Below are 55,336 nucleotides of genomic sequence, written 5' to 3'. Positions count from 1 at the left end.
ACGCCGGCGGCGCCAGCGCGGCCGGCGCCAGCGTCCAGAACGCCGTCGCGCCTTCGCCGGAGAAGAACGAGCAATTGCGCCCGCAAGTGCCGCGCGGATCCCACCACGGCACGAATTGCTGATCGCCGGCAAACTCGGTCACCACCACCGGACGCGGACGGCCCCAATAATTCTTGAACGTCAGGTTGGTCAAAATACCGGCCGACATGGTCATCGTCACCAGCAGGAAGATGACCGTACGCCCCGGCACCATCAGCGGCCGGTCGGGCCGGATCATCTTGACCACGAGCGCGACGATCGAGGGAAGGGCGAAGGCCCAGGCGATCCACATCGCCGCATCGCGCGCAAAGCCGGCCCACCCGTTCAGCTTGAGCGGAAACGTCTTGGTCTCCGCGTCGAAGAACAGCGAAGCGAGCTTGAGGTCGAGCTCGGGATAGAGGCCGAAGACGACGCCGATCACGAGCCACAGCGCCAGGGCGATGAAGAGTCCAGTCCTGTTCATGGCGCGCGGTTTAGCGGAGTGGGGCGGGGATGGAAACCCCAGGGGAGGGTAGGAAACTCACCGCGGGCCCGGCCTTGAATTCGCCGGCAATGGCGGCGGTGGTTTCCGCGGGGGCGGCGGGATGCGCCAGGCGCCGGCGTTACGGCCGGCGATCAGCCAGTAGACGAAGCCGGCAACAATGCCCGCGCCCGTCATGATCTCCAGGTGACGCCGGACGATGCCCTCAAACTGCAACGTGTCGGAATGGAACGGGACGAGGCCGAGATAGCAGGCGAGCCCGACAAGGCCGCCGCCGAGGGCATAGGCGATCGCACTGCGGATATAGAGCGCTTCGGTGATCGCGACGATCACCGCCGCCGGCACCACCGCAAAGCCGGACACGAAGATGAAGCCGAAGCCGAGCAGGATGTCGATCGTGCCCTGGTCGACCGGACCGGCGCCGAGATCGGCGAATTCCGGAAACAGCAGCGCGACGACGACGATCATGCCGCCGACAAGGCAGGCGGCGAGGAAGCCGATGAAGATGACGACGAGGCGGCCGATCAGGGACATGACGTCAAAATCACCTCGCCGTCATTGCAAGGAGCTCGCGACAAACTTGCGCAGCAATTTTGCGCTGATGCGACGAAGCAATCCAGACTGAGGCCGCGGAGATATTCTGGATTGCTTCGCTGCGCTCGCAATGACGAGGAGGCGGGAGCGTGGGCATCCCGACCTAATCCGTCATCGCCATGGCGCGCAGCGCCTGGCGCTCGCGCGCCGAGAGCTTTTCCGTCTCCGACTTGAGCTGGCCGCAGGCGGCGAGGATGTCGCGGCCGCGCGGGGTGCGCACCGGCGAGGAATAGCCGGCGTTGAAGATATATTCGGAGAACTTTTCGATCTGGTCCCAGTCGGAGCATTCATAGGCGGTGCCGGGCCAGGGATTGAACGGGATCAGGTTGATCTTGGCCGGAATGCCCTTGAGCATCTTTACCAGCAGTTTTGCATCGTCGAGCGAATCGTTGACGCCCTTGAGCATCACATATTCGAAGGTGATGCGGCGCGCGTTCGATGCGCCGGGATAGTCGCGGCAGGCCTGCAGCAGCTCCTTGATCGGATATTTGCGGTTGAGCGGCACCAGCTCGTTGCGCAGCTCGTCGCGCACCGCGTGCAGCGAGATCGCGAGCATGACGCCGATCTCCTCGCCGGCCCGCACGATGTTCGGCACCACGCCCGAGGTCGACAGCGTGATGCGGCGGCGGGAGATGCCGATGCCTTCGTTGTCGCCGACGATCAGAAGCGCATCGCGCACCGCGTCGAAATTGTAGAGCGGCTCGCCCATGCCCATCATCACGATGTTGGTGACGCGGCGCGTGCCGTCCTCGCGATCGGCCCAGTCGTTGAGACGGTCGCGCGCGACCATCACCTGGCCGACGATCTCGCCGGCGGTGAGGTTGCGCACCAGGCGCTGGGTGCCGGTGTGGCAGAAGGCGCAATTGAGCGTGCAGCCGACCTGCGAGGAAACGCAGAGCGTGCCGCGGTCGGTCTCGGGGATGTAGACGCATTCGACTTCATGCGCCTTCTGAACATTGTCGCCGCTCGGCAGGCGCAACAGCCATTTGCAAGTGCCGTCGTTGGAGATCTGCTCGGCCACGACTTCCGGCCGGTCCACGGTGAAATGCTGCGCGAGCTCGGCGCGGATGCCCTTCGAGATCGAGCTCATCTCGTCAAAACTCTGGGCGCCGCGGAAATAGAGCCAGTGCCACAGCTGCTGCACCCGCATCTTGCGCTGCGCCGGTGCGACGCCGATCTCGCCGAGCCGATCGGCCAGCTCGGTGCGCGACAGGCCGATCAGCGACGGCTTGGCCGGCGGCACATAGGTTTCGAGCGGGGTCTTCTCCACCAGGAGGCCGTTGTGCGGCTCGGTCGTCGGTTGCATTGAATGGACCTAATGGCTTGGTCGTTCCGGGATGGTCCGAAGGGATCGCGAAGCGACCCTGAGGACCAGACCCGGAACCTCGGAGATTCCGGGTTCGTGCTGTGCGCGCCCCGGAATGACGAAGAAATCTGGAACGGCCCCTATATAACAACCGGAACCGCCGATTGCGACCTTATCGCCCGCAGTCTTAACGCCGGCAATCCTGCGCGATCTTGTCGAGCGCCTGGGCGAGGCCCTTCAGCGAGAAGGTGTCGGTCGTCTCGGTCCCCTTGGCCGAGACGCCTTTGACGACGAGATCGGCGGATTTGCGCATGGCTTCGACCATCCGCTCCTCCTCGGCCGCGTTCTTGATCCAGAGCCCGTCCCCCTGCGTGTACATGGCGAAGGAGGCGCCGCCGACCTCGGCGGTCGATTCCGAGCCCGGCTTCAGCGCATAGCCGATCATGACCGAGACTTCGTTGTTGACCTTCTCGGCCGGCCGGGTCGAGACGAAGGCATAGGCGGGGTCGCGCGGCCGGTTCGGCGGGTTGGTTTTCGACGATGACGGCTTGGCCAGCGCGAAACAGACCTTCTTGCCGTTCGGCGTCGCCGAATAGGCACCCCAGGTGCCGAACTGCCCGATCAGGGTCGGCTCCGCGCCCCCCGCAACGGCCGCAGCCGGGGCCGCCGGCTTGCTCTCGGGCTTCGGGGCCGCCTTTGCGTTGGTGTTGGCCGGCGGCGCCGCCGGCTTCGGTGCCGCCTCTTTTGGAGCTGGACTGGACTTGGGCGTCGGTTGCGCCGTCTGCGCCCGCGCAGACACGGCGATTCCCCCGGCCGCCACGCCAGTCATCAAAGCTAAAATCAGCACCCGCCACATGCCGCGTTGGTTCCCTCAATATTGTGACTGGAAGATGGCCCGAGCGCGCTTTGTCCCCGGGCAGGGATAGCCGGGAAAGTTCAATTTGGGAAGGCAGTTAGCGGTATCTTCGGCGGCTAGGCCCTGGATCGGGCGGCGCGTTGCGCGGCCCATTGCGCCTCGGTCCAGCCGAGCAAATCCTCGGCGCCGGAACTGCGCAGATGCGCGCCACCGTCGATGACCACCATCTCGCCATTGATGTAGGCGGCGTGATCCGAGACCAGGAAGCTGGCGAGATCGGCGAGCTCGCCGTGCTCGCCGGTGCGGCCGAGCGGATTGCGCGAGGTCCAGCCTTCGTCGCGGCCTTCGGGACGGAGCTGCCCGGTGGCCCCTGCGGTCGGAAACGGGCCCGGCGCGATCGCCACGGTCCGGATGCCCTTCGGGCCCCATTCCACCGCAAGACTCCTGGTCATCGCCAGCAGTGCGGATTTCGCCATCGCCGAGGGAACGGTGAAGGCGCGGCCGGTAATGGTGGAGGTCGAGAGGATCGACAGCACGACGCCGCGATGGTTAGCCTCGATCCAGCGCCTGCCGGCGGCGAGCGTGCAATACATCGCGCCATGCAGTGTCGGCGCCAGGATCGCGTCCGCGGCGCGGAAGGAGAGATGCTCGCTCTGTGCGATGAAGGTGGCAGCGGCATTGTTGACGAGGATGTCGAGCGGCGCCTCGCGCCAGATCGCATCCATCATGCCGTCGACCGCCGCACCGTCGCGGATATCGCAGGCGATGGTGATGACCGTGCCGCCGATCTCGTCGCGCATCTCGCGCGCCGTCGCCTCGAGCCGCTCGAGCTTGCGGCCGCAGATCACGAGCTCAGCGCCGAGCGCGAGGAAGCGACGCCCCATCGCAGCGCCCAGACCCGAACCACCCCCGGTAATGAGGATGCGCTTGTTCTTCAGCAGGCTTGTTTCAAACATCGTTTGAATCCTTTCTCCGCGGATTTCGTCATTGCGAGCCACCGGGTCCGCGCGAAGCGCGGCCCGATGACGGGCTTCGCGAAGCAATTCAGACTATTCCGCAGGACGGACTCTGGATTGCTTCGCTGCGCTCGCAACGACGGAGGATAGGCCGTCGCTGACCCCAGACAAAGAATCCGGATTGTCGCCACTGCCTAAATCCGGCAGAAACGGCCAAACTATAATTCCACCCGAAACGCCCCCAAGGTGCCGCCATGAAAGCCATCCTCTGCTCGCAATATTGCCAGCCCGACGACCTCGTCCTGACTGAGGTGCCCGATCCGGTGGCGGGGCCCGGCGAAGCCGTGATCGCGATCAAGGCGGCGGCGCTGAATTTCTTCGACATCCTGATGATCCAGGGCAAGTACCAGATCAAGCCGCCGTTCCCGTTCTCGCCGGCCGCGGAAGTTGCGGGCGTGATCGAGAGCATCGGCGCTGGTGTCACTGATCTCAAGGTCGGCGATCGCGTGGTCGCCTCCTGCGGCCACAACGGCGCACGCGAGAAGATCGCGCTGCCGGCGGCATCGATCGTGAAGATCCCCGACAATCTCGACTACGACCGCGCGGCCGGCATCATCATCATCTACGGCACCGCGCTGCATGCGCTGGAAGATCGCGCCAGCCCCAAGCCGGGCGAGACGCTCGCTGTGCTGGGCGCGGCCGGCGGCACCGGCCTTGCGGCCTGCGAGCTCGGCAAGCTGATGGGCTTGAAGGTGATCGCCTGCGCCTCGTCGGACGAGAAGCTCGAATTCGCCAAGGCGCACGGCGCCGAGCTGACGCTGAACTACGCCAAGGAAGATCTGAAGGAAGGCCTGCGCAAGCTCACCGGCGGCAAGGGCGTCGACATCATCTTCGATCCCGTTGGTGGTGCTTACGCCGAACAGGCGCTGCGCTCGATCGCATGGGAAGGCCGCTTCCTCGTCATCGGCTTTGCCGCCGGCGACATTCCCAAGATGCCGCTGAACCTCGCGCTCCTGAAGGGCTGCGACATCCGCGGCGTGTTCTGGGGCGCCTGGACCCGGCTCAACCCGGCCAAGAACCGCGCCAATCTGGAGAAGCTGGTGAAGTGGACCGCGGAAGGCAAGATCTCATCGCATGTCGACCGCACCTTCCCGCTGGCGCAGACGGCCGATGCGTTGAAGGTGTTGGCGGGACGTCAGGCCATGGGCAAGGTGATCTTGCATCCGTGAGGATGCGAGACGGAAACGCGTTTGTCGCGACCTGCACACCACACACTCACTGTCATCGCCCGCGAAGGCGGGCGATCCAGTACTCCGTGACGTCAGCGATTGAACCGGGAGGCCGCGGCGTACTGGATTCCCCGCCTTCGCGGGGAATGACAGCGGAAGGCGTGGCGAAACTGTTACGCTGCCTCGACGTCCGCCTCCTCCACCCCACGCTTCAGCGCGGCGCGGGCGGCCTCGCGATGCTCGTACGTGATGTGGCCGGCAACCATGCGGATGGCGGTGGCGAGCACGGCGGCGTCATCGGCGAAGCCGAGCATGGGCATCACGTCCGCGACGAAATCGAACGGCAGGACGAAATAGGCGATTGCACCGAGCAGCGAAGCCTGGACGTGACGCGGCGTCTGCCGGTCGAACGCGCAGTAATAGGCTGCAAGTAGATCCTCCGCGAACGGCAGATGCGCAGCGACCCGCTTCAGCTTGCGCCAGAAGCGGCGGCGCACGCTCTCGCGATCTTCCGCGAGCCGATCGGCCGGCTCGAAGCCAACGCTGTGCTCGGCAGCCATGCTCAAATGCTCCCCGTTCTGCGGGAGGCGGAGGACCGCCCGATCCCGGCTGATCACAAGATGGGGATGCAGCCGGTCCCTGCAAGACGTCTGCTTCAAGACGTCTGCTTGGTGTCAGCCTGCGATGGCGTTCATCGCCTTGGCGAGCGCCATGTCGCGCGCGGTGACGCCGCCGGCGTCATGGGTCGACAGCACCACCTCCACCGTCTTGTAGACGTTGCGCCATTCGGGGTGGTGATCCATCTTCTCGGCGACCAGCGCGGCGCGGGTCATGAAGCCGAACGCCTCGTTGAAATCCTTGAAGACAAAGGTTTTCCCGATGGCGTCGCGGCCTTGGACGTCAGTCCAGCCGGATAGTCCGCCCAGCGCCTGCCTGCGCGCCTCCGCCGAGAGCCGTTCTGCCATGGTCGTCTCCGTCCTCTAGGGGGAACTTTACTCTAACACCGCCCCGGCGCCCCGGTTCATACGGGATTTCCTGCATCCGCTAACCATGACGGAGATGTAACCCCGCCGGACAAGAAATTTGCTACAATTGCGGGCGTAAATCGCCGGCCAAGATGAAACCGAGCCTGAAGCGCCTGTTTGGGAGACCGATGACCGGGGGATTGGACCTGGCCGAAACGCCCCCTCCGCCTTCGCCGCGATCCGCGGCGCGGAAGACGGCGCTCGTGTCTCTGGCGTTCCTGCTTGCGATCGTTGGCGTGGTCGCAGGCGGCTATTACTTCGCGATGCGTCCCGTGACGCTCAGAATCGCGGTCGGCCCCGCCAACAGCGACGACGTCAAGGTCGTGCAGGCGCTGACGCAAGGCTTCGCGCAGCACAAGAGCTATGTGCGGCTGCGCCCGATCCAGACCGACGGCGCAACCGCCAGCGCCAATGCGCTCGCCGAAGGCAAGGTCGATCTCGCCATCGTGCGTGGCGATCTCGACGTGCCGAAGAACGCACAGGCGGTCGCGACCCTGCGCAAGAACGTCGTGGTGCTGTGGTCCGTGCCCGCCAAGGGCAAGAGGAAGGGCGCGAAGATCACCAAGGTCGCGCAACTCGCCGGCCACCGCATCGGCGTCGTCGGCCGCACCCAGGCCAACGTCAATCTGCTCAAGGTGATCCTGCACCAATACGGCGTCGACCCGGCCAAGGTCGAGATCGTACAATTTCCCGTCAATGAAGTTGCCGAGGCGATCAAGGCGCAGAAGGCCGACGTCTACCTCGCGGCAGGCCCGGTCAACAGCAAGATCACGGCGGACGCGATCTCGGCATCGGTCAGGGAGGGCGGCACGCCAACCTTCCTCGCCATCGATTCCGCCGATGCGATCGCGCAAAATCATCCAGTCTATGAAGCGGGCGAGATCCCCGCCGGCACCTACGGCGGCTCGCCCGACCGGCCCGAGGACGAGGTCAAGACCATCAGCTTCGCGCACCACATCGTAGCGCGCAAAGGCGTGTCCGAGGCCGACATCGCAGCGTTCACGCGCCAGCTCTTCGCCGTGCGCCAGCAACTGGTGACGGAATTCCCGCTGGCGGCGAAGATCGAGACGCCTGACACCGACAAGGATGCGGTAATCCCGGTGCATCCGGGTGCGGCCGCTTTCGTCGACGGCGAGGAGAAGACCTTCCTCGACAAGTACAGCGATTACATCTGGTGGAGCCTGATGGCGCTCTCGGCCATGGGCTCGGTCGGCGCCTGGTTCGCCGGTTATCTGAAGAAGGACGAGCGCGACAACAACAATCACCAGCGCGAACGCCTGCTCGACATGATCGCCGCGGCACGCAAGTGCGAGACGACCGAAGAGCTGGACCAGATGCAGACCGAGGCCGACGAGATCCTGCGCGACACGCTGCGCTGCTTCGATCACGGCGCGATCGAGGAAGCCGCGCTCACCGCCTTCAACATCGCACTCGACCAATTCCACGCCGCCGTCGCCGACCGCAAGGCTGTGCTGTTCAGCCTGCCGCCGAACCTGCAACGTGCCGGCGCGCAGTTCCGGGCCGCCGGCAACGCGTGAGCGCCCGCGCGCGTTATTGCTGCGTCACATTGTCTCAATATAGCTCCCAACGTCATTCCGGGGCGATGCGAAGCATCGAACCCGGAATCCATTGCGCAGCATTCGCGGGGAGACATGGATTCCGGGTTCGCGCTACGCGCGCCCCGGAATGACGGACTCCCCCGCAAGCCCCGGGGTCGGAGCCTCATGACCATCACATTCTCCCGCCGCCGCTTCCTCGCCAGCAGCGCCGGTGCGCTCGGCACGCTGGCGATGCCGTATCTTTCGCGCGCGGCCGACCGGCCGGCAGTCACCCACGGCGTGCAAGCGGGCGACATCACCGTCGACGGCGGCGTGGTGTGGGCGCGAACCGACCGGCCCGCGCAGATGCTGGTCGAGGTCGCCACGAGCGAGTCCTTTAGGGACGCCCGGGCATTGCCGCCGATTGCGGCGCTGCCCGAGAGCGACTTCACCGCCAAGATGCTGGTCGAAAATCTACCCGCCGGCCAGGACATCTTCTACCGCGTCCGCTTCCGCGATCTCTCCCACAGCGCGATCGAGGGCGAGGCGGTGACCGGCCGCTTCCGCACCGCGCCGGCCGACCGCCGCGACGTCAGCTTCGTCTGGGGCGGCGACGTCGCAGGGCAGGGCTGGGGCATCAATTCCGACGACGGCGGCATGGTCACCTTCTCGACCATGCGCAAGCACCGGCCGGATTTCTTCCTGCACTCGGGCGACACGATCTATGCCGACGGTCCGATCCAACCCGAGGTGAAGCTCGCCGACGGCAAGATCTGGAAGAATCTGACCATCCCGGAGAAGGCCAAGGTCGCCGAGACGCTGGACGAGTTTCGCGCCGCGTACAAATACAATCTCACCGACGACAATCTCCGCGCCTTCAATGCCGAGGTGCCGGTCTTCGTGCAGTGGGACGACCACGAGGTCACCAACAACTGGTCGCTGTCGAAAGACTTGCCGGCCGCCTACAAGGTGCGCGACATCTCACTGCTCGCAGCCCGCGCGGGCCGGGCCTTCCACGAGATGTACCCGATGCGGGAGAGCATCACTGAACCCGGCCGCGTCTATCGCCAGATCTCCTACGGCCCGCATCTCGACGTATTCGTGCTCGACGAGCGCAGCTATCGCGCACCGAACGGTGCCAATCTCGAAACCGCCTATGGCCCCGCCAGCTATTTCCTCGGCCCGGACCAGATCACCTGGCTCAAGCGCGGCCTGCTGAATTCACGCGCGACATGGAAGGTGATCGCATCGGACATGCCGATCGGCCTGATCGTCTCCGACACGCCGAAGGGCGGCTCGGAAGCCGTTGCACAGGGCGACGGCCCGGTGCGTGGCCGTGAGTTCGAGATCGCCGACATCCTGCGCTTCATCAAGGTGGCGCCGATTAGCAACACGGTGTGGCTGACCGCGGACGTGCACTACGCCGCCGCGCATTATTACGATCCGAACAAGGCGCAATTCCAGGAGTTCGAGCCGTTCTGGGAGTTCGTCTCGGGCCCGCTGCACGCGGGCACGTTCGGCCCGAACGCGCTCGACAATACCTTTGGTCCCGAGGTGCGCTTCGTCAAGGCGCCGGGCAAGGACAGCCAGAACCTGCCGCCGTCCGCGGGCATGCAGTTCTTTGGTCACGTCAAGATCGACGGCGCGTCCGGCCGGATGACGGTGACCCTGCGCGATCGCGCCGACGTCGCGCTGTGGTCGACCACGCTCGATCCGAAGCTTGCGTGACGGCCATTCGAAGCCGGATGAACCATCCGGCCGGCCCGGACGACAATTGCGAGCGCCCGCGCATTTTCGAGGGCGTGATGCCATCCGAGCCGTTTTCGAGTTGATGCCGTGCCGTTCAGCCGCCCAACGATCGTTATTGCGGTGCTGCTGAGCGCAGCATCCCCCACATGCGCGCAGACCCAAGAGAAGGCTCAGGACAAAGCGACGCTGGTGCGCGAGGCCCTCGCTTCGCCTTACGGCAAGGCGCTGACCGCCGAGCTCGGCAAGTCACTGCGCGCAAGCGCCGACCCGGCATGTCTGACGGACAAGGGGTTGGCTGCCGACCAGCTCGAACCGCGCGGCCGCGATATCGTCATCAGATGGGGCACGCATATGCTGGATGGCGCATCGGCGTTCATCGACCGGCAGACCTCCGACAATCCATTTGCCGGCGCAGCCGAATTGGAAAGCCTGAAGAGCAATCCGGATGTGAAGCGCTATCTCGCGATGGAAGAGCCGATACGTCAGGCGAAGATCCTGGATTTGATCTTCGAGCATTTCGACCGCTATAACGTGATCGCCCGCGTGAAACTTGGAGGGGTCTATCCATTGCAGACAGGCAACGAAGCTCTGCTCCGTCTCAATCCGACCGATGCAACGGAAGAGCGGTTGGAGACATTCGCCAGGAAGAGTCGCTCGAAGGCGCTGAAACGTTTCCTGCAATTGTCCGATCAAGAGGCGATTGCGCAGAGTGCGGCGATCAAGAAAGCCTCATCGCCGCCGCCGCTTCCGCACACCTTCTTCAAGGGCGTCGAGACCGACCTCGCCGAGCTCTGCATTCGCTCCGGCAAGTAGCGATCAGGTGTCCCGTGCCTGCAGCGCCGCCTCCAGCGCCTCGCTCGAGCACGGCTTCTGCAGCCGGGGCCGGCCCGCCAATCCGGGCGGGATGCGCACCTCGGCGCCGTAGCCGGTGACGAACACGAACGGAACCTTTAGCGCGATCAGCCGCTCGGCGATCGCAAAGCTCGTCTCGCGGATCAGCTCGACATCGAGCAGCGCGAAATCGGGTGTCCGTTTGGCGATGGCGTTCAACGCCTGCGTCACCGAACCCGCGGTCCGCACGGCGGCCACACCAAATCCGAGCAGGCGATCCTCGAAATCGATCGCGATGATCGGATCGTCCTCGACGATCAGAACATCGGCCGGCCAGCCTGTGCCATTGGAGTGTGCAGGTACCATGATCGCATCTTGGTTTGGGGTTTTTGGATCAGGAGTGCCGCGACACGATGCCTGCGCGCAGCGCATCGGGGGGTTCCCGGAACGAAACTCACCACATCATCGTTCTCTGGTCTGTCCACTTGTGCACACAGGAAACGGATGGAACTCGCTAAGGTGGGAGGAAGGGTGGGAGTTCAGAATGGATGCGCGTATCGGCAAGATCACCGAGGTCGAGAGCCGGCCGGCCAACAATCTGCTGCGGCGTTTGAGTCAGGTCGACTACGGCCTCGTGGCGCCGCACGTGACCGTCGAGGACTCTGCAGCCGGGCACTTGCTCTACAATCCCGGCGATGACGTGCAAGTGGTCCACTTCCCCTGCGGCCCGTCGCTCGCGACTTTCCTCGTCCCCAACGAGGATGGCCGCGACGTCGAAACCATTCTGGTCGGCCGCGAAGGCGCGGTGGGCGGCATCGTCAGCGAGGGGTTTCTGCCGGCCTATACCCGGATCTGCGTCAAATTCGGCGGACCGTTTGCGCGCATTCACGTTGCCAAGCTGGAAGCGGCCAAGCTGCGCTCGGCGTCGCTGCGCAACGTCTTTGCCCGCTATGCCGATTGCATGCTGGCCCAGATCTTCCAGTCGACCGCCTGCAACGCGATCCATTCGATCGAGCAGCGCACCGCCAAATGGATCCTGGCGGCGATGGAGCGGACCGGCGACGAGACCAGTGTGCCGCTGACCCACGAACAGCTCGCGACTTTGCTCGGCGTTGGCCGCTCCTATGCCAGCCGCGTGCTTCAGTCGTTCAAGGCCGAAGGCGTGCTCGACACGCGGCGCGGCTCGATCCTCGTCCGCAACCGCGACGGCCTGAGGCTGCGCGCCTGCCTGTGCAACGATGCGGTGAAGATGCATTTCGAGGAGGTGCTGCGCGGGGTCTATCCGACCGAGGAGCGGGAGGCGGGGTAGCTTCTTCCTTCTCTCTTGTGGCGCTATAATGCGCCGCGCGCCGCTCTAACCGCGGTCGTGCTATACTGGCCCCGCATGAGCGGGGCTTTCCTTCACACTCTCTTCGACATTCTGGCCTGGCTGGCGGCGGCGGCCGCCGTCTATTGGCTGTCGCGACGGGGCTTGCAGTTTCCCTCGCAATCCTTCGCGCTGCCCTATATCGCCGCGCTGGTGTTTGGCGCAGGCCTTGGCGCCTATCTATTCGGCTCCGCCAATCTGTGGCTGTCCGGGCAAAGCGGCATTGCGCGCTCGGTCGAGGGCGGGCTGGCGGGCGGCATCGTGGCGATCGAGCTCTACAAATGGTCCGCAGGCGTCACGGTGCGAACCGGCGCGCGCTTCGCGCTGCCGCTGGCGCTCGGCATCGCGATCGGCCGGATCGGCTGTTACTTCGCAGGGCTCGACGATTTCACCTATGGCACGCCGACGGCGCTGCCCTTCGGCCATGATTTCGGCGACGGCGTTCGCCGCCATCCCGTGCAGCTCTACGAGAGCGCGGCCATGGCCCTGTTCGCGCTCGCCTATGTGGTGGCGGTCTTGAACCGGAACGCGTTCACGATCACCAATGGTTTCTACCTGGTGCTCGCCTATTACGGAATGCAGCGCTTCCTATGGGAATTCCTCAAGCCCTATGGCACGCTGGTCGGGCCCCTGACCCTGTTTCACCTACTGTCGCTGTCCGTCCTGCTCTACGCCGCATTCATGCTCGCGACGGCACCCCAAGCGAGACGCTTACAAAACGAGTCACTTGCATGAACGCGCCGTTGCGTAAGTCGCGCCCCTACATCTTCTGGGGCCAGACCCAATCTCTTTGCGAGATCTGCCTGAAGCTGGTTCCGACCAAGATCCAGATTCTCGGCAACGAGGTCTGGTACGAAAAGCGTTGCAGGGAGCACGGCGTGCAATCGACGTTGGTGTCGACCGATGCCGCCTATTGGCGGCTGTGCAAGGATTTCATCAAGCCGGGCGACCGGCCGCTGCAATTCCAGGAACGCACCCAATTCGGCTGCCCCTATGATTGCGGCCTCTGTCCCGACCACGAGCAGCATTCCTGCTTGGCGCTGATCGAGATCACCGAGCATTGCAACCTCACCTGCCCGGTCTGCTTCGCGGAGTCCTCGCCGGCACGAACCAAATTCACGCCGCTCGCGACGGTGGAGAAGATGCTCGACGCGCTGGTCGCGAGCGAGGGCGAGCCCGATCTCGTGCAGATTTCCGGTGGCGAGCCGACGCTGCATCCTGACTTCTTCGAGATCCTGGACGCCGTGCGCGCCCGGCCGATCCGCCACGTCATGATCAACACCAACGGACTGCGCATCGCCCGCGAAAAGGATTTCGTGGCGCGGCTCGCCGAGAACAAGCGCGGGCTGGAAGTCTATCTCCAATTCGATTCGCTGCAGCGCGACGCGCTGATCAATCTGCGCGGCGCGGACTTGCGAAAAATCCGCCAGCAGGCGCTGGAAAATCTCGAGCATTACGGCATCTCGACCACGCTGGTCGCGACCATCAAGCGCGGCGTCAACGATTCCGAGATCGGCGACATCGTGCGCCACGCGCTGACCTGGACGTGCGTGCGCGGGGTGACATTGCAGCCGGTCCAGGATGCCGGCCGCAACGAGAGCTTCGACAAGAATACCGACCGCATCATGCTGTCGGAGATCCGCAAGCGCGTGATCGAAACCGGCGTGTTCGGCGAGAAGGACATGATCCCGCTGCCCTGCAACCCCGAGAGCATCTCGATCGGCTATGGCCTGCGCAACGGCGAGAAGGTGCTGCCGCTGACCTCGTTGATTCCGCAAGAGCAGCTGGTTGCGGTGATGCCAAACACGATCAGCCCGGAAAAGTATCCGATGCTGCGGGAAAAGTTCATCGACCTGTTCTCGCTCTCCTCAGGGCCCCTCAACACGTCCGAGCGCGTCTGCGAATTGTTGTGCTGCCTGCCGAGCTTTCAGGTGCCGGACGGGCTCACCTACGAAAACGTCTTCCGCGTCACCATCGTGCAGTTTCTCGACCGCTTCAATTTCTGCGTCGGCAACGTCAAGCGCAGCTGCATCCATTTCGTGACCGAGCAGGGGGCGATCATCCCGTTCGACACCTACAATCTGTTCTATCGGAATGGCGCCATCTCCCGGATTCGCGCCGGGCTCGAGGGGCAGACCTATCACGAGGCGAGGCAAACCGAGGAGGCACCACGATGAGCGACACGCCACCGCCGGTTCTACCGCCACCCGCACCAACGCCCGGCCCAGCTCGCAGCGGTTGCCTCACCGCGCTGATGGCGATCGCCGGGATCTTCATGCTGCTGCCAGGTCTCTGCGCACTCCTGTTCGGCGGAGTGTCGATGTTCGAGGACGGCAAGATCGCTGGCGACATCGCGCCATTCGTCTTTCTGGGGCTGGTCGTGGGGATCGGCGGGGTTGCGATGATCTGGGCGGCGATCAAGGGGCGCAGGGTCCCCGCTCATCCCCCGACCCAGCCCTAAGCCCCGGGGATTCCCGGACAAAATTCAGTCAACCAACGGCCAAAGAACACATTGTTTTTTGGCCGTTTTTGCATATATTGCGCCGCAACGCGCAGGGCGCCCGGTCTGATATGGCCGGGCTTCCTTTTTGGGCGGAAAGCGCCCCGTTTCCAGTCTTCCAGCGTTGTTTCGAGAAGAGGTCCCGGTCCGACCGGCGAGATCGCGCTTAACCCATTGTTCGACCGCAAAGAAGCTCACTCATGAATCTTCGTAACGTCGCCATCATCGCCCACGTCGACCACGGCAAGACGACCCTGGTCGACAAACTCCTGCAGCAGTCCGGCACGTTCCGCGAGAACCAGAAGGTGACCGATCGCGCCATGGATTCCAACGATCTGGAGCGCGAGCGCGGCATCACCATCCTGGCCAAGGCGGCCTCGGTGCAGTGGAAGGACACCCGCGTCAACATCGTCGACACCCCCGGCCACGCCGATTTCGGCGGTGAGGTCGAGCGCATCCTCAACATGGTGGACGGCGCCCTGGTGCTGGTCGACGCCGCCGAAGGCCCGCTGCCGCAGACCAAATTCGTGGTCTCCAAGGCGCTCAAGGTCGGCCTCAAGCCGATCGTCGTCATCAACAAGGTCGACCGCCCCGACGCGCGCCCGACCGAAGTCATCAACGAGGTGTTCGACCTGTTCGCGGCGCTCGATGCCAGCGAGGAGCAGCTCGATTTCCCGATCCTCTACGGGTCGGCCAAGCAGGGCTGGATGGCGGATAGCCCCGAAGGTCCGCAGGACAAGGGCATGGAGCCGCTGTTCGACCTGATCCTGCGCCACGTCGCTCCGCCGAAGGTCGAGGAAGGTCCGTTCCGCATGATCGGCACCATCCTCGAAGCCAACCCCTATCTCGGCCGCATCATCACCGGCCGCATCTCTTCCGGCACGCTGAAGCCGAACCAGCAGGTCAAGGTGCTGAACGCCGACGGCAAGCTGGTCGAGTCCGGCCGCATCACCAAGATCCTGGCGTTCCGCGGCCTCGAGCGCACCCCGCTCGATGAAGCCGAAGCCGGCGACATCGTCGCGATCGCGGGCCTCACCAAGGGCACCGTCGCCGACACCTTCTGCGACCCGACCGTCGAGGTGCCGCTGCCGGCGCAGCCGATCGATCCGCCGACCGTGTCGATGTCGTTCATCGTCAACAACTCCCCGCTCGCCGGCACCGAAGGCGACAAGGTGACGAGCCGCATGATCCGCGACCGTCTCCTGCGCGAAGCCGAGGGCAACGTCGCGCTGCGCGTCGTCGAATCCGCCGACAAGGACGCGATGGAAGTGTCGGGCCGCGGCGAACTCCAGCTCGCGATCCTGATCGAGACCATGCGCCGCGAGGGCTTCGAGCTCTCGGTGTCGCGTCCGCGCGTCGTCTACCAGAAGGACGAAGCGACCGGCGCCACCATGGAGCCGATCGAGGAGGTCGTGATCGACGTCGACGAGGAGCATTCCGGCGTCGTCGTGCAGAAGATGAGCGAGCGCAAGTCCGAGCTGATCGAGATGAAGCCGTCCGGCGGCAACCGCCAGCGCCTGGTGTTCTACGCGCCGACCCGCGGCCTGATCGGCTACCAGGGCGAATTGCTCACGGACACCCGCGGCACCGCGATCATGAACCGCCTGTTTCACGGCTATGCCCCGTACAAGGGCGAGATCCAGGGCCGCCGCAACGGCGTCTTGATCTCCAACGACCAGGGCGAAGCGGTGGCTTACGCCATGTTCAAGCTGGAAGACCGCGGCCCGATGATGATCGAGCCGGGCTGGAAGGTCTATCGCGGCATGATCGTCGGCGAGCACACCCGCGACAACGATCTCGAGATCAACGTGCTCAAGGGCAAGCAGCTCACCAACATCCGCACCACCTCGAAGGACGAGGCGGTGCGCCTGACCCCGCCGATCCGCATGACGCTGGAAAAGGCGCTCGCCTATATCGAGGACGACGAGCTCGTCGAGGTCACCCCGAAGTCGATCCGCCTGCGCAAGAAGCACCTCGACCCGAACGAGCGCAAGCGCGCGGAAAAGGCCAAGGAAGCGGTGGCGTAAGCGGGCGAATGGGGATTGGCGAGTAGCGAATAGGGCCGTTTGGCCACAGGCCCTAGTTCCGATACTCTATTCGCCATTCGCCACTCACTATTCGCTTTTTCATGTCCCTCCCCTCCTCCGTCGACGTCGCGATCATCGGCGCTGGTGCCGCCGGCCTCGGCGCGGCGCACGCGCTGGCGGGCCGTGGCCTCTCCGTCATCGTGCTGGAGGCACGTGACCGGCTCGGCGGCCGGGCCTGGACGGTGCAGGCCTCACCCGAGGTGACGTTCGACGTCGGCTGCGGCTGGCTGCATTCGGCCGACAAGAACTCTTTCGTGCCGATCGCGCGACAGCTCGGTTTCGAGCTCAACAAGGACCTGCCGCCCTGGCGCGAGCGGGCCTACGGCAATGCCTTTCCGGAAAGCGAGCGCGACGATTTCATGCGCGCAATGGACGCGTTCTATGAGCGTCTGTGGGAAGCGGCGCAAACAGGTAAGGACGAGGCCGCGAGCTCGCATTTGGAGCCCGGTAATCGCTGGAATCCGATGATCGACGCGATCTCGACCTATATCAACGGCTGCGAGCTGAAGGATATGTCGACGCTGGACTGGGACGCCTATGAGGACACCAACTTCAATTGGCGCGTCCGCCGCGGCTATGGCGCGCTGATTGCGGCCTATGGTGCGCCCTGCCCGGTGGCGCTGAATTGCAATGTCGCGCTGATCGATCATTCGGACAAACGCGTCCACATCGAGACGTCGCGGGGCGCGCTGACCGCGGACAAGGCGATCGTCACCGTGCCGACCAATCTCATCGCGGAAGAAGCCATCCGCTTCTCGCCGCCGCTCCCCGCAAAGGTGAACGCAGCGGCGGGCCTGCCGCTCGGCGTCGACGATAAGGTGACGCTGGCCCTCGATGACGCCGAGACCTTTCCGACAGAAGGCAATCTACGCGGCGCCACCATGCGCACGGAGATGGGCACCTATCACATCCGCCCGTTCGGCCAGCCCTGCATCGAGGGCTTTTTCGGCGGCAGCTTTGCCCGCGCGCTGGAAGATGCCGGCGACGGTGCCATCGCCGCCCAAGCCATCAGCGAGATCGCGGGTTTTCTCGGCAACGATATCCGCCGCAAGCTGAAGCCGCTGTATGAATCGCGTTGGGCCCGCGATCCCTTTGCGCGGGGGTCGTATTCGCATGCGCTGCCCGGCCATGCCGGCGACCGTGCCGTGCTGGCTGCGCCGGTGGATGCACGTCTGTTCTTCGCGGGCGAGGCGACGTCGCCGACCTTCTTCACGACCGCGCATGGTGCACGGGACAGCGGCGAGCGGGCGGCGAAGGAAGTGCTGGCGGCTCTGGGCAAGCCTTAGCTGCAAGCTCCGTCATTGCGGGCTACTCGATCACTCGCGCTCGCAAATCCGCATCTGGCACGAAGCAGGCGTCATACTTTCCGAAGATGCGATAGCGGTTGCGCGCGACGAGGCTGTAGACCGCATCCCGCAGCGGCTTCGGCAACACGAATAATGCGCGCACCCAGCGCCAGCCTGGGAGTTGCGACAGCACCGTCAGCACAGCATCCGACTTCATGAACACCTCGCCGCCGTGGACAACCGCGTTGGTGTCGGGATCATCGGGGTCGATGCCGAACGTGCGCGCGAGCCGGGCGCCATAATCCGACTGGATCGGCGTGAACCGAAACTGCCTCGCCGTGTCGCGCTTGGCGACGAAGCGGACCCAGCGTGAGCAGAAGATGCAGACGCCGTCGAACAGAATGACGTCGTCCTCAGGCCATTTGGGCATCAGACTCTCTTTTTGACGCGTTTTCTTCACGCGAACCGGAATCCACTTCGCTCGAAAACGCTATCGGTTATCCAGCATCAGGAGCGCGACGACCATCAAGACGATCGCCGGCCCGGTCTTCACCAGCGCGCCAAGCGGCTCGATCCAGAGGTCGGGCGTCAGGATCGCCGCGCCCAGCATATAGCCGAGCGAAGCGAAAATACCCGCGACCAAGCCGATCGCAGCCGTTCGGCGGAAGGCGATCAAGACACCGATGCTCATGTCCATCAGGCTGGTGCCGATGGTGATGGGATCAACCAGCGCGGGCGGAAAGTTGTGCGCGGTCAAAATGCCGGCGGCGGCACCGTAGGACACGAACAAGGCGATGAAACCGGAGACGACCCAGAACGCGACCAGGCTTGCGAAAATCAGCGCCTTGACCAGGAACAGGCGCGCGAACCATTTGTCCTGGATGCTGGCAGGATGGCGTCCGATCGCCTCAGCCAGATGCTTCGGCGCGATACCCGTCGCGGCGCTCCACGCTGACGGATCGCCAGTCACGCCGCGACGCAGCTCGGCAATGGCGGTCGAGCGCATCGGCGGCGTCCAGCCGAGATAGCAGGCGACATCGCCGAGTTTCACGCCGAGATCGAGCACAAAGCGGGGCATCGCGATGCGCGGCCAGCCGTCTGTGCCGAACGCATGGCGAAACGGCTTGATGACGCCGGCCATGGTGATCGGTTCGGCCTGCATCAGGTCCCAGCTCACCGCCCTCAACGAGGCATCGTCGATGTCGCGCGCGGCGAGCCAGGCGATGGTCGCCGTAATATCCTCGATCGCCACGGGCTGAAATGGCGTTGCCATGTCCTTGGCCGGCAAATCGATCGGAAAGGCTGCAAGCGCGCGGAGCATGGCGCTACCTCCATAGGCTGACGGTGCGACCACGAAGCCGGGCCGCAGGATGGCATGAGGAATGCCGCTAGCCCCGATCAGGCGCTCGGCCTCGCGTTTGGTCGTAGCGAAGGCGGTGCGGTCCGCCTCCGCGGAGCCGGGGATCGAGATGTGCACCAGCCGGATTGCGCGGCCGCTGCCGCCGATCGCCCGAAGCAGTCGCGCGACGAAATCGCGATGCACCGCGCTCGTGTTGCTGCCGGGGCCATCCTGGAGCACGCCGAGACAGTTCACGACGACGTCTACCGCGTGCTCGCTAAGGAGACGCGTCAGCGCGGCCGTGTCGAGGATGAGGATCGGCAGCTCGATGTCCAGCGCGCTCATCCTCTGCGCCGGCGACAGGCTCCGCGCCACGCCGACGACGCGAAAGCCCCGCGTGCGCAGATCGTCGGTGACGAAGCGGCCGATCAGGCCGGAGGCGCCGAGCACCAAAACGGTTCGCTCACTCATCGCTTCTCTCAAAACGGTTTCGCGATCATCAGCCACAGGATGGCCATCGTCGCGCCGAAGCCGGGGAAGCCGAACGCGAACCAGCGGCGGAATAGCACGAAATAGCGCTGTGGGAGCGCACTGCGCTGCGCAGCAGCCTTGCGCGCGAGGTCGCGCATCTCGATCTGCATGAACACGACCGGCACCCAGAACAAGCCGGCAATCGCGTAGAGCGCGAGTGAGGCCAGCAGCCAGCGCTCCGTGATCGAGGTCGCCGACAGCATCATCAGCACGCCGCCGCTGACCGGCTGGAGGATCACGGCCGACAGCGTGAAGATCGCATCCGCGATGACCACGACCGAAGCGGTGCGGGCGATGAACTCCGGGTCCTGCGTGCGATGCGCCATCAGCATGAAGAAGGCGATGCCGGTCCCGGTGCCGAGAATGACGATGGCTCCGAGGACGTGTACAAATTTGACCAGGAAATACAGCGTCATGGCTTCTTGGTCGCCACAGGCTTGGGCGGGTTCAGCGCCCGCGCGAGCTCGCCGCTGGCGGCTTTGACGCCGGCTTCGGTTTCGATCATCCAATGGCCTTCGCTGCCGACGGCCGCCAGCGGGCGAAACTCAGCCTTGCCGCCCGTGCCGCGAAACGCATCGACGAGTTTCTGCGAGAATGCCGGCGCGAAATAGCTGTCATTGGGCGCAACGAGCCAGGTGACGGGAATGCGCGCGGTCTTGCCGAATTCCGCTGCGGCGGCGAGCAGGGTGTGCGGCGCGCAGATTCGGTTCGGTTCATCATTGGCATGGCCGCCGCGTCCCGGTGCAAACACGGTGATGGCGGAGATCACCTTCGGATCGGCACCGGCGAGCGCCAGCGCACCCCATCCGCCGGCGGAATGGCCGATCACGATCGCGCCATCCTTGCGGATGAAATCCTGCTGTTGCAGCTGGACCAGCGCCAGTTTGATTGCGTCGGCCGTTGCGCGGCCCGAGCGCGTGTAGTCGGGCTCGCCGCAGCCGCCCTGATCCTCGAGGTAGCGGCCGCCGGTGGCACCATGGCCTGGCCGCTCCGGCACCAGCACGGCAAAGCCGCGCGCGACGAGATAGCCGGCGAGCGGGCGGTATTCCGGCTGCGGCATTTGCACCCGACGTAGCGTGTTCTGCGTCGAGGCGTGTGCGATCACCGCGAGCCGGAACGGACCTGGGCCCGAGGGGCGAAACAGCAGGGCATGCGCAGCAAGATCGGTATCCGGCGTTGGCACGCGCCATTCCTGCCGACGAAACGGTTCGCCCTCCTCTCCCGATGGACCGAACCTGACCTCTGCGCACAGAGGCGGCGCGGTCAGCAAGGCCAGCAGAGGCAGGAGCGCGATGGTATTGAGGAGCCGCATGAATTGCCGAGGGCGAACAAGAACAGCGACAGGCACACTAGTAGGAACGAATCACAATGAGCGGACTTTCTGCGGTGCCCATTGCCGTTCTTTCGTTGCCGCAAGCAACAGGAGTTTTGCACCGACGGCACGCACGCAGGTGCCCTCGGAGTTGCCGTCCTGTCTTTTTTCGGCACAACTCGGTTGAAATACTGATGCAGAAAGTCCACAGGTTAACCGATAATTAACGATAGGTCTTGCCGCCGGCGCGGCGACTTGGTTTGATCGCGTCCATGAGCACAACCCTGATCGAGGTCCGGCCGGCCAAAGCCGCAGATGCAACTGCGGTGGCGTCGACCCATGACGAAGCCTGGCGTTCGGCCTATCAGGGCATCATTCCCGGCGCCGAGCTGGAGAAGCTGATCAACCGCCGCGGTCCGCAGTGGTGGGACAGCGCGATCCGCAAGGGCAGCCGTGTCAGCGTGCTGGTGTTCGGTGACAAGATCGCCGGCTATGCCAATTACGGCCGCAACCGGGCCCGCAGCCTGCATTTCGACGGCGAGATCTACGAGCTTTATCTGCGGCCCGAGTTTCAGGGCCTCGGCTTCGGCCGCCGCCTGTTTGCCGCCGCCCGCCGCGACCTGATGCAGAGCGGGCTGAAGAGCATGGTGGTGTGGGCGCTCTCGGACAACGATCCCGCTACCGAGTTCTACCGCGCCCTGGGTGGTCGCATGGTGGCGCGCTCGTCGGAGCGTTTCGGACCGAAGGCGCTCGACAAGGTTGCCTTCGCTTGGACCAATTGAGCTGCTGAAACCCTAGCCGGGCAGCGTTCCCATCCGTCGATACCGCAGGCCGCTTGCGCCGGTGATCGCCGGATTCATTATTTCACAAAAACGCGATGGATCAGCGGGCCAAGCCCGCGTATGACAGCGCCAAAATCGCTGCCGGGCGCGATTTATCCTCGGCAACAACGGAGCCTTGAATGCGTATCGATGCGGTCTCGATCGGAAAGAACGTCCCCCACGACGTCAATGTCATCATCGAGGTCCCCGTGGGCGGCGAACCGATCAAGTACGAGATGGACAAGGAGGCCGGCACGCTGGTGGTCGACCGCTTCCTCTACACGCCGATGCGTTACCCCGGCAATTACGGCTTCATCCCGCATACGCTGTCGGATGACGGTGACCCCTGCGACGTGCTGATCATCAACACCCGCGCTATCATCCCCGGCGCCGTCATGAGCGTGCGCCCGGTTGGGGTGCTGTTCATGGAGGACGAAGCCGGCGGCGACGAGAAGATCCTGGCGGTGCCGTCGTCCAAGCTGACGCAGCGCTACGACAAGGTGAAGTCGTATTCCGATTTGCCTGACATCACGCTGCAGCAGATCCAGCACTTCTTCGAGCACTACAAGGATCTCGAAAAGGGCAAGTGGGTGAAGATCCTGCGCTGGGGCGGCCCGGAGGAAGCGCACCAGCTGATCCAAGAAGGCATCGAGCGCGAGAAGAAGAAGAAGGGCTGATCCGCACGGTCATTCCGGGGCGCGTCAGAGCGAACCCGGAATCCAGAGGTCGGGGCGCGAGATTCCGGGTTTGGCTCTGCGAGCCGCCTCGGAATGACGCTCAACTACACCGCCGGCTTCGGCAGGCCGGCGATCGCGCAGGCCGCGCGGAGCGTGTTCACCAACAGGCACGCCACCGTCATCTGGCCGACACCGCCCGGCACCGGCGTGATCGCGCCGGCAACGGCAAGCGCTTCCTGATAGGCGACATCGCCGACGAGGCGCGTCTTGCCGTCCTCCTTCGGGATGCGATTGATGCCCACATCGATCACGGTCGCACCCGGCTTCAGCCAGTCGCCGCGCACCATCTCTGGCCGGCCCACCGCCGCATAGACAAGATCCGCTTTCTTCACGAGGCCAGGCAGGTCGCGCGAGCGCGAATGCGCGATCGTCACCGTGGCGTTCTCGTTCAGCAGCAACTGCACGAGCGGGCGGCCGACCAGGTTGGAGCGGCCGATGACGATGGCGTTCATGCCTTCGAGCGAGGCGTGCACGCTTTTGGTCAGGATGATGCAGCCGAGCGGCGTGCAGGGCGACAGCGCCTCGAAGCCGCCGGCGAGCCGGCCGGCATTGTTCGGATGCAGCCCGTCGACATCCTTGGCGGGGTCGATGGCGTTGATGACGGCCTCGGTGTTCAGCCCCTTCGGCAACGGTAATTGCACGAGAATGCCGTGCACGGCGGGATCCCGGTTGAGCTTTGCGACCAGCGCCAGCAGATCTGCCTGGGAGACGTCGGCCGGCAGCTTGTGCTCGAACGAGGCCATGCCCGCGGCCTGGGTCTGGGTGTGTTTTGAACGGACATAGACTTCGCTGGCGGGGTCGTTGCCGACCAGGACCACTGCAAGGCCTGGCACCAGATTGTGCTCGCGCTTGACGCGGGCGACCTCCTCGGCGACGCGGCCACGGAGTTCCGCCGCAATGACTTTTCCATCGATGATATCAGCGGTCATGTCCGTTCTCTCAATCTGTCGGTTTGGCCGATGTGAGCTGGCGCAGGGTTTCGCCGAGACGCGCCGGATCGCCGTCGACCGCGATCTGCTTCAGCCGCGACGTGGCTCCGGATAGCAGCTTTACATTGCTCTTGGGCACGCCGAGCGATTTCGCCAGCAGCGCCAGCACGGCCTTGTTGGCCTCGCCGCCATCGGCAATGGCGCGCACCCGCACCTTGAGCACGCTGCGGCCATCCGAAAGCTGCTCGATCCCGTCGATGTCGTCGCGGCCGCCGCGCGGCGTCACCCGCAGCGCGATGCTGATTCCTGCGGCCGAGTAGCGCCAAGGGTCCTTAGGGCAAGGCTCCTGACAACAAGGCTCCTTGTTGGCAACCAAGGCGCTCCCGCCCGCTTAGACCACGTTCGGGTAGATGTAGTACAGGATCACCCGCTCGATGAACATGATGATCAGGATCAGGATGATCGGCGAGATGTCGAGACCGCCGAGGCTGGGCAGGAAATTGCGAATCGGCGCCAGCAGAGGCTCGGTGATCCGGTAGAGGAACTCCGCCACCGCCGACACGAACTGGTTACGGGTGTTCACCACGTTGAAGGCGATCAGCCAGGACAGGATCGCGGAGGCGATCAGCAGCCAGACGTAGAGGTCGAGCACGATGATGACGATGTCGAGAACGGCACGCATGGCTTATGAGGCCTCTGGCTTTTGGAAACTCTGGCTCGGTCGGGATTGACGCCCCGTTTGCTAGATATCGGTTCCGTCAGGCCCAAACAAGGGAAGTCGGCACCCTGAGAGCTAAAACCGGGTTACGCCCGTCCTTGACTTGACCTTGGCGGGGACTTAAATGGCGCCCGGTTGTCGGCCGCGTTCACCAGAGCGGCCAGCAAAGGGGCCATAGCTCAGCTGGGAGAGCGCGTCGTTCGCAATGACGAGGTCGGCGGTTCGATCCCGCCTGGCTCCACCACGCTTCGCCCTTCGGGCTACGCGTGGCGCAGCCGCGCGGAGCCCGAAGAGTGAAGCGTGGTGTCCGGCGAAGCCCGCAGGGCGAAGACGGACTGGCTTGGCGAATTCCCCTACCTCCCCGTAAACCTTGGCGGCCGCTTCTCCATGAAGCTCGCCACGCCCTCCCTGAAATCACTCCCGTTCAGCGCCACCATCATCTCCCTGTTGGCCTCGATCGTCGCCTCGGCCAGCGTCTGGAACGGCACCTCGTAGAGCTGGCGCTTGATCACGGCCATCGCGCTCGGCGAGACGAAATCGGCGAGATCGCGCGCGTAAGTATACGTCTCTTCACGCAGCTTCTCCGGCGGACAGAGCCGGTTGACCAGCCCGATCCGCAGTGCCTCCTCGCTCGACACGCGCCGCGCCGAGAGCAGCAGATCCAGCGCATTGGCGTGGCCGACGATGCGCGGCAGCATCCAGCTGATGCCGTGCTCGGCGATCAGGCCGCGCCGCGCGAAGGCGGTGGTGAACACGGTGTTGTCGGCGGCAAAGCGAAGGTCGCAATAGAGTGCATGCACCAGTCCAATGCCTGCCGTCGCGCCGTTCAGCATGGCGATCACAGGCTTCTTGATGGAAGGATAATAGCCGTACCGCGTCTGCCAGTCCGGCCGGCGATTCATGTCGAACGGCGGCAGGTTCGAGGCGCGCCTGACGTCGTTGGGATCGAGGCCCTTCAGCGCATCCATGTCGGCGCCGGCGCAGAAGGCGCGGCCCGCGCCGGTGAGGACGATGACGCGGACATTGTCGTCGGCGCTCGATGCCTCCATCGCGTTGCGCACGTCGCGCTCCATGACCGGCGTCCATGCATTCATGCGATCGGGGCGGTTGAGCGTGATGGTCGCGATCTTATCGCTCACCTCATAGAGAATGTGTTCGTAGGCCATGACGCTCTCCCTTGTTTGCCGGCACGCGTTCGCACGCGCTCGTTAGAAGCGAGCCTAGCATACCCCGGGATGGGAGAAGGACTTGCGCCAAGGACCTGCGCCAAGGACTTGCGCCAAGGACTTGCGCGAAGCCGCGATCACTCGGCGGCTTGCGCCAGCATCGGCCGGCGCTCCAACCAGCCGTCGAGGAAATGATCGAGCCAGGCGCGTTCGGCGACATCGTAGACGGCGCGATCCGCGAAATGATGATGCCGCTGCCGTGCACCGGGCGCGCTGAAGCCGTCGTAACCGCGCGTGGTCCAGCGGCACATCATCGCATAGGTCACATCGGGGTGGAACTGCACGCCGAAAGCATTGCCCGTGCGGAACGCCTGCACCGGGAAATCATCGCCTTCGGCGAGCAAGTCGGCGCCTTCAGGCAGCTCAAAGCCCTCGCGATGCCAGTGATAGACCTGCGCCGGCCAGTGCGGGCAGAGCGCGCGGCCCGAGGCGGTCGGCCTGATCGGGTAGTACCCGATCTGCGTCAGCGCCTGCGCATGCGGCGCGACACGGGCCCCGAGCTGCATCGCCAGCATCTGCGCCCCCAGGCAGATGCCGAGCAACGGGCGCTGCTCGCGGAGCGGAATTTCGATCCAGTCGATCTCACGGCGAATGTAGTCGTCGGAATCATTGGCGCTCATCGGCCCGCCGAAGATCACGGCCCCGGCATGCTGATCGAGCGTCTCGGGCAGGGGATCGCCGAAGCGAGGACGGCGGATGTCGAGGCGGTGGCCGAGCGCGCGCAACGCATTGCCGACGCGGCCGGGTGTCGAGCATTCTTGATGCAGGACGATCAGAACCGGCAGCCGGGTTTCAGCGGCGGCGACGCTCGCCGCCCTCTGTGGGAAGGCGACCACCTCTGCGCCACCAAACCTGTCCGTCCGGAACGACATGGCCTCTGCGAGTGCTATCGGTTCAGACCGCCAGCATAGCTAAGCGATGGTTAACATCGTGTGAGTTTGCGCACACACGCGCACGTCTGGAAGCAAGCTCCGGGCCACTACGGACGCGGGCGGCGGCGTTCAGCATGATCCGGAAAAGTGTGAAGCGGTTTTCCGAAATGATCATGCTCAAACAAAGAGCTAAAGCGCGATGACGATTCATCGCGTTTTAGCGCCGCTGCCGCTGGAACCGGCTAGTGGCCGCCAGGATGAAGCCGCGTGGGAAGAAGCGCAGCGCGAACGGCACAATCTTGTTGCCGAGGCCGGGCAGCACTGCCCGTTTGTTGGCCATCAGAGCGCGATACGCCTCCCGCGCAACCTCGGCAGCTGAGACGTTGAGAAAGGCCGTGTCATGTTGCGAGCCGACGCCGGCGCGGGCCTGGAATTCCGTGGGGACCGGGCCCGGGCAAAGCACGGTGACACGGACGCCGCGGGGAGCGAGCTCCGCCCGCAATGCTTCGGTGAAGGAAATCACATAGGCCTTGGATGCGTAGTACACGGCCATGCCGGGGCCGGGCAGGAAGCCTGCAACCGAGCCGACATTGAGAAGACCGCCCTTGTTCCGGATGAGCTGATCGGCGAAGCGCAGCGACAGATCCGTCAGGGCGCGGACGTTGACATCGACGATACCGAGCTGCGCGACGCGATCGCGCTCGATGGCATCGCCGAATACGCCGAAGCCGGCATTGTTGACGAGATGATCGAGCTCGACGCCTTCGGCGGCAAGTGTCGCGGCGATCCTCTCACCGGCATGCGGGTCCTCGAGATCGCAGGCGATCACGATCGGCTTCTTGCCACCCTTGGCGGCGATCTCGTTCGCGAGCGCTTCGAGCCGATCCACCCGTCTCGCCGTCAATGCGAGGCGATGTCCATTGGCGGCAAACACACGCGCCAGCTCCATCCCGATGCCCGCCGAGGCACCGGTGATCAACGTTACCCGCTCAGTCACGATCGAAGTCTCTTGAGTTGAAGTCTGTGGTCCCGGCAATACCAGAACGAGAGCATAAGCCGTGCGCGCCAGGCAAGCGGCGCTGGCAGCATGGCTGCTTGTGAGAGCGACAGTGGAAGCAGGAAAGACGGGTATTTGCAGTCGAATCCGCAGAAGCGGGGGACCGCCGGGCTTATATTAAAGTTTCGTCATGTGGCTCGCAGGCCAGGCAATCCGCCGGGGACCGGTCCGACGGCGCGATCCTTGACCTGGCCACCGGCACGCTCCGCAATGGCGTGCTTCAGCTCGATCCGGTCACGCTGGGAGATGCCGAGCAGGTCGGACGCGCGCCAGACCACATTGTCCTCGAACTCGCTGACCTCTCCGTCGGCATAGACCAGCTCCCACATCATCTGCACGATCCGCTTGCGACCCGCTTCGTCGAGCGAGCGCATGATGACGCTGGTGAAGTGATAGAGGTCGACGGCCTCGCCTTCGACCTGGGTGGCGTCGGCGATGAGACGGTCAGCGGTGCCGCGGTCGAGCCCGAAATGGCTTTCGATCAGGCTGTGCAGCTTGCGCTGCTCGGCCGCGCTCGGCTGGCCGTCCAGCGAGACCACATGGACCAGCAGCGCGGTCGCGGCCAGCCGGTAATCGCTGTCGCCAAATGCGCGGTCCTGGGCTTGGGGACCGACAATGTCGGCGATGAATTGGCGCAAGCCGTCGAGCATAGGTCCTACCGAGATTGATGACGCCGCAAGGAGCGCGGCCGTTACCAGCATTATATGAGCAAGAAACCCAACCGGCGCAACGTGCGTCAGTTCCGCGCGCGTATTACGTTTCGGCAATCTGTTCACCGTCATTCCGGGGCGATGCCCCAGCATCGAACCCGGAATGACGAATGGTGCCTCACGGTATCTCGTACACCACCATCTTGTCGGCGATGCCACGGAGCGCGGCCTGCTTCTGGATCGGCTTGATGGCGCGCTGCTCGAGCACCTCGGCGACTGCGGGAGCGTCCAGCACCGGGCCGGTGATGTGGATCTCCTGCGCGGTCGACAGGCTCTGCACGCGGGCGGCGATGTTGACGGTCTGGCCGAAATAATCCTGCCGCTCGTTGAGCATGACTGCGAGGCAGGGGCCTTCGTGGATCCCGATCTTGAGAATGAGGTCGTTGGCGCCGCGCTGCTTGTTCAATTCGACCATCGCGGCGCGCATGCGCAGTCCCGCGGTGATGGCGTGCTCGGGCCTGACGAAGGTCGCCATCACGGCATCGCCGATCGTCTTCACGACCGCACCCTTCTCGGCGGCGATGATCTCCAGCAGCGCGCGAAAATGCGCCCGCACGAGATCGAAGGCATTGAGGTCGCCGACCCGCTCATACAGCGCCGTCGAACCCTTCAGGTCGGTGAACAGGAACGTCAGGGACGTGATCTTCAGTCGCTGGTCGACATTGAGGTTGTCGGCCTTGAAGACGTCGCGGAACGTCTGGTTGGACAGCATGCGCTTGGCGGTCAGGATCGGCTTGCGCTTGCCGATCATCTCGTGCAACGCGTGGTCGGCAATCCAGACCGAGGGCAATACGCGACTGTCCGATTGGTTCTCGAGCATGAGACGCAACGGTCCGGGGCGCATCACGGTGGTCCCCGTCGGCGCCTCCAGCTTGTTGAACATGATCGACAGCTGCTGACGCTCGCTGGTCGGCTCACCCTGAACGTCCAGGAAATGGGCGGAATGGGTGACCGGCTCGAACACGATGATGAACTGGCTCGGCAGATTGAGTGAGAGGATCGCCTTCTCGCCGGCGGGCAATTCGAGGGCTTCGAGCGTTACCTGGTTGATCAGGCGGGAAAAGGATTCGTCGTTGATGTCGACGCCTGAGCTCCAGAACATCTGCCGCACATACTCCCAGATCGGCAACGTGTCGGGATCATGAGCACCGATGCGGCGGACCCGCGGGCTGACGGTGAAGGCCACTTCGACCATCTCGTCGACGGAGGCCTCGTATCCGGCGGCGCAGAGCGCGCAATTGTAGTCGTCGTGCTTCAACGACTTCAGTGTGGCGTGGGCGCCCAGCACACCTCCGCAGCCGGGACACAGCACGTTCCAGCTCATGTCGAACAGGCCGAGCCGCGAGGCGTGCAGGAAGCCGGAAATGACCTTCTCCTGGTCGAGCCCGGTCCGGTCGGCAAAATCCAGCGCATTGATCCGGTTGAGATCGCGATCATGACCGTTGGCGATCAGCTGCGCGATGGCCTCCACCACAACGGAATCGGCGGTCTGCTTCAGAACGGAGAACTGGGCCTGGATGTCGCTCATGGCGGAACTCTATGTAGGCTGGGTCACGCCAGCGGCCAGACGCGAGCCTGTCACCGACGCGTGATGCGGAACAGGGGTGAATGGTCCGGCTGGGTGGTGACGACGCCGAGCGGAATTACGGGGGTCGCGGGGTCGGCAAGCTCGATTCGGTACGCTCCGATCAGCCGCGCCAGCGCCAGCACGGATTCGGCTTGGGCAAACGGTGCGCCGATGCAGACGCGCGGACCTGCGCCGAATGGCAGGTAGGCAAAACGGTCCGGCGCCTCCTGCGACATGAAGCGCTTTGGAATGAATGCGTTCGGCTGATCCCACAGCTTCTCGTGCCGGTGCAAGAGCCAGGGCGCGATCATGATGATGTCGCCCTTGCCGATCTCGACGCCCGCCGCATTGTCCCTATCGCGCGCGGCACGCGCGACCAGGAAGGCCGGCGGATAGAGCCGCATGGTTTCGTCGATCACCGCGCGGGTGAATTTCTGGCGATCGATGTCGGCCATGCTGTCGAGATGCTCGCCGCGGGTCTCGGACGCCACCTCCTCCTGCGTATCGGGATCGAGCGCGAGCAGGTAGAGCGCCCAGAACAGCGCCGTCGCCGTGGTCTCATGACCGGCGAGGATCATGGTCGCGACCTCGTCGACCAGCTGCTCGTCGGAGAAGCCCTGGCCCGTCTCGGGATCGCGTGCCTCGTCCATGAGATCGAACAAATCGCGCGGCGGCGCACCGTCCTTCTTGCCCGCCTTACGCCGCTCGGCGATCAGCATGGCCACGAACTCGGTCCAGCGCTTGCGGAAACGGGCGCGGGCAAAATCCATCGGGCTCGGCCAGGACACCGGCAGCACCATGTCGAGGAAGTACGGACGCCCCAACCGCGCGGCATATTCCATGATGAAGTTGCGCAGGGTTGCGCCGTGCTGGTCCATGCCGAACGAGAACATCGTGCGACCGGCGATCTCAAGCGTCATGCGCTGCATGATCGCGCGCAGGTCGACCGGCTCACCGGTTTGCGCGTCCAGCTTGGCGATGGTTTCGTCGAGCACGGCCGTCATGTGCGGAACGAGGTTTGCGGTCGCGCGCGGCGTGAAGGCCGGGGCGAGCGTGCGGCGCTGAAACGTCCAGGAATGACCTTCCGCAATCAGAAGGCCGTCGCCGAGAACGGGGCGCAGCATGCGGATGCCGGCCGGCGTGCGCGTGTAGTTCTCGTAATTGCTGAGCAGCACGTGCCGGATCGCGTCCGGCTGGTTCAGGATGAAGCTATTGCGGAAGAAGAAGCGGCCAGAAATGACCTCTTCCTCGTAGGCGCGTTGACCCCAGGTCGCGATCATATTCTGCCTGATGACCGCGAGCCGGCCGAAGAACGACATATCGTCGGGCGCTCGCGGAGGAGCCGGAGGGGTGATGGGCCGACGCACGCTGGCGATATTCATGGCTCTCTCCCGCAAGGTGGGACGCAGGTAAATAGCTAGTAAGTCAGCTCGGCGATGGCAATCCGGTTCTCGGACGCAGCCCAGGCGCGTGCCACAATCCGTTCTTCGCCGAATTGGGCCACGATGTTACGGCCAACCTCGGTGGCGGGAAGCCGCAGGGTGGCTGCCGCATCCGTGGGCACGCCCGGCTTGACGTCGGCCGGCTCCTTGCCGTCGAGCAGCACCACGTCGCGCGGCAGGCCGAAATAGCCGCGCGGGCGCGACATGATCACGACGGCGCCGGCGGCCTTGTCGGCCGGCCCGAGCGGCCGCGCGGGCCGCAGATGCACAACCTCGGACGAGCGCGGGAAGGGCGAGCGGTAGATGTGCGTCGTCGGCGCATCCGGCGAGGTCAGCACGAATTCGAGCGACCAGGCGGGATCGACCTGCGCCGGCCCCCAACGGCCATCTGAGCCTGTTGTCGAGCTGTACAGCGCACCGTCTTTGCGCTCCCCGGTATCAGGATCGACACGGAAGACATCGACGATTGCACCCGCGACCGGACGATTGGTCGGCACGCCGCCGGGCGTACCCGTGACGAGGCCGCTCAATCTCACGCTGGTCTCCGGCACGATCGCGATGCGCGCAGGTTCGCGCCCCGCGATGAACTTGTAAATCTCGCGGAACGCGCGCGGGTGAAACGCCACCTCGCGATGGTCGAGCGCGCCAAGCACCATATTGGTGGCGCCCTTCAGCTCCGGCCCTTGGGCGGTGACATTGGTCGGCGTGCCGGGCTTGCCGATGAATCGGCCGTCGCTCTGCGCAAATTTGTCCATGCCATCGCTGCGCAGCGTGAGGAAGGCAACGCCCGGCGTCACCTCGCTCTCGCCTTCGTTCAAGCTGCGCAGGAACGTGCCGCGGCCGTTGAATTCGTTGTTGGGCTGGTCGTCGGTCGCGAACACACCGTGATTGGGCGTACCGCACAGCACCGCATGGCTGACATCACCGGCGCCGCCGTTCTTGATGACGTTACGGATCGCGTAGCCGCCGCGCGAGCTGCCGACCAGCGCCACGCGGGCTGCGCCGGTGCGGCGCTTCAGCTCGGTGATGGCGGCAGCGAGCTCGAGGCGCTGATCCTCGGTCGAGGAGCGACCCGCCTGCTCGACCTTGTCGTCGTTGCGCGCCAGCGGGTCGGTGAAATTGATCGCCATCATGCGATCGCGCGCGATACCGTTGGACTCCATCCGCCAAAGCGTCGTCATCCAGAGCGCGCCGTAATCGCCATTGCCGTGGACGAACAGAATCGGCGGCAGCTCCGTGGCGGGCGCGGTCTGCGCCAGCGCGCCCGTCCGCAAGCTCGCAAGTGCGAAAGGCACGCTCGCAGCCCCTTGCAAGATCGTCCGTCGCGACAGCTTCATCTGTTCCTCCCCGGCAAACCTAGCTCTTTGCACTGCTTATACCGGCCTAAGCACTGGACAGCGAACGACTTTCGCGGGCATCACTGAATTGGCCGGAATCACCACGACCACTTCTGCCATCCGACATGGAAGGGGATATGACCGAGCAGCCGAACCGCCCGAAAATGGCCGCCGACGGCATCACAGCGCCCCTGCGGTACACCGTGTTCCGGCGGATCTGGCTCGCCAGCCTGCTCTCCAATCTCGGCCTCCTGATCCAGGGCGTGGGTGCGGCCTGGGCGATGACGCAGATGGCGGCCTCGGCAGACAAGGTGGCCCTGGTGCAGACCGCGCTCATGCTGCCGATCATGCTGATCTCGATGCCGGCCGGCGCCATCGCCGACATGTATGACCGCCGCATCGTCAGTGTGATTTCGCTGTCGATCGCGCTGATCGGCGCGAGCGTGCTCACCGTGCTGGCCGGCTTCAACCTGATCACCCCGGAATTGCTGCTCGCCTTCTGCTTCATCGTCGGCAGCGGCAATGCGCTGTTCGGTCCGGCCTGGCAGTCCTCGGTCAGCGAACAAGTGCCGCCCGAGGCATTGGCGTCCGCGGTGGCGCTGAACGGCATCAGCTACAACATCGCGCGCAGCTTCGGTCCGGCGGTCGGCGGCGTCATCGTCGCTGCGCTCGGTGCGGTGGCCGCATTCGCCTGCAATGCGATCCTCTATCTGCCGCTGCTGGTGGTGCTGCTGCTCTGGCGCCGCAACACCGAGGTGTCGCGCCTGCCGCGGGAAAAGCTCAACCGCGCCATGGTCTCGGGCGTGCGCTACATCACCAATTCGCCGCCGATCAAGATCGTGCTGTTGCGCACGCTGGTGATGGGCCTGATCGGCGGCGCGGTGATGGCGCTGATGCCGCTGGTCGCGCGCGACCTCCTGCATGGCGGCGCGCAGATGTATGGCATCATGCTCGGCGCCTTCGGCATGGGCGCGGTGATCGGCGCGCTCAACATCCACGAATTGCGCAAGCGCATGAGCGGCGAGGCCGCGATCCGCGCCTGCACCATCACGATGGCCTTCACCATGGCCGCCCTCGCTTTGAGCACGGAGCCGGTGCTGACGGCGGCCGCGCTGGTGCTGGGCGGCGCAGTCTGGATGGCGGCGATCGCGCTGTTCAATATCGGCGTGCAGCTCTCGGCCCCGCGCTGGGTCGCCGGTCGCTCGCTCGCAGCCTTCCAGGCCGCGATCGCCGGGGGCATCGCGATCGGCGCCTGGGGCTGGGGCCATCTCACCGACTATGCCGGCGTCGAGATCGCATTGCTGACCTCGGCCGGCCTGATGCTGATCTCGCCGCTGCTCGGCATCTGGCTCACGATGCCGCGTGTCGGCGCCCGCAACGAGGATGCGGACATGCTGGCCGATCCCGAGGTGAGGCTGTCGCTGACAGGGCGCAGCGGCCCGCTCGTGGTCGAGATCGAATATCGGGTTGCGCAAGAGAATGCGCGCGCGTTCCACAACGTGATGCAGGACGTGCAGCTCTCGCGCCAGCGCAACGGTGCCTATGGCTGGTCGATCGCGCGCGACATCGCCGACCCCGAGCTGTGGACCGAGCGCTATCACTGCCCGACCTGGCTCGACTATTTGCGTCAGCGCAACCGTGCGACCCAGTCCGAACGCGCGCTGCATCAGCAGGCGATCGATTTCCACATCGGTCCCGAGCCGGTGCGAATCCGCCGCATGCTGGAGCGCCCCTTCGGTTCGGTGCGCTGGAAGGACGACACGCCGGACCGCGCCAACAGCGAGGTGCTGCCGGTGGTCGCGACCGCGGCGGGAAGCAGTACGTAGGCCTCTCGTCATTCCGGGGCGCGCCGTAAGGTGCGAACCCGGAATCCATTTATCGCAGGAGTTGGTCGCGCGATGGATTCCGGGTTCGCGCTTCGCGCGCCCCGGAATGACGATCACTGCCCGTGCTGGGTCAGCACCTTGTCGCAGGCCTTGCTCAGCTTGGTGCGGTTCTGCTTCAGGCAGGCCAGCACGGCACCGTCGCCATTGTCCATTACGGGACGGCAGAAGCGCGTGACGTCGCGCGCGCAGGCATCATGGCCGGGCTGCTGTTGCGCGGAGGCGCTCGATGCGCACAGGAGCAAGGAAATAACGAAAAGCAGTCTGGTCATCGCGCAATTGCCTCTTACCCGGAAAGACGTGCGGGCGAAGCTAGTGCGACGATCCCGCACCTGCAACGGCTTTGTTGACTAGCTGCAGCGCGCCGCCGCCATCACCCCGGCTTCATGCCAGGGGACATGGCGAGGGGAGCTGCCGGCGCAACCGCCGGCGTCTTGGTTACTGTGTGTCCTGAGCGTCAGCGACCTTGCGCGAGGCGCCCTTGGCGAGGGTCTTGTCCATCACCGCGCGGCATCCGGCGCTGAGGTCCGAGCGATGCTTGATCATGCACGCGGTGATCTTCGGGATATTGGGGATCTCCGCCGAGCAAAGACGGAAGGCATCGCCCGTGCACATCTGCTGCGCCTCGGCCGAGAAGGCGAAGCTCGCGCCCGTCGAAGCGATGGAGACGATCGCGGCAAAGCCCAGGGCCAGGCTGGCGTCGCGGATCTTGCCGGTAAACGACTTGGTCATTTGAAGCTCCCATTGGCGCCGCCACAGCGGGCCCGTTGTCGATGGGAGCTACGATGCTCCGGCAAAACCGTTTCCACTGTGATGACGCTCACGGGAGACCCGTCCTCTGTGATCTCAGTCACTCAGACGCAGCCCACTGAAATTCCTTCGCAACCGCTGTCGTGTTGGTGTCACGTTAACTCTTACTTCGCATTAATGGCTCGTCGCGCGGGAAACTCCGCCGTTTTGGTTGCGTAATTGGAAAGAGTAACGATGCGTAATGCGTTGGGCCTGATGCTGGCCAGTGTAGTTGCGGCGGTCGTGATCGCCGCCGGCGGTTGGTTTTATTATTCCGCGCGCGCCGACCAGGGCGCTCCCAAGACAGTTGCCGCCCGTGCCGCCGACCCATTGCCGGCACAGGCGAAGCTCGCCGCCAAGGACGACGTCGAGACCACCGCGGCCGTCGCGGCCAAGCCGGCCGCAGCAGCTCCAGCACCTGCCCCCGTGCCGGTCATGCCGATGCAGCCGAAGCAGGCCTGCGCCAATCCGAACGCGCTGGGCGTGTCCCGCGTCGTCGAGATCGACACGACGGGCGGCCCCGGCTTCGGCTTCGAGCATTTCAAGCAGTTCGACTTCCTGACCGAGAAGGAGGTCGTGCTGACCTTCGACGACGGTCCGTGGCCGGTCAACACGCCCACGGTGCTGAAGGCGCTCGCGGACGAATGCACCAAGGGCCTGTTCTTCTCGGTCGGCAAGCACGCGACCTACCATCCGGAGATCCTGAAGCAGGTGCTGGCCCAGGGCCACACGGTGGGCACGCACACCTGGTCGCATGTCAATCTGAACAGCAAGAAGTTGACCGAGCAGCAGGTCAAGGACGAGGTTGAGAAGGGCTTCAGCGCAGTGAAATTCGCGCTCGGCACCAACCCGGCGCCGTTCTTCCGCTTTCCGCAGCTTCAGCACAATCCCGCGATGGTGAGCTATTTCGGCACCCGCAACGTCGCGATGTTCTCGACCGAAATCGACTCCTTCGACTTCAGGAAGGGCGCGACGCCGGAGAAGATCGTCGAGACCGTGATGACGAGGCTGGACAAGCTCGGCAAGGGCATCATCCTGATGCACGACTTCCAGAAGAACACGGGCCTCGCCCTGCCGACGCTGCTCGCGCGGCTGAAGGCCGGCGGTTACAGGGTCGTGCAGATGAAGGCCAAGACGAGCCTCCAGACGCTGCCGGAATATGACGAGGCGCTGATGAAGGACATGAAGGTGCCGACCGCAGGCACGAACTCCCGTCCGATCGCGAGCGTCGTGCAAACGATCTCGCAATAAGCGCCAAATCCAAAACTCTTGCGTCATGGCCGGGCTTGTCCCGGCCATCCACGTTTTAGGATCAGGCGCGACGACGTGGATGCCCGGGTCAAGCCCGGGCATGACGGCGAGATCAGGGTACAGGTCGGCGCCTCACCAATAGATGCCGTGGCGATGCAGCTCGCTGATGATGCGGCGCTCGGTCCAGCTGCGCTTGGGCTTCGGCTTGTCCGCCTTTGCCGTGGTCTTGGCGGCGGGCTTGGGCGTCGTGACCGGCGCGGAGGCCGTCGCCGGTGTGGTGACGGTCGGAGTGGTCGCCACTGTCGGCGCGGAGAGCGACACCGCCGGCGGACGATCATGATATTTCTGAACCTCGGTGGCCGGCGCGGCTTCGCTCACCTGCGCCGTCACGGTGCTCGCCGATGTCGTGGTTTGCGGAGTGGAGGTCTGTTCGCCTGCCGCCGCCAGCGACAGACCGCGGGAGCCGCCTGCCTGGGCGGAGGCCGAAGCCAGCAGCATGGCGGCAATCAGAATGATCTTGCGCATGTGAAGTCTCCCCGTGTTGGCGTGACAGGACGTTAGGGGAGCCATGTCTGCGATTATGTGATCGCGATCACGCAGCCGAGCGAGCCCTGATGCAGGCTGATGCCTGGTCATCGGAGCGCTTGGGGTCGGATGAACCGGGGCGCTGGTGCCGCAAGAGGGATTCGAACCCCCGACCCCGTCATTACGAATGACGTGCTCTACCGACTGAGCTATTGCGGCGAACCTGCCGGGACCAAAGCAATGCCGGCCCCGATACGCGCGCCCCTGATATCGGGCATGGCCCGAATTGGCAAGGACAAGCGGGAGGCGAAATACCGCTCACGCGCCCCAGCGGGACCAGAATCCGCGCCAGCCGCCCGCCTGGGCTTTGGGCGTGCCGATTTGTTCCGTAAATTCGTCGCTTGGGCCGTCGTCGTCGATCCCGGGATCGTCCGGTGCGCGGACGATCGGGATGACGGTCTGGGTCGGCGCCGATGCGGGCTTGCTGAGGTCGGCCCGGGTCCGGAAGACCGGCGTCGGCGCCGGCGGCGATGATTCGGCGGGCGCCGGAGCCGGATTCGCCGGCTCGGCGGGCGTGACGACCGGCTCGTCGACCTTCGCAGTTTGCTCCCCAGTCTCCTTGGCCACTTCCTTGGTAGCCTCCTTCGCGGCGTCCTTGGCCTGAGGGGGTGAATTGTCCTGCGCGGCCGGTGCCGGCAGCGGGGCCACCTCCGGCGGTTCCACCGCGGCTTCGCTGGGAGCGGCGGTCACCCGCTTCGGCGGCGGAGCGGCCAGCATGGCTTCCTCGAAGGCCGAGGATTCGAGCGTGGGGCCCTTGTCCGAGGGCAGGCTCGCGACCGGCGCCTGCCACTGGAACGCATCGAGGCGGCCGGTGACCGGGGAGACCGGACGCCAGCGGTCGCTGACATAGCCGTCCGCGGTCCAGGCGGGATCGAGCCGGGCGCGCACCGCGCGCAAGGTCCAGGCGCGGGCGCGGCCGCCGTCACCATGCTCTGTGCGCTCGATCTCGGCCATCAGCAGCGCGACGCGCTGGGTCGGATCCTTGAGATAAGGCGCGAGCACCTCGCGCGCGCGGGCGAACTCGGAGGCCTCGATCGCAGCACGCGCGATCGCGAGCTGCCCTTCGACATAACCGGGCTTGTCGGCGGGGGTCTTCGCGGCGAGAGTTTCTACCCGCTGCAAGCGGTGCCATGCGGAATCGCCGAGCTTCACATGCGCATATGCGTCCGCGAGATCGGGATGCGGATTGGAGAGCCAGGCGGCTTCCACCAGCTTCATGGCGCGGCGCACCTGATGCGCCTCGCTCTCGAATTTTGCCGCGAGCACGGCCGCCGGCACCAGGGTCGGCGCGAGCTTGACCGCCTCCAGCACGCTCTCGCGCGCGACGTCGCGGTCCATCGTTTCCAGCTCCAGCGCACGCGCGGCGAGCAGCACACCGCGCTGCCGGCGATAGGTCTGCTTGTCGATCAGGCCCGCGGACAGATTCGAATCGAGGATCGCGAGCGCGCCGCTCCAGTCGCCGCGCGCGCAGCGGAAGCCGAGCACCGCGTGCGAGGCCCAGGTCGCGGACGGCGACAGCTTGATCGCTTCCTCCGCGATCATCACGGCGCCGACCGCATCATCGGCGCGCTGCGCCTCGATGAAGAGACCGCGCAGGCCGAGCAGCCGCGTGTCCTCGCGTTCGGCCATGGCGCGGAAGACGCGTTGCGCCTCGTCGCGATTGCCTTCGAGCTGCGCCGACTGCGCGTGCAAAAGCAGTGCGAGCGGATCGTTCGGTGCATGCCGCCGCGCCGCCTCGGCGTGCCGGCGCGCGAGCGCGGAATCGCCGTGGCCGATCGCGAGCAGACCATGGGTGATGGCATGACGGCCGCGGGCATGACGCTTGTCATGACGGCGGCGGCGCAAGCGCCCTGGCATGCGCCAGATCGTCGTCAGGATGCTCCAGACCAGCACGACGGAAGCGGCGAAAAGGCCGAGCAAGAACACGAACCTCGGCAGCGTCGTCGAGATGCGGAAGGTGCCCGCGGTCAGGACGAGGTCGCCGGACTGGTCGGCGACCCAGGCCGCGCCGGCCGCCGCCAGTGCGATCAAGACGAGAAAGAGGACGATGCGAAGCATGGCGATCCCTATACGCGCCGATTGTTGCGCGAATCTTATTGAGTAGATTTGGCGAGATCCGCCATGGCATCGTCGGCGAATTTGCGGGACGCGGCGAGCGCGGCGTCGCGGGCGTCGGCTTTGTCGAGCCAGGCCTGCGCCGGAGCACGATCAGCCTCGGGCAGCGTCTTCAGCTCGCGCCGCGCTTCGGCGAAATCGCTGCGGAGCGCCGCCGCCGTGACGCGCGTCACGATGGCGCCGCGATCGTTGCCGACGCCATCGGTGCGCTCGATCCGCACGAGCTTTGACGCACCCGCCTGGAGCCGCTCGACAATGCCGGCTTCGCTCGACGGAGCTTCAGCCGGCGGCGACAGCTTCGGCACGATATTGAGGAGCTCGCGGCTCAGCGCCGCCGATGTCGGGATACCGGACGATGCAAACGCCTCGAGCGGTTTGAGCATGTCGGGCTTGGTCGCCAGCGACCGCGCCGCGGCCAATTGCGATTGATAGGGATCGCCGTGGCGAACGGCAACGTCGAGCAGGGACGCCGCCACCACATAGCGGAGCGGCTTGTCGTCCATCGTCTTGGCCTCGGCGATCTTCTCGCCCTGCTGCGCAAGCTCGGCCCGCTCGGTCTTGCTGGCGCGCTCGAGCTGAGCGATGCGGTCGATGAGCGCGGCAAGATCGGGCGCGGCACTCGGCGACGCGGATTTCGCGTCGTTCAGTGCGCTCGCCGTCTTATCGAACTGTGCGCGCAAATTGGCGATGTCGCCGCGCAGTGCGCTCGCCGCTTTCTCCAACGCGTCGATCCGCGCGACTTGGGCCGGATCGGCCGCCGGCCTCGCGGCCCTGGCTTCGACCGCGGCAACGCGTCCGCTCAGCGCATCGACGGTCGCACTGGTGACCTGCGGCGCGGCCGGCGGGGCCTGCACCGCGGGCCAGCCCAGCATCCAGCCGACTGCGATCACGACCGCAGCCGCGGCAACGCCGGAGAACGGCGCGATGACCCAGGGCGAAATCGGCGCCGATACAGGCACCGCCGCGGAGGCCTGCTGCTCTGCAGATTCGGACTGAGGCTCGGCCTTGACCTGTTCCGAGCCGGGCTCTTCCACCCTGGCCTGCTCCTGCGCGACATGCTCGGATGCCTCGGACTCGCCCGCGACCTGCTGCGGCTGGGTCGAGACTTCCGTCGCCTCGAGGTCGATGGTGGGCGGGGTGCGCTTGGCACGACCCGGATCGGGCGCCAATCCAGCGTCTTCAGGCTTGTCGTCGGCCATCGTGACGGTTCCTCACACTTCCATACCAGGGATGGATTAGATTGCGTCGGATTCGGCCCGACCTTTACGCCAAACGGGTCCGCAACGCACGCTCCAAGGTGTCGAATAAGGCAGTTTCGTCCGGCGTTGCGGCCACCAGAACCTGTGACGCGCCGGCATCGCGCAGCACGCCCGCAACGGTCTCGGACAGGCAGCAATGCGGGATCGCCAGCGCCGAAATTTCGACACCTTCGTCCCGCGCCGCATCGAGGAACGCACGTGCGCTGCGCCGGGAGTAGTGCAGCACCGCCTCGATCCCGTGGGCGGCAAAGCCCTCGCACACCTCGCGCGGCAGATGCTTCACCGGCGCCATGCGGTAGGTCGTCTGCGTCACCACGCGGAAACCTCCCGCGCCGAGCTCGCCGCCAAGATCGCGCGACAGATCCGCGCCCGCCAGATACAACAGCGCGCTGTTTTTCTTCAGCACCTTGTCGCGCGCGCTCTGCATCACCTTGTCGCGCAAGGACGCGGCGTCGCCCCCGGCGACGATCACCTTGGCAAAACCAGCCTCTCGCGCCGCTGCAGCCGTATGTTCGCCGACCGCGAACAATGGCAGCTCCAGCAGACCGAGGTCCGGCAATTGCGGCGCTATAGCGCGAATCGCGTTGGCCGAGGTGACGAGAACGGCATCATAAGAAACTTCGCTCTCGCCTTGGAAGGCGACCGGCTCGAGCTTGAGCGCCGGCGCAAGCAGTACCGTATGCCCGCGCGTACGCAGATTGTCCGCCGTCGCCGCATTGTCGGGATGCGGCCGTGTGACAAGAATGGACATCGCTGCTGTTCCCGGACCATTTGGCGGTGACGCATTGACCAGAACCGCTGCGCGTGACGATTGCGCAAGCCGACCCCGGGATGCTACCGGACGTACCAGAACTCTGCTTTATGGATGAGCGCAAGGGCGCAAATTGGATAACAATTCGCCAATGCTGGTGCTGGGCATCGAAACCACCTGCGACGAGACCGCCGCGGCCGTGATCGAACGCGCGGCCGACGGCAAGGGCAAGATCCTGTCCAACATCGTGCGGTCGCAGATCGAGGAGCATGCCCGCTTCGGCGGCGTGGTGCCGGAGATCGCCGCGCGCGCGCATGTCGACGTGCTCGATGGGATCATCGACCGCGCCATGAACGAGGCCGGCATCGATTATGCTCAGCTCGACGGCGTCGCGGCGGCCGCGGGGCCCGGGCTGATCGGCGGCGTCATCGTCGGACTCACCACCGCGAAGGCGATCGCGATGGTGCACGACACGCCGCTGGTCGCGGTGAATCATCTCGAAGCGCATGCGCTGACGCCGCGTCTCACCGACGGCATCGAATTTCCCTATTGCCTGTTCCTCGCCTCCGGCGGCCATACCCAGATCGTCGCAGTCACCGGTGTCGGCCAGTATGTGCGGCTCGGCACCACGGTCGACGACGCCATCGGCGAGGCCTTCGACAAGGTCGCGAAGATGCTGGGCCTGCCCTATCCCGGCGGCCCGCAGGTCGAGCGCGCGGCGGCAGGCGGCGATGCCACGCGCTTTGCGTTTCCCCGGCCGATGCAGGGGCGCCCCGATGCCAATTTCTCGCTGTCGGGACTGAAGACGGCGGTGCGCACCGAAGCGAGCCGGCTGGCCGAGCTCACGCCGCAGGACATCAGCGATCTCTGCGCGAGCTTCCAGGCCGCCGTGCTCGATTCAACGGCCGACCGGCTGAGCGTCGGCCTGAAGCTTTTCCGCGAGCAGTTCGGCGCACCGCGCGCGCTGGTCGCCGCCGGCGGCGTTGCCGCCAATCAGGCGATCCGCGGCGCGCTTGACGATGTCGCGAAGCAGGCCGGGACGCAGCTGATCATGCCACCGCCCGCGCTGTGCACCGACAACGGCGCCATGATCGCCTGGGCCGGCGCCGAGCGCCTGGCGCTTGGCCTGACCGACACGATGGACGCGCAGCCGCGCGCACGCTGGCTGCTCGATGCCAACGCGACGGCGCCCGCGGGCTACGGCAAGACTCGGGCGGGATTCTAGGGATGACCGCGTTCCAATCCGTCGCAGTGATCGGCGCGGGCGCCTGGGGTACGGCGCTGGCGACGGTGGCGGCGCGAGCAGGGCGAAACGTGACGCTGTGGGCACGCAATGCCGAGCACGCCGCGCGGATCGCATCGACGCGCGACAATCCGCGGCTGCCCGGGATTCGGATCGTGCCTGAGCTCGTCGTGACGAGCGATCTGGCGCTCGCCGCGCGTGCCGACATGCTGCTGATTGCGACGCCGGCGCAACATTTGCGCGGTGCGGTCAACATGCTGGCCTCGCACATCACGAAGGCGGTGCCGATCGTCGCCTGCGCCAAGGGTATCGAGCACGGCACCCATAAGTTCATGACCGACGTGATCGCCGAGGCCGCGCCGCACGCGCAGCCGGCGATCCTGTCGGGGCCGAGCTTTGCCGACGATGTCGCACGCGGCCTGCCGACGGCAGTGACCCTGGCGGCAAGCGATGAGGCGCTCGCCAGCAGCCTGGTGCAGGCGCTGGGCTCGCCGACATTCCGCCCCTATCACTCCACCGACATTCGCGGCGTCGAGATCGGTGGCGCCGCAAAGAATGTGCTGGCGATCGCGGTCGGCATTGCGATCGGGCGCAAGCTCGGCGCCTCCGCGCAGGCTGCGCTCACGACCCGCGGCTTTGCCGAGCTGACGCGCCTCGGCCGTGCGCTCGGCGCACGCAGCGAGACGCTCACCGGCCTGTCGGGCCTCGGTGATCTCATTCTGACCTGCTCGAGCCCGCAATCGCGCAACTTCGCGCTCGGCCTCGCGCTCGGACGCGGCGAGCAGCCTCCCGCCGGCAAGCTCGCCGAGGGCGAGTTCACCGCCCCCGTGCTGATCGAGCTCGCCGCTTCGCAAAACATCGAGTTGCCGGTATCTGAGGCGGTCGCATCGATCCTGAGCGGCAAAAGCACGATCGATGCCGCGATCTCGGCGCTGATGACGCGCCCCTTCAAGGCAGAGGAATAAGCATGGCGTACTGGCTCGTGAAATCCGAACCGTCGGTGTGGTCCTGGGACCAGCAGGTTGCGAAGGGCGCCAAGGGCGAGGCCTGGACCGGCGTGCGCAATTTCACCGCCCGTCAGAACCTCGTGAACATGAAGAAGGGCGACAAGGCGTTCTTCTATCATTCCAACGAGGGCAAGGAGATCGTCGGCATCGCCGAGATCATCAAGGAGGCCTATCCCGATCCAACCGACAAGACCGGCAAATTCGTCTGCGTCGACATCAAGGCCGACAAGCCCCTGAAGACGCCGGTGACGATGGCCGCGATCAAGGCGGAGAAGAAGCTCGCGGATATGGCGCTGGTGAAATATTCGCGCCTCTCCGTGCAGCCGGTGACGGCAGAGGAGTGGAAGCTCGTCTGCAAGATGGGCGGGATGTAGTTACGTCGTTTCGTAGCCCGGATGGAGCGCAGCGCAATCCGGGAAAGTCTCGATTGAAGCCCGATCCCGGATTACGCTTCGCTCCATCCGGGCTACGATATCCGGGCTTGCGACTCCTCCAGCGCAAACACCTCGCACGGCGCGGCAATGCCGCGCAGCTCATGCGTCCCAAGCGCAACCAGCGGCATCTCTGTCTCGGCGGCGAGCGCGCCCGACACCAGCACCGTCCGGCCCAGCGGCTTGCACAATCCCTCCAGACGGCTGGCGAGGTTGACGGCGGGGCCGATCGCGGTGAAGTCGAGCCGGTTCGCGGCGCCGATATTGCCCCAGAGCATCTCGCCGAGATGGAGCGCGGCGCCAAACGACAAAGGCGGCAGCCCTTGCGCGCGGCGCTCCTTGTTGAGATACGCCATCCCGGCTTCGGCTGCGCTTGCCGCGCGCAAAGCAGCGTCACAGGCGCTGCGCGGGGACGCCTCGAGCACCGGAAAGATCGCGAGCACGCCGTCGCCGATGAATTTCAGCACCTCGCCGCCGAAGGCGTGAACCGCGCCGGCGATGCGATCGAACCAGGCATCGAGCGCCGCAATGATATCGGCCGGCGGTGTCGTCTCCGACAGGGTCGTGAAATTGCGCAAATCCGCATAGAGCAGTGCGGCCTGGATGGTCTCGCCGAGATCGCGGCGCAGAGGCGCCGCCAGTACCCGCTCCGCGCTGCGCGTGCCGAGGTAAGCATCGAGCGTCGCCCGCAAGGTCGCGCGCGCGGCGAGGAGGGCCAGCGGCGTTGCGGCGAAACGCGCGGCCTGACGCAATTGCTCGATCTCATCCGCCGTGAACGGACGCGGCCCGATCCAGCCGAGCAGCGGGCCATCGGGCTGTCCGGCGACATCTTCATGCACATCGCCGCCGGCGATATCGCGCAGCCAGCGGCGGCCGGCGTCGTCGGGTGGATCGGGCGCGAGGCCGCCCGGCGCGAAGCCGAGCGCTTCGATCACCTGGCCGCTGTCGGCACGCCACAGCCAGGTCCGCTTCGCGATCAGCGGATGCGGCACCTCCAGCGTCAGGGCGCCTGCCGCGAGCGGCACGCCATCGGCGGCCAGATGCGCGCCGAGCTCCGCGAGCAGGTGGTCGGCCCCGCGACAATCCGAGGCCGCGTCGAGGAGCCAGGCGAGGGTCGGGGAGAGCTGCATGAGGCGATCATGGCGAAACAGGGCCGTCTTTGCCACGGACAATCCTTGACGGAGCGCAGGGCCGCCGCCATGTCCCATCGTCAGACCAGGGATGATTGCCGATGCCCGAACCCTTCATAGTGCGACGCGAGACCCAGATCGCGGCCCCGCGCGCCACTGTCTTCGCCTACCTCACCGACCCCGAAAAGATCCTGAGCTGGATGGGCTCCGACGCAACCACGGAGCCTTATCCCGGCGGGCTCTACCTGCTCAAGGGCGTCAGCCCGGACGGCGCCGCCGCCCGCGGCGCGTTCCGCGAGGTCGTGCCGGTGCATCGTCTGGCCTATACGTTCGGCTGGGAGGGTGGTCAGGAAGTGCCGCCCGGCTCGAGCCTGATCGAGATCGACCTGATCGAGCAGGACGGCGGCACGCTGCTGCGCATGACCCATAGCGGCCTGCCGAACGAAGCGCAGGCGGCCGCTCATGCAACGGGTTGGGCGCACTACCTTAAGCGGCTCACGATCGCAGCCGCAGGCGGCGACCCGGGTCCTGACAAGGGTGTGTCAGATAAGAAGTAGCTCTCGTAGGGTGGACAAAGGCGCGCTCTTCGCGCCGTGCCCACCACCCGTCACCATGGGCAAATGGTGGGCACGCTTCGCTTTGCCCACCTTACGAGAGCGGCGCTTCGTTACACTGCCGCGGTCGCCACCACCTGCGCCAGCAGCTGCTCGCGCCTGGCCTGCGAGCGCTGACCCGTCATGGTCGCGGCGAAGCGCTCGAGGATGCCCTCCTCGAAGGCGGTGACGATGGTGTCGTGGACGTAGCTCTTGCGGCAGATCGCCGGCGTGTTGGAGAGCTGGTCGGCGGCGGCGCGGATCGCATCCAGCACCTGCTTCTTGCGGCCGCGCTGGCTGCTCGCCGGCGTGATCCGCGACAGCGATTCCACCACGACGGCGGACGCCATCAGCGTGCGGAAATCCTTCAGGGAAATCTTGATGCCGGCGATCTCGCGCAGAAACGCGTTCACCTGGGTGGTGCTGACCGCGCGCACGATGCCGGAGGCATCGCGATACTGGAACATGCGCTTGCCGGGAACGCTCTGCAAAATGCCGATGGCGCGCACCAGCTTGGCGGCGTCGCACTCCTTGCGCACCGCCTTGCCGCCCTTGGCCTTGAAGGTCAGCACGAAACAATCGTCTTCCAGCGTGACGTTTGACTTCAGCAGCGTGGTCGCGCCGCGGGTGCCGTTGAGGCGGGCGTAGGATTCGTTGCCGGGGCGGATCGCGGTGCGCGCGATCAGCTCGATCACGGCCGAGAGCGCGAACTCGCGCGTCGGCTGGTCCCCTGACAGGAACGCCGAGACCTTGCGCCGGATTTTCGGCAGCGCGCCGACGAGCTTTGCCAGGCGATGCGCCTTGCGCTGCTCGCGGACCTTCTCCCAGTCGGCGTGGTAGCGGTATTGCAGCCGGCCCGCGGCATCGCGGCCGACGGCCTGCAGATGCGAGTTCGGGTCGGCGGAGTAGCGCACCTCGCGATAGGCCGGCGGCACCGCCATGGAATGCAGCCGCCGGATGGTGCGGGCGTCGCGGATATGCGCACCGTTGGGGCGGACGAAGGAATAGCCCTTGCCGCGCCTGATACGACGGATGGTCAGCTCGTTCTGGTCGCCGAGCCGCAAGCCGAGCTCCTTGGCGAGGGCCTCGACCGTCGCCGCAGGCGCCGTGTCGTAGGTCTTCTTGGGGCTCGGGCGCCTGAATCCACCCGGTTTCGGCCATTGTCCGAGGGCCTTGGCTAGGGCAATGGCTGCAGGATCGGCTGAAGCGGGCCGTATCGTCCCGAGATTCTGCTGATCCATCATGGTCTTACGCCTTAGCCCTGTCCTGTTGTCGATCAATGCCGCTGTTGTGATTTTTGTTCCGAGGAGTCTCTTTGGACCCGGGTTGGCCATTTAGGGTGTTCCGAACACGATTGCGAGTCCCGAATCAGTGAGAAGAGGTTACTAAATACCTCTCCTCGCCGCATGGGGGCTCTGCGGTCTCTGTTCTGGCGGTTTGGGTAGAGAGCCGGAAGGTGCCCGTCGGCCCTATTTCAGATTTGCGACAGTGGGCCTTCCGGACCTTGATCCTCCGCATGGCCGGCTGCCCGCCGAAGGTCCAGCTTGTGCTCCTTGTCCGGTCCGGTTAGCCCGACGCATAATCCATCAAATGATGCTGTCGGCATTGCCTTAGCTTGCCGCATGTGGAGGGAAGCATGTCCGAGAAGATCTACGATATCCCCGCGGAGTGGGCGAAGCGCGCCTGGATCGACCAGGCCAAGTACAAGGAGATGTACGCCCGCTCGATCTCGGACCCGAACGGTTTCTGGGCGGAGCAGGCCAAGCGCATCGACTGGATGAAGGCGCCGACGAAAATCGAGAACGTCTCGTTCGCGCCGGGCAACATCTCGATCAAATGGTTCGAGGACGGCATCCTGAACGTCGCCTACAATTGCATCGACCGGCATCTCGCCAAACGCGCCAACCAGACCGCGATCATCTGGGAGGGCGACGATCCCTCGCAGTCCAAGCACATAACCTACAAGGAGCTGCATGACGAGGTCTGCCGGATGGCCAACATCCTGCGCACCCGCAACGTCGGGAAGGGCGACCGCGTCACCATCTACCTGCCGATGATTCCCGAGGCCGCCTATGCAATGCTGGCCTGCGCGCGGATCGGCGCGATCCACTCCGTGGTGTTCGCGGGCTTCTCACCTGACAGCCTCGCCCAACGCATCAACGACTGCCAATCCAAGGTGATCATCACCGCGGACGAAGGCCTACGCGGCGGCAAGAAGGTGCCGCTGAAGGCCAATGTCGATGCGGCGCTTAGCAAGGCCGACGGCGTCGACTGGGTCGTCGTGGTCAAGCGCACCGGCGCCAAGGTCGACATGAACCCCACGCGCGACCTCTGGTACCACGAGGCCGCGGCGATGGTGACCACGGAATGCCCGGTCGAGCACATGCACGCCGAGGATCCGCTGTTCATCCTCTACACGTCGGGCTCGACCGGCCAGCCCAAGGGCGTGCTGCACACCTCCGGCGGCTATCTCGTGTTCGCCTCGATGACGCATCAATACGTCTTCGACTATCACGACGGCGACATCTACTGGTGCACCGCCGACGTCGGCTGGGTCACCGGCCACAGCTACATCCTCTATGGGCCGCTCGCCAACGGCGCGACCACGCTGATGTTCGAGGGCGTGCCCAATTATCCGGATAATTCGCGGTTCTGGAACGTCATCGACAAGCACAAAGTCAACATCTTCTACACCGCGCCGACCGCAATCCGCGCGCTGATGCAGTCCGGCGACGAACCGGTGAAGAAGACCTCGCGCGCCTCGCTCCGCCTGCTCGGCTCGGTCGGCGAGCCCATCAATCCCGAAGCCTGGGAGTGGTATCACCGCGTCGTCGGCGACGACCGCTGCCCGATCGTCGACACGTGGTGGCAGACCGAGACCGGCGGCATCCTGATCACGCCGCTGCCGGGCGCGACCAAGCTGAAGCCCGGCTCGGCGACGCAACCGTTCTTCGGCGTGGTGCCTGAGATCGTCGATGCCGACGGCAAGGTGCTGGAAGGCGAGACGTCAGGCAATCTCTGCCTGACGCGGTCCTGGCCCGGCCAGATGCGCACGGTCTACGGCGACCACGCCCGCTTCGAACAAACTTACTTCTCGACCTACAAGGGCAAATACTTCACCGGCGACGGCTGCCGCCGCGACGCCGACGGCTATTACTGGATCACCGGCCGCGTCGACGACGTCATCAACGTCTCCGGCCACCGCATGGGCACCGCCGAAGTCGAGAGCGCGCTGGTCGCGCATGAGAAGGTGTCGGAAGCCGCCGTCGTCGGCTTCCCGCACGACATCAAGGGTCAGGGCATCTACGCCTATGTCACCCTGATGGCCGGCGTGCAGCCGAGCGACGAGCTGCGCAAGGAGCTCGTCACCTGGGTGCGCAAGGAGATCGGCCCGATCGCCTCGCCCGACCAGATCCAGTTCGCCCCGGGCCTGCCCAAGACCCGCTCCGGCAAGATCATGCGCCGCATCCTGCGCAAGATCGCCGAGGACGAGCCGGGCAGCCTCGGCGACACCTCGACGCTCGCCGATCCCGCCGTTGTCGATGATCTCGTCAAGAACCGGCAGAACAAGAAGTCGGCGTAAGGCGAGTTCGTGCCCCGGACGCGGCGCAGCGCTCCTTCAGCGGTGCGCTGCTGAGCCGGGGCCCATCTAAACGTCAGAACGTGTAGCTTCCTGGATCCCGGCTCTGCGCAGCAGCGTTTCACGCTGCAGCGCATCCGGGACACGCGATTAGTTTTCGCGTCAGCGCGCCCTCTCAACCAACGGCCATTCACACCCTCACGCTTTTGTCAGCGGGCGCGGCAGCGCGCCTGCATCTTTCCCGCCGAGTGTTGTTTTCAGGTCATTTACTTTATTTCGAACATTTTCTTTGTTCCCCCTGCTGGCCGGCCCTCGGCAGCCGCGGCTGGAAACCATTGGGTTAACGGGCGCGGTTAAGGATGAGCATTGACGAGGGCTTGGTGCGGCGACGATTGCCGGTTCTGCGTCATTTTGGACGATCCGTTTTGGGCAAGGGGAAGCATCGATGTCGATGAGGATTGCGGTGGCGCTGGCCGCCACCATCGCGGCTGGGGCCTTGACGTCGACGGCGGCGCAGGCGCGGCCGGAAATGGTGGGGGCGCACCTGGCCGACTATTCGCCGGGCACCATCGTGGTCAAAACCAGCGAGCGGCGGCTTTATCTCATCCTCGGGAACGGCCAGGCCGTGCGCTATCCGGTCGGCGTCGGCAAAGCCGGCAAGCAGTGGGCCGGCACCACGAAGATCGACGGCAAATATCTCAATCCGGCCTGGGCGCCGCCCGCCGAGGTGAAGCGCGACAAGCCTGGTATCCCCGACGTCATTCCGGGCGGCTCGCCGCGCAACCCGATGGGCGTTGCGGCGATGACGCTCGCCGGCGGCGAATATGCGATCCACGGCACCAACGTGCCGGGCTCGATCGGCGGCTTCGTCTCCTATGGCTGCATCCGCATGCTCAACGACGACATCACCGATCTCTACGGCCGCGTCTCCGTCGGCACGACGGTGGTCGTGACGCGCTGATCGCCTGAATCAGCCGAGATGAAATGAAAGGCCGCGTCTTCGACGCGGCCTTTTTATTGCCAGAACCGCCAGCCGCGCGCGCACCAGCCGTCGCGATGGCCGCCATTGTAGCTGCGCACGAAGCCGCCGGCGAGCAGTGCCGCCGAGACGTTCGCAGTCCGCCGGGTCGCGACGTCGGCGAGGACTCGGCCGTATTTGTCGGGAGCGAGATTGGTGATGGTCACGCCGCCCTGGCCGAGCAGATCGCGCAAGGCACGGGCCGCAGCTTCGGCCTTGTCCAGCTCCTCCTGGCAGGATGCTTTCAGTTCGGGCGCATCGATGCCGCGCAGCCGAATGCGGACCACAGGATCGCGTCCCTCGTGCAGACGAACACGGGCGAGAAAAGTGTCGCCATCGATGGCGCGGATGAATTCGACCGGACGCACATCCGCGTGGCCGGTCTGCTGAAGAACGATCTCGGCATCTCCATTGCGATCGGTATCGCGAACAAGCCAGTGCGTTCCATGACGGAATGTGAGCACGACGGCCAGCGCGATGCCCACCACGAACATCCAGGGCAATAGGCCGGAGAGGCGGCGGCCGAACGGCGAGCCGCTGAACTGCGGCCGGTAGGAATTGGGGCGATCCTGGAAACGCATCAACTCACGCTATGTCTGAGTCGGGGGAACTCACAAGCACGAGCGTGTCCATAAACGACGCCGAATGCGCCGGAGGCCATGCACGAAAGTTCCGTCTGTCAAGGAGGTCAGCCGTAGTTCTACTGGGAATCCGCGAATATTTTCCAATTCTCAATCATTGGTTGCGAATAGCTATTGATACGACAAACCGAGGGGAGATTGCCGTGGGGTCATTCGGGTTTCGCATTGGAACAAAGCTCGGCATCGTGACGGGCGTGAGCGTCTTGCTGGTCGGCGGCATGCTGACCAATCAGATGCTCGGCAACCGCTCCATTGCCGAATCCAATCGCCTCGTCACAATTAACTATCTCAACAAGGGCAATGCGCAGGCGGCTCAGACGGCGATGGCACGCGCGCAGCTCGCCGCTCTCGAACTCGGCTCGGCACCGTCAGCCGGAGAGGTCGACAGGCTCCTCGAGCTTCTCCGTACCCGGGCCGGCGAAGCCGGCACCGAAATCGATGCCGCGAGAGAGCGGGCGACCCGCAAGGTCACACAGGACGCTTACCGCGAGGCCAAGAAGTTCGTCGATGCGTATCTGGCCAGCGGCGTCGAGCTCGCCGCGGCGCAAAAGGCGGTCATCGCCGCCCCCGCGGGTGGCGCCAAGCTTGCAGCAGAGTCGGCCAAGGCAAGTATTCTCGCAGAGCATATGCGTCCGGCAGCGCAGGAAGTCAGCAAGCGCGTCGACGATCTCGTCGGCGTCGCCAACGAATTCGCCGCGCGCCGCAAGGGCGAGATGCTGGCCGAGTTGGACCGCGTCGCCAATTTCGCTTTGATCGTCGGCCTATTCGTCGTCCTGACGTTGGTCGGCTCCGCAGTCTTTTCCGTCTTGAACGTCGCCCGTCCGATCCGTCGCATCGGCGATGTGCTCCTGCAGCTCGCCGGAGGCAACAAGGCGATCGAAATTCCCTACACCCGCCGTGGCGACGAGGTCGGCGACAACGCCCGCGCGGCACAGACCTTCAAGGACAATCTGATCCGCATCGAGCAGATGGAAGCCGAGCAGAAGAACCATCAAGCCGCTGCGGCCGCTCAGCGCAAGCAGGAGATGACGCGGCTTGCCAACGCGTTCGAAACTGCGGTCGGCGGCATCATCAACTCGGTGTCAGCCGCATCCCAGGAGCTCGAATCCGCGGCCGGCACGTTGTCGGGTACGGCCGAACAAACCCAGCAGCTCTCCGGAATGGTCGCCGCCGCCTCGGAGGAAGCCTCGACCAATGTCGGTGCCGTGGCGTCCGCGGCCGAGGAAATGAGCACGTCGGTCGTCGAGATCGGCCGTCAGGTGCACGATTCCAGCCGTATCGCCGGCGATGCGGTCAAGCAGGCCGAGCGCACCGATGCCCGGATCAACGAGCTGCTCAAGGCGGCGGGCCGCATCGGCGACGTCGTCAAATTGATCACGGCGATCGCCGAACAGACCAACCTCCTGGCGCTAAACGCAACGATCGAGGCGGCGCGCGCCGGCGAGTCCGGCCGCGGCTTTGCGGTCGTGGCGAGCGAGGTCAAGGCGCTCGCGGCGCAAACCGCGCGAGCGACCGAGGAAATCAGCGCGCAGATCGCCGGCATGCAATCGGCAACGCAGGACTCCGTCGGAGCGATCAAGGAAATCGGAACGACCATCGGCCGCATCTCCGATATTTCCACGACCATTGCCGCGACGATCGAACAGCAGGGCGCAGCGACGGCCGAGATTGCGCGAAACGTCAGCGAAGCCGCCAAGGGAACGGTCGAAGTCGCGGACAAGATCGCCCAGGTCAGCCATGGCGCGAGCGCGACCGGCGCGGCGTCGGGACAGGTGTTGGCGTCGGCGCGTTCACTGTCGAGCGAAAGCAGCCTCCTGAAGACGGAGGTCGAGAAGTTCCTCAGCACCGTGCGCGCTGCGTAATGCACAACGAAGCCGCGAGCACGATTGCCGTGCTCGCCGGACATTCATGAGGCCCCGGGATTTCCCGGGTTTGACCGGGGTCGTAATCAACAGTAGGTTGAACATTGAGCCGTAAGCAACTCGCTTGCGGAACCTGTTCAGCGAGTCCCCCGCCATGAATATCGATGCGTCGTCCCCCGATTCGCTCGAGCGAATCGCCGAACTCGTTCGTCGGCAAGATAGTTCTCTCGACACCACGCTGCTTCCGCCGGTGGAGGGGTTCCAAACCAGGACCGTCGCGCTCGAAACACTGATGCGCGAGGTGACGGAGTGCCTGGCGGACGGCTTCCGGCATCGCTCGCCGCAAGACTTTCCCATGCTCTATTTTGCATGCGGCAAGGCGCGCGTCGGATCGACGGCCCTGAGCAATCTGTTCGGCATGACCGGGATGCCTTCCTACTATCAGCCTTTGAAGGCCATGCTGCGCGATGCGCTCGTCGGCAAGAGGCCGGCGCCGTGGGCCGTGCCGTCGGCAGACGACGAGCCGCACATCTTCAGCAAGGAAACGATCGGGCCCTACGTGCTCGCCGAGAGCCTGTTCAATCCGCTCAAGCTGCTGATCGAGGCGGGCTATCCGCGGCACCGGCTGCATCTCATCATGCTCGACCGTGAGCCGGCGAGTTCACTGGCATCGTGGCTCGACAAGCTGATCTCGCGCGCGCCTGAAGATGTATTGCTGCGGCACTATGTCGTCGCCGCGCTCAGCGCGGCTCAAGTCGCAAGCTACGCCCAGCGACAGGGCGTTGCCGTCACTCACTACGTCTACGAGGTGAGCAAGGAGGCCGTGTCCTCGGTTCGTGTCCTGTTCGAACGGATCGGCCTTTCGGGCAGCTTCAACGAGAATGCCGTGACGTCCTGGCGTGAGCCGGGAGACTCGCACGCGAACAATGCGCGCGTCATCTTCCCGAGCGAAGCGACGATCTACAAGGTGCCCAATTTGCACACCTCCGACAGTGCCTATCGCTACCAGCGCCGTGCGACGGCCTCTCTGAGCGAAGCGCAACGCGAAGCTCTGGAGCGCTGCGGGGTCAACGATGCCTATCGCGTCGCGGTCGCCGCCTGTGTTCGCGATCTCGGCCTGAATGCGGCACTGTCGCAACGTCTGTTCGGCGACTGGTTTGCTGCGGCTGCGTGATGGTCATGCTGGACGTTCCCACCGGAGCCGATTCCGCACTCCGTGAAGGTGCTGGCGGCAAGCAGCGTCACGTCGCCAGCCACCTCCGCCGTCTGGAGGCGGAAAGCATCCACATCCTGCGAGAGACGGCGGCCGAGTTCCGCAAGCCGGTCATGCTGTATTCCATCGGGAAGGATTCCTCGGTGCTGCTGCATCTGGCGATGAAGGCCTTCGATCCCGGCAAGCCGCCGTTTCCGCTGCTGCATGTCGATACGACCTGGAAGTTTCGCGAGATGATCGCGTTTCGGGACCGACGCGCGCGCGAGCTCGGTCTCGACCTGATCGTCCATACCAACAATGACGGATTGAGCCAGGGAATCGACCCTTTCACCCACGGCTCGGCCCGCTACACCGACGTCATGAAGACGCAAGCGCTGCGACAGGCGCTGGACTTCCACGGCTTCGACGCCGCGATCGGAGGCGCGCGGCGCGACGAGGAGAAGTCGCGCGCCAAGGAGCGCGTGTTCTCGCACCGCAGCGCTGCGCATCGCTGGGATCCGAAGAACCAGCGGCCGGAGCTGTGGGGCCTCTACAACACGAGGCTCGCGCCCGGCGAGAGCATGCGGGTGTTTCCGCTGTCGAACTGGACCGAGATCGACGTGTGGGACTACATCCTGCTCGAGGACATCCCGATCGTTCCGCTCTATCTCGCAGCGTCGCGCCCGGTGGTCGAGCGCGACGGAGCATTGATCATGGTGGACGACGACCGGATGCCGCTGCAGCCCGGCGAGGAGCCGCAATCGCGCTCCGTCAGGTTTCGCACCCTCGGCTGCTATCCCCTCACCGGTGCAACGAGCTCGACGGCGGCAACCCTGCCCGAGATCGTGCAGGAGATGATGGCGTCGCGCACCTCCGAACGACAGGGACGCATGATCGACCGGGACAGTCCCGCATCGATGGAGCGCAAGAAGGCGGAAGGTTATTTCTGATGTCCTATCACGAGGCACCGGCGATCGCCGCCGCCGATGCGCCGCAGCTCGAGCAAGACGATCGCCCGACGTTGCGTTTCGTCACCTGCGGCAGCGTCGACGACGGCAAGAGCACGCTGGTCGGTCGGCTGCTCTACGATTCGAAGACGCTGCTCGACGACCAGCTCGACGCGCTCGCCTCGGAGAGCAGGACCGCCGGCACCACCGGCGGCGACCTCGACTTCGCGCTGCTGGTCGACGGGTTGCAGGCCGAGCGCGAGCAGGGCATCACCATCGACGTGGCCTACCGCTTCTTCGCCACGAAGCTGCGCCGCTTCATCGTCGCCGACACGCCGGGACATGCGCAATATACGCGCAACATGGCGACCGGTGCCTCCAATGCTGATCTCGCCGTGGTGCTGGTCGACGCGCGCAAGGGCGTTATCACGCAGACGCGGCGTCACAGCCACATCCTGTCGCTGCTCGGCATCCGCCACGTCGTGCTCGCCGTGAACAAGATGGACCTGATCGGATTTGACGGCGATCGCTTCGCTTCCATCACCGCCGAATACCTGACTCTGGCCGGTCAGCTCGGGATCTCCCAGGTCCAGTGCATCCCGGTCGTGGCGCCCGACG

General features: G+C 65.3%; 55 protein-coding genes and 2 tRNA genes (2 of these 57 running past the window's edge). 25 read left to right on the top strand and 32 right to left on the bottom strand.

All coding sequences use genetic code 11. The features are described 5' to 3' along the window. The 5 genes from I6F33_RS22880 to I6F33_RS22860 form a co-directional block, all read right to left on the bottom strand. A protein-coding gene (locus I6F33_RS22880; RefSeq protein ID WP_036002803.1) for a phosphatase PAP2 family protein crosses the window boundary here: on the bottom strand, positions 1-502 show its 5' portion. The gene continues 275 nt to the left of window position 1, outside the view; only the first 502 of its 777 coding nucleotides appear in the window; the start codon lies at positions 500-502; its stop codon lies beyond the left edge, outside the window. A gap of 57 nt (positions 503-559) precedes the next feature. Then, the gene (locus I6F33_RS22875) at positions 560-1,054 is read right to left on the bottom strand and encodes a hypothetical protein (protein WP_225144208.1); all 495 of its coding nucleotides are present in this window, start codon (positions 1,052-1,054) and stop codon (positions 560-562) included. Between the two features lie 163 nt (positions 1,055-1,217). Next, positions 1,218-2,420, bottom strand: a complete 1,203-nt coding sequence (gene rlmN / locus I6F33_RS22870; RefSeq protein ID WP_225144207.1) for a 23S rRNA (adenine(2503)-C(2))-methyltransferase RlmN — start codon at positions 2,418-2,420, stop codon at positions 1,218-1,220. A gap of 187 nt (positions 2,421-2,607) precedes the next feature. Beyond that, positions 2,608-3,276 (bottom strand): invasion associated locus B family protein, encoded by a 669-nt coding sequence (locus I6F33_RS22865; RefSeq protein ID WP_036002810.1) that lies wholly within the window; start codon positions 3,274-3,276, stop codon positions 2,608-2,610. Between the two features lie 116 nt (positions 3,277-3,392). Beyond that, positions 3,393-4,232 carry an SDR family oxidoreductase gene (locus I6F33_RS22860; RefSeq protein ID WP_225127902.1) on the bottom strand — a complete coding sequence of 280 codons (840 nt, stop codon included), beginning with the start codon at positions 4,230-4,232 and terminating at the stop codon, positions 3,393-3,395. Between the two features lie 254 nt (positions 4,233-4,486). Here I6F33_RS22860 and I6F33_RS22855 point away from each other — a divergent pair, with 254 nt between their 5' ends. Beyond that, entirely contained in the window at positions 4,487-5,461 is a 975-nt protein-coding gene (locus tag I6F33_RS22855; protein ID WP_036002812.1) for an NADPH:quinone oxidoreductase family protein, read from the top strand. Between the two features lie 173 nt (positions 5,462-5,634). Here I6F33_RS22855 and I6F33_RS22850 read toward each other — a convergent pair whose 3' ends face one another. Together I6F33_RS22850 and I6F33_RS22845 are read right to left on the bottom strand one after the other, a co-directional pair. Beyond that, a complete protein-coding gene (locus tag I6F33_RS22850; RefSeq protein ID WP_225144206.1) occupies positions 5,635-6,021 on the bottom strand; it encodes a YkvA family protein in 387 nt (128 codons plus the stop codon). Between the two features lie 114 nt (positions 6,022-6,135). Beyond that, positions 6,136-6,426: a 4a-hydroxytetrahydrobiopterin dehydratase gene (locus I6F33_RS22845; RefSeq protein WP_036002826.1), complete on the bottom strand. Its 291-nt coding sequence runs from the start codon at positions 6,424-6,426 to the stop codon at positions 6,136-6,138. 152 nt (positions 6,427-6,578) lie between these two features. Here I6F33_RS22845 and I6F33_RS22840 point away from each other — a divergent pair, with 152 nt between their 5' ends. From I6F33_RS22840 to I6F33_RS22830, 3 genes are all read left to right on the top strand, one after another. Then, on the top strand, positions 6,579-8,024 hold the full coding sequence (locus I6F33_RS22840) for a TAXI family TRAP transporter solute-binding subunit (protein ID WP_225144205.1): 1,446 nt from the start codon (positions 6,579-6,581) through the stop codon (positions 8,022-8,024). 186 nt (positions 8,025-8,210) lie between these two features. Next, positions 8,211-9,752, top strand: coding sequence for an alkaline phosphatase (locus I6F33_RS22835; RefSeq protein WP_225144204.1), 1,542 nt, complete (start codon positions 8,211-8,213; stop codon positions 9,750-9,752). Between the two features lie 108 nt (positions 9,753-9,860). Then, on the top strand, positions 9,861-10,586 hold the full coding sequence (locus I6F33_RS22830) for a hypothetical protein (protein ID WP_225144203.1): 726 nt from the start codon (positions 9,861-9,863) through the stop codon (positions 10,584-10,586). A 3-nt stretch (positions 10,587-10,589) separates the two neighbouring features. Here the strand turns inward: I6F33_RS22830 and I6F33_RS22825 are convergent, their stop codons facing one another. After that, positions 10,590-10,970 carry a response regulator gene (locus I6F33_RS22825; RefSeq protein ID WP_036024192.1) on the bottom strand — a complete coding sequence of 127 codons (381 nt, stop codon included), beginning with the start codon at positions 10,968-10,970 and terminating at the stop codon, positions 10,590-10,592. Between the two features lie 178 nt (positions 10,971-11,148). On the opposite strand from I6F33_RS22825, the gene I6F33_RS22820 reads away from it, so the two are divergent. The 6 genes from I6F33_RS22820 to I6F33_RS22795 all read left to right on the top strand — a co-directional run bounded on the left by I6F33_RS22820 (position 11,149) and on the right by I6F33_RS22795 (position 17,843). Beyond that, positions 11,149-11,913, top strand: coding sequence for a Crp/Fnr family transcriptional regulator (locus I6F33_RS22820; protein ID WP_036002835.1), 765 nt, complete (start codon positions 11,149-11,151; stop codon positions 11,911-11,913). Positions 11,914-11,988: 75 nt separating this feature from the next. Beyond that, entirely contained in the window at positions 11,989-12,705 is a 717-nt protein-coding gene (locus tag I6F33_RS22815) for a prolipoprotein diacylglyceryl transferase family protein (RefSeq protein ID WP_225144202.1), read from the top strand. Continuing rightward, entirely contained in the window at positions 12,702-14,147 is a 1,446-nt protein-coding gene (locus I6F33_RS22810; RefSeq protein ID WP_225144201.1) for a radical SAM protein, read from the top strand. The genes I6F33_RS22815 and I6F33_RS22810 overlap by 4 nt, the downstream gene beginning before the upstream one ends. Continuing rightward, positions 14,144-14,431 carry a hypothetical protein gene (locus tag I6F33_RS22805; RefSeq protein ID WP_225144200.1) on the top strand — a complete coding sequence of 96 codons (288 nt, stop codon included), beginning with the start codon at positions 14,144-14,146 and terminating at the stop codon, positions 14,429-14,431. The genes I6F33_RS22810 and I6F33_RS22805 overlap by 4 nt, the downstream gene beginning before the upstream one ends. Before the next feature lie 239 nt (positions 14,432-14,670). Then, positions 14,671-16,497 (top strand): translational GTPase TypA, encoded by a 1,827-nt coding sequence (gene typA, locus I6F33_RS22800; RefSeq protein WP_036002847.1) that lies wholly within the window; start codon positions 14,671-14,673, stop codon positions 16,495-16,497. A gap of 101 nt (positions 16,498-16,598) precedes the next feature. Continuing rightward, positions 16,599-17,843, top strand: coding sequence for an NAD(P)/FAD-dependent oxidoreductase (locus I6F33_RS22795; RefSeq protein WP_109142007.1), 1,245 nt, complete (start codon positions 16,599-16,601; stop codon positions 17,841-17,843). 22 nt (positions 17,844-17,865) lie between these two features. On the opposite strand, the gene I6F33_RS22790 is transcribed toward I6F33_RS22795, so the two are convergent. From I6F33_RS22790 to I6F33_RS22775, 4 genes are read right to left on the bottom strand one after another with little or no spacing between them, the layout of a single operon-like run. Then, positions 17,866-18,273, bottom strand: coding sequence for a thiol-disulfide oxidoreductase DCC family protein (locus I6F33_RS22790; protein WP_036024199.1), 408 nt, complete (start codon positions 18,271-18,273; stop codon positions 17,866-17,868). Positions 18,274-18,333: 60 nt separating this feature from the next. Further along, entirely contained in the window at positions 18,334-19,653 is a 1,320-nt protein-coding gene (locus I6F33_RS22785) for an SDR family oxidoreductase (RefSeq protein ID WP_225144199.1), read from the bottom strand. 8 nt (positions 19,654-19,661) lie between these two features. Beyond that, on the bottom strand, positions 19,662-20,129 hold the full coding sequence (locus I6F33_RS22780) for a DUF2269 domain-containing protein (RefSeq protein ID WP_036002858.1): 468 nt from the start codon (positions 20,127-20,129) through the stop codon (positions 19,662-19,664). Then, entirely contained in the window at positions 20,126-21,025 is a 900-nt protein-coding gene (locus I6F33_RS22775; RefSeq protein ID WP_036002862.1) for a S9 family peptidase, read from the bottom strand. The genes I6F33_RS22780 and I6F33_RS22775 overlap by 4 nt, the downstream gene beginning before the upstream one ends. Before the next feature lie 272 nt (positions 21,026-21,297). On the opposite strand from I6F33_RS22775, the gene I6F33_RS22770 reads away from it, so the two are divergent. Together I6F33_RS22770 and ppa are read left to right on the top strand one after the other, a co-directional pair. Next, positions 21,298-21,807, top strand: a complete 510-nt coding sequence (locus I6F33_RS22770; RefSeq protein ID WP_024338772.1) for a GNAT family N-acetyltransferase — start codon at positions 21,298-21,300, stop codon at positions 21,805-21,807. Positions 21,808-21,986: 179 nt separating this feature from the next. Continuing rightward, positions 21,987-22,523 carry an inorganic diphosphatase gene (gene ppa / locus I6F33_RS22765; protein ID WP_036002867.1) on the top strand — a complete coding sequence of 179 codons (537 nt, stop codon included), beginning with the start codon at positions 21,987-21,989 and terminating at the stop codon, positions 22,521-22,523. Between the two features lie 104 nt (positions 22,524-22,627). Here the strand turns inward: ppa and folD are convergent, their stop codons facing one another. From folD to I6F33_RS22750, 3 genes are read right to left on the bottom strand one after another with little or no spacing between them, the layout of a single operon-like run. Further along, positions 22,628-23,512 carry a bifunctional methylenetetrahydrofolate dehydrogenase/methenyltetrahydrofolate cyclohydrolase FolD gene (folD, locus tag I6F33_RS22760; protein ID WP_036002869.1) on the bottom strand — a complete coding sequence of 295 codons (885 nt, stop codon included), beginning with the start codon at positions 23,510-23,512 and terminating at the stop codon, positions 22,628-22,630. 10 nt (positions 23,513-23,522) lie between these two features. Further along, positions 23,523-23,888 carry a DUF167 domain-containing protein gene (locus tag I6F33_RS22755; protein WP_051056859.1) on the bottom strand — a complete coding sequence of 122 codons (366 nt, stop codon included), beginning with the start codon at positions 23,886-23,888 and terminating at the stop codon, positions 23,523-23,525. Positions 23,889-23,903: 15 nt separating this feature from the next. Further along, on the bottom strand, positions 23,904-24,194 hold the full coding sequence (locus tag I6F33_RS22750; protein ID WP_036002872.1) for a YggT family protein: 291 nt from the start codon (positions 24,192-24,194) through the stop codon (positions 23,904-23,906). A 204-nt stretch (positions 24,195-24,398) separates the two neighbouring features. On the opposite strand from I6F33_RS22750, the gene I6F33_RS22745 reads away from it, so the two are divergent. After that, positions 24,399-24,474: transfer RNA gene (locus tag I6F33_RS22745), tRNA-Ala, on the top strand. Positions 24,475-24,583: 109 nt separating this feature from the next. Here I6F33_RS22745 and I6F33_RS22740 read toward each other — a convergent pair. The 7 genes from I6F33_RS22740 to I6F33_RS22710 all read right to left on the bottom strand — a co-directional run bounded on the left by I6F33_RS22740 (position 24,584) and on the right by I6F33_RS22710 (position 32,441). After that, the gene (locus I6F33_RS22740; RefSeq protein ID WP_036002884.1) at positions 24,584-25,396 is read right to left on the bottom strand and encodes an enoyl-CoA hydratase; all 813 of its coding nucleotides are present in this window, start codon (positions 25,394-25,396) and stop codon (positions 24,584-24,586) included. Between the two features lie 137 nt (positions 25,397-25,533). Continuing rightward, entirely contained in the window at positions 25,534-26,328 is a 795-nt protein-coding gene (locus I6F33_RS22735) for a glutamine amidotransferase (RefSeq protein WP_036002886.1), read from the bottom strand. A gap of 217 nt (positions 26,329-26,545) precedes the next feature. After that, on the bottom strand, positions 26,546-27,325 hold the full coding sequence (locus I6F33_RS22730; protein ID WP_036002888.1) for an SDR family oxidoreductase: 780 nt from the start codon (positions 27,323-27,325) through the stop codon (positions 26,546-26,548). 188 nt (positions 27,326-27,513) lie between these two features. After that, entirely contained in the window at positions 27,514-28,035 is a 522-nt protein-coding gene (locus I6F33_RS22725; RefSeq protein ID WP_036002890.1) for a TerB family tellurite resistance protein, read from the bottom strand. A 178-nt stretch (positions 28,036-28,213) separates the two neighbouring features. Continuing rightward, positions 28,214-29,623 (bottom strand): adenylate/guanylate cyclase domain-containing protein, encoded by a 1,410-nt coding sequence (locus I6F33_RS22720; protein WP_225144198.1) that lies wholly within the window; start codon positions 29,621-29,623, stop codon positions 28,214-28,216. Positions 29,624-29,673: 50 nt separating this feature from the next. Further along, positions 29,674-31,044, bottom strand: a complete 1,371-nt coding sequence (locus I6F33_RS22715) for a cytochrome P450 (protein WP_036002897.1) — start codon at positions 31,042-31,044, stop codon at positions 29,674-29,676. Positions 31,045-31,079: 35 nt separating this feature from the next. Next, positions 31,080-32,441, bottom strand: a complete 1,362-nt coding sequence (locus I6F33_RS22710; protein WP_036024212.1) for a hydrolase — start codon at positions 32,439-32,441, stop codon at positions 31,080-31,082. A gap of 137 nt (positions 32,442-32,578) precedes the next feature. Between I6F33_RS22710 and I6F33_RS22705 the strand changes: the two genes are divergently transcribed. Beyond that, positions 32,579-34,267 carry an MFS transporter gene (locus I6F33_RS22705; protein ID WP_036002980.1) on the top strand — a complete coding sequence of 563 codons (1,689 nt, stop codon included), beginning with the start codon at positions 32,579-32,581 and terminating at the stop codon, positions 34,265-34,267. 113 nt (positions 34,268-34,380) lie between these two features. Here the strand turns inward: I6F33_RS22705 and I6F33_RS22700 are convergent, their stop codons facing one another. Further along, positions 34,381-34,596, bottom strand: coding sequence for a hypothetical protein (locus I6F33_RS22700; protein WP_036002903.1), 216 nt, complete (start codon positions 34,594-34,596; stop codon positions 34,381-34,383). 166 nt (positions 34,597-34,762) lie between these two features. Then, positions 34,763-35,056 carry a hypothetical protein gene (locus I6F33_RS22695; RefSeq protein ID WP_036002906.1) on the bottom strand — a complete coding sequence of 98 codons (294 nt, stop codon included), beginning with the start codon at positions 35,054-35,056 and terminating at the stop codon, positions 34,763-34,765. 252 nt (positions 35,057-35,308) lie between these two features. Between I6F33_RS22695 and I6F33_RS22690 the strand changes: the two genes are divergently transcribed. Further along, positions 35,309-36,364: a polysaccharide deacetylase family protein gene (locus I6F33_RS22690; RefSeq protein WP_225127923.1), complete on the top strand. Its 1,056-nt coding sequence runs from the start codon at positions 35,309-35,311 to the stop codon at positions 36,362-36,364. 132 nt (positions 36,365-36,496) lie between these two features. Here I6F33_RS22690 and I6F33_RS22685 read toward each other — a convergent pair whose 3' ends face one another. The 5 genes from I6F33_RS22685 to I6F33_RS22665 form a co-directional block, all read right to left on the bottom strand. Further along, a complete protein-coding gene (locus I6F33_RS22685) occupies positions 36,497-36,889 on the bottom strand; it encodes a hypothetical protein (RefSeq protein WP_036024216.1) in 393 nt (130 codons plus the stop codon). 143 nt (positions 36,890-37,032) lie between these two features. Then, positions 37,033-37,108: transfer RNA gene (locus I6F33_RS22680), tRNA-Thr, on the bottom strand. Positions 37,109-37,207: 99 nt separating this feature from the next. Next, positions 37,208-39,007, bottom strand: a complete 1,800-nt coding sequence (locus I6F33_RS22675) for a heme biosynthesis protein HemY (protein WP_225144197.1) — start codon at positions 39,005-39,007, stop codon at positions 37,208-37,210. Between the two features lie 35 nt (positions 39,008-39,042). Then, positions 39,043-40,263, bottom strand: coding sequence for a COG4223 family protein (locus I6F33_RS22670; protein WP_036024221.1), 1,221 nt, complete (start codon positions 40,261-40,263; stop codon positions 39,043-39,045). Positions 40,264-40,327: 64 nt separating this feature from the next. Next, on the bottom strand, positions 40,328-41,074 hold the full coding sequence (locus I6F33_RS22665) for a uroporphyrinogen-III synthase (RefSeq protein ID WP_225144196.1): 747 nt from the start codon (positions 41,072-41,074) through the stop codon (positions 40,328-40,330). A 157-nt stretch (positions 41,075-41,231) separates the two neighbouring features. Here I6F33_RS22665 and tsaD point away from each other — a divergent pair, with 157 nt between their 5' ends. Genes tsaD through I6F33_RS22650 form a run of 3 tightly spaced genes read left to right on the top strand, consistent with a single transcriptional unit; the run spans position 41,232 to position 43,698 of the window. Further along, positions 41,232-42,299: a tRNA (adenosine(37)-N6)-threonylcarbamoyltransferase complex transferase subunit TsaD gene (gene tsaD / locus I6F33_RS22660; RefSeq protein ID WP_225144219.1), complete on the top strand. Its 1,068-nt coding sequence runs from the start codon at positions 41,232-41,234 to the stop codon at positions 42,297-42,299. 2 nt (positions 42,300-42,301) lie between these two features. Further along, positions 42,302-43,282: an NAD(P)H-dependent glycerol-3-phosphate dehydrogenase gene (locus I6F33_RS22655; RefSeq protein WP_225144195.1), complete on the top strand. Its 981-nt coding sequence runs from the start codon at positions 42,302-42,304 to the stop codon at positions 43,280-43,282. Positions 43,283-43,284: 2 nt separating this feature from the next. Next, complete coding sequence (locus I6F33_RS22650; RefSeq protein ID WP_225113176.1) at positions 43,285-43,698, top strand: EVE domain-containing protein; 414 nt, start codon at positions 43,285-43,287, stop codon at positions 43,696-43,698. A 92-nt stretch (positions 43,699-43,790) separates the two neighbouring features. Here the strand turns inward: I6F33_RS22650 and I6F33_RS22645 are convergent, their stop codons facing one another. Continuing rightward, positions 43,791-44,885 carry an adenylate/guanylate cyclase domain-containing protein gene (locus tag I6F33_RS22645; protein ID WP_225144218.1) on the bottom strand — a complete coding sequence of 365 codons (1,095 nt, stop codon included), beginning with the start codon at positions 44,883-44,885 and terminating at the stop codon, positions 43,791-43,793. 101 nt (positions 44,886-44,986) lie between these two features. Between I6F33_RS22645 and I6F33_RS22640 the strand changes: the two genes are divergently transcribed. Next, positions 44,987-45,442 carry an SRPBCC domain-containing protein gene (locus I6F33_RS22640; RefSeq protein WP_225144194.1) on the top strand — a complete coding sequence of 152 codons (456 nt, stop codon included), beginning with the start codon at positions 44,987-44,989 and terminating at the stop codon, positions 45,440-45,442. A 110-nt stretch (positions 45,443-45,552) separates the two neighbouring features. Here I6F33_RS22640 and I6F33_RS22635 read toward each other — a convergent pair whose 3' ends face one another. Further along, entirely contained in the window at positions 45,553-46,722 is a 1,170-nt protein-coding gene (locus tag I6F33_RS22635; protein ID WP_225144193.1) for a DNA topoisomerase IB, read from the bottom strand. 392 nt (positions 46,723-47,114) lie between these two features. Between I6F33_RS22635 and acs the strand changes: the two genes are divergently transcribed. Together acs and I6F33_RS22625 are read left to right on the top strand one after the other, a co-directional pair. Beyond that, positions 47,115-49,061, top strand: a complete 1,947-nt coding sequence (gene acs, locus I6F33_RS22630; protein ID WP_225127929.1) for an acetate--CoA ligase — start codon at positions 47,115-47,117, stop codon at positions 49,059-49,061. Between the two features lie 442 nt (positions 49,062-49,503). Next, entirely contained in the window at positions 49,504-50,019 is a 516-nt protein-coding gene (locus I6F33_RS22625; protein ID WP_036024233.1) for a L,D-transpeptidase, read from the top strand. Between the two features lie 53 nt (positions 50,020-50,072). Here the strand turns inward: I6F33_RS22625 and I6F33_RS22620 are convergent, their stop codons facing one another. After that, positions 50,073-50,657 (bottom strand): thermonuclease family protein, encoded by a 585-nt coding sequence (locus I6F33_RS22620; protein ID WP_036024234.1) that lies wholly within the window; start codon positions 50,655-50,657, stop codon positions 50,073-50,075. 203 nt (positions 50,658-50,860) lie between these two features. Between I6F33_RS22620 and I6F33_RS22615 the strand changes: the two genes are divergently transcribed. The 4 genes from I6F33_RS22615 to cysN all read left to right on the top strand — a co-directional run. Beyond that, on the top strand, positions 50,861-52,579 hold the full coding sequence (locus I6F33_RS22615) for a methyl-accepting chemotaxis protein (RefSeq protein WP_225144192.1): 1,719 nt from the start codon (positions 50,861-50,863) through the stop codon (positions 52,577-52,579). 154 nt (positions 52,580-52,733) lie between these two features. Next, positions 52,734-53,753 (top strand): sulfotransferase family protein, encoded by a 1,020-nt coding sequence (locus I6F33_RS22610; protein ID WP_225144191.1) that lies wholly within the window; start codon positions 52,734-52,736, stop codon positions 53,751-53,753. Positions 53,754-53,758: 5 nt separating this feature from the next. Further along, positions 53,759-54,721 carry a sulfate adenylyltransferase subunit CysD gene (gene cysD, locus I6F33_RS22605; RefSeq protein ID WP_036024260.1) on the top strand — a complete coding sequence of 321 codons (963 nt, stop codon included), beginning with the start codon at positions 53,759-53,761 and terminating at the stop codon, positions 54,719-54,721. Next, on the top strand, positions 54,721-55,336 hold the 5' end (the start) of the coding sequence (gene cysN, locus I6F33_RS22600) for a sulfate adenylyltransferase subunit CysN (RefSeq protein WP_225144190.1). Its footprint extends 1,280 nt past the window's final position; the window shows 616 of its 1,896 coding nt (coding positions 1-616); its start codon is at positions 54,721-54,723; its stop codon lies beyond the right edge, outside the window. The genes cysD and cysN overlap by 1 nt, the downstream gene beginning before the upstream one ends.

It is taken from the genome of Bradyrhizobium sp. BRP20 (assembly GCF_020194215.1).
Lineage (GTDB): Bacteria > Pseudomonadota > Alphaproteobacteria > Rhizobiales > Xanthobacteraceae > Bradyrhizobium > Bradyrhizobium yuanmingense.
The sequence above is the reverse complement of the archived record's forward strand: the minus strand, read 5'-3'. Positions and strand labels throughout refer to the sequence as shown.

Bases quoted from the DNA above. Each gene is read 5' to 3' on its own strand.
- I6F33_RS22770 (WP_024338772.1), top strand. From the start codon at position 21,298: ATGAGCACAACCCTGATCGAGGTCCGGCCGGCCAAAGCCGCAGATGCA.
- rlmN (WP_225144207.1), bottom strand. From the start codon at position 2,420: ATGCAACCGACGACCGAGCCGCACAACGGCCTCCTGGTGGAGAAGACC.
- I6F33_RS22640 (WP_225144194.1), top strand. From the start codon at position 44,987: ATGCCCGAACCCTTCATAGTGCGACGCGAGACCCAGATCGCGGCCCCG.
- I6F33_RS22850 (WP_225144206.1), bottom strand. From the start codon at position 6,021: ATGGCTGCCGAGCACAGCGTTGGCTTCGAGCCGGCCGATCGGCTCGCG.
- I6F33_RS22700 (WP_036002903.1), bottom strand. From the start codon at position 34,596: ATGACCAGACTGCTTTTCGTTATTTCCTTGCTCCTGTGCGCATCGAGC.
- I6F33_RS22845 (WP_036002826.1), bottom strand. From the start codon at position 6,426: ATGGCAGAACGGCTCTCGGCGGAGGCGCGCAGGCAGGCGCTGGGCGGA.
- I6F33_RS22690 (WP_225127923.1), top strand. From the start codon at position 35,309: ATGCGTAATGCGTTGGGCCTGATGCTGGCCAGTGTAGTTGCGGCGGTC.
- I6F33_RS22825 (WP_036024192.1), bottom strand. From the start codon at position 10,970: ATGGTACCTGCACACTCCAATGGCACAGGCTGGCCGGCCGATGTTCTG.
- I6F33_RS22635 (WP_225144193.1), bottom strand. From the start codon at position 46,722: ATGATGGATCAGCAGAATCTCGGGACGATACGGCCCGCTTCAGCCGAT.
- I6F33_RS22715 (WP_036002897.1), bottom strand. From the start codon at position 31,044: ATGAATATCGCCAGCGTGCGTCGGCCCATCACCCCTCCGGCTCCTCCG.
- I6F33_RS22655 (WP_225144195.1), top strand. From the start codon at position 42,302: ATGACCGCGTTCCAATCCGTCGCAGTGATCGGCGCGGGCGCCTGGGGT.
- I6F33_RS22735 (WP_036002886.1), bottom strand. From the start codon at position 26,328: ATGTCGTTCCGGACGGACAGGTTTGGTGGCGCAGAGGTGGTCGCCTTC.
- cysD (WP_036024260.1), top strand. From the start codon at position 53,759: ATGCTGGACGTTCCCACCGGAGCCGATTCCGCACTCCGTGAAGGTGCT.
- I6F33_RS22645 (WP_225144218.1), bottom strand. From the start codon at position 44,885: ATGCAGCTCTCCCCGACCCTCGCCTGGCTCCTCGACGCGGCCTCGGAT.
- I6F33_RS22750 (WP_036002872.1), bottom strand. From the start codon at position 24,194: ATGCGTGCCGTTCTCGACATCGTCATCATCGTGCTCGACCTCTACGTC.
- I6F33_RS22670 (WP_036024221.1), bottom strand. From the start codon at position 40,263: ATGGCCGACGACAAGCCTGAAGACGCTGGATTGGCGCCCGATCCGGGT.
- I6F33_RS22620 (WP_036024234.1), bottom strand. From the start codon at position 50,657: ATGCGTTTCCAGGATCGCCCCAATTCCTACCGGCCGCAGTTCAGCGGC.
- I6F33_RS22780 (WP_036002858.1), bottom strand. From the start codon at position 20,129: ATGACGCTGTATTTCCTGGTCAAATTTGTACACGTCCTCGGAGCCATC.
- I6F33_RS22685 (WP_036024216.1), bottom strand. From the start codon at position 36,889: ATGCGCAAGATCATTCTGATTGCCGCCATGCTGCTGGCTTCGGCCTCC.
- I6F33_RS22720 (WP_225144198.1), bottom strand. From the start codon at position 29,623: ATGAGCGACATCCAGGCCCAGTTCTCCGTTCTGAAGCAGACCGCCGAT.
- I6F33_RS22865 (WP_036002810.1), bottom strand. From the start codon at position 3,276: ATGTGGCGGGTGCTGATTTTAGCTTTGATGACTGGCGTGGCGGCCGGG.
- I6F33_RS22795 (WP_109142007.1), top strand. From the start codon at position 16,599: ATGTCCCTCCCCTCCTCCGTCGACGTCGCGATCATCGGCGCTGGTGCC.
- I6F33_RS22650 (WP_225113176.1), top strand. From the start codon at position 43,285: ATGGCGTACTGGCTCGTGAAATCCGAACCGTCGGTGTGGTCCTGGGAC.
- I6F33_RS22665 (WP_225144196.1), bottom strand. From the start codon at position 41,074: ATGTCCATTCTTGTCACACGGCCGCATCCCGACAATGCGGCGACGGCG.
- I6F33_RS22805 (WP_225144200.1), top strand. From the start codon at position 14,144: ATGAGCGACACGCCACCGCCGGTTCTACCGCCACCCGCACCAACGCCC.
- I6F33_RS22610 (WP_225144191.1), top strand. From the start codon at position 52,734: ATGAATATCGATGCGTCGTCCCCCGATTCGCTCGAGCGAATCGCCGAA.
- I6F33_RS22835 (WP_225144204.1), top strand. From the start codon at position 8,211: ATGACCATCACATTCTCCCGCCGCCGCTTCCTCGCCAGCAGCGCCGGT.
- I6F33_RS22820 (WP_036002835.1), top strand. From the start codon at position 11,149: ATGGATGCGCGTATCGGCAAGATCACCGAGGTCGAGAGCCGGCCGGCC.
- I6F33_RS22740 (WP_036002884.1), bottom strand. From the start codon at position 25,396: ATGGCCTACGAACACATTCTCTATGAGGTGAGCGATAAGATCGCGACC.
- I6F33_RS22815 (WP_225144202.1), top strand. From the start codon at position 11,989: ATGAGCGGGGCTTTCCTTCACACTCTCTTCGACATTCTGGCCTGGCTG.
- I6F33_RS22675 (WP_225144197.1), bottom strand. From the start codon at position 39,007: ATGCTTCGCATCGTCCTCTTTCTCGTCTTGATCGCACTGGCGGCGGCC.
- I6F33_RS22695 (WP_036002906.1), bottom strand. From the start codon at position 35,056: ATGACCAAGTCGTTTACCGGCAAGATCCGCGACGCCAGCCTGGCCCTG.
- typA (WP_036002847.1), top strand. From the start codon at position 14,671: ATGAATCTTCGTAACGTCGCCATCATCGCCCACGTCGACCACGGCAAG.
- I6F33_RS22705 (WP_036002980.1), top strand. From the start codon at position 32,579: ATGACCGAGCAGCCGAACCGCCCGAAAATGGCCGCCGACGGCATCACA.
- I6F33_RS22840 (WP_225144205.1), top strand. From the start codon at position 6,579: ATGAAACCGAGCCTGAAGCGCCTGTTTGGGAGACCGATGACCGGGGGA.
- I6F33_RS22810 (WP_225144201.1), top strand. From the start codon at position 12,702: ATGAACGCGCCGTTGCGTAAGTCGCGCCCCTACATCTTCTGGGGCCAG.
- I6F33_RS22875 (WP_225144208.1), bottom strand. From the start codon at position 1,054: ATGTCCCTGATCGGCCGCCTCGTCGTCATCTTCATCGGCTTCCTCGCC.
- I6F33_RS22785 (WP_225144199.1), bottom strand. From the start codon at position 19,653: ATGAGTGAGCGAACCGTTTTGGTGCTCGGCGCCTCCGGCCTGATCGGC.
- acs (WP_225127929.1), top strand. From the start codon at position 47,115: ATGTCCGAGAAGATCTACGATATCCCCGCGGAGTGGGCGAAGCGCGCC.
- I6F33_RS22625 (WP_036024233.1), top strand. From the start codon at position 49,504: ATGTCGATGAGGATTGCGGTGGCGCTGGCCGCCACCATCGCGGCTGGG.
- ppa (WP_036002867.1), top strand. From the start codon at position 21,987: ATGCGTATCGATGCGGTCTCGATCGGAAAGAACGTCCCCCACGACGTC.
- I6F33_RS22855 (WP_036002812.1), top strand. From the start codon at position 4,487: ATGAAAGCCATCCTCTGCTCGCAATATTGCCAGCCCGACGACCTCGTC.
- folD (WP_036002869.1), bottom strand. From the start codon at position 23,512: ATGACCGCTGATATCATCGATGGAAAAGTCATTGCGGCGGAACTCCGT.
- I6F33_RS22860 (WP_225127902.1), bottom strand. From the start codon at position 4,232: ATGTTTGAAACAAGCCTGCTGAAGAACAAGCGCATCCTCATTACCGGG.
- I6F33_RS22790 (WP_036024199.1), bottom strand. From the start codon at position 18,273: ATGCCCAAATGGCCTGAGGACGACGTCATTCTGTTCGACGGCGTCTGC.
- I6F33_RS22710 (WP_036024212.1), bottom strand. From the start codon at position 32,441: ATGAAGCTGTCGCGACGGACGATCTTGCAAGGGGCTGCGAGCGTGCCT.
- I6F33_RS22725 (WP_036002890.1), bottom strand. From the start codon at position 28,035: ATGCTCGACGGCTTGCGCCAATTCATCGCCGACATTGTCGGTCCCCAA.
- I6F33_RS22775 (WP_036002862.1), bottom strand. From the start codon at position 21,025: ATGCGGCTCCTCAATACCATCGCGCTCCTGCCTCTGCTGGCCTTGCTG.